Source organism: Streptomyces sp. 8N616 (assembly GCF_052246385.1).
Classification (GTDB): Bacteria; Actinomycetota; Actinomycetes; order Streptomycetales; family Streptomycetaceae; genus Streptomyces.
Map to the genome: position 1 here is coordinate 55,739 of NZ_JBQQBY010000028.1, position 48,044 is coordinate 103,782.

Sequence of the window (48,044 nt, forward strand, 5' to 3'; positions counted from 1 at the left end):
GCAGGGCCGGTTCTTCCCAGGCCGAGATCGACCGGCTGGCGAGCGCGCGGGACGAGGCGCAGGAGCGGGCGGTCACGGCGCAGGAGGAATACGAGCAGCTCAAGGCCGAGGTCGACGGACTCGACGCGGGCGACGCGGAGTTGGCGGAGCGGCACGAGCAGGCGAAGCGCGAGCTCGCCGAGGCCGAGGCCGCGCTCGGCGCCGCCCGCGAGGCCGCGACGGCCGCCGAGCGCAGGCGCGCGGTCACGGCGGCCCGGCATGACGCGCTGGCTCTGGGCCTGCGCCGCAAGGACGGCACGGGCGCGCTCCTGGCCGCCGCCGACCGCCTCGGCGGGCTGCTGGGGCCTGCCGCGGAGCTGCTCACCGTCGCCCCCGGCTTCGAGATCCCGGTGGCCGCCGCCCTGGGCGCCGCGGCCGACGCGGTCGCGGTCGCCGACCCGGCCACCGCGGCCGATGCGATCCGCCTCCTGCGCAAACAGGACGCGGGCCGCGCGGCGATACTGCTCGGAGCAGGCCCGGAGCAGGACTCCGACGCGTCGGCACACGGGTCCGCGTCCGGAGCGCCCGGAGCCGGTCTCGTGCCCTCACCGACCGGCGAGAGCGGCCCTCCCGCGACCGCCGCCGACTCCGCGGACGCAGCCCCGCCCGTCCCCGCGCCCGGCGCGCCGGTACTGGGTGCCAGGGGCGCCCTGGGAGCGGAGCGCGATGGTTCGCCCCCGGGCGGCCCGGGGCCGGGTGCGGCGGGTGCGGCGGGTGCGGCGTCGGCGGGCGCCGACCGCCTCGGCGGCGACGCAGCCGTCGGTCGTGACGCGATCGCACCGCAGCCCGGGCCGCACGGTGCCCGCGAGCTGCCGGGCGGGTCCGAGGCCGTAGCCGTCGGCGGCGCCGTGGCCGCGGCCGGGGCGACGGCGCTGCCCGGACAGCGGGCCGACGGGCCGGGCACGGTCGCGGAGCCGGACGGGCGCCCGTATGCCGCCGATCTGGTGCGCGGCCCCGGGGAGCTCATGCCCGCCGTGCGGCGGCTGCTGCGGGACGTCGTGGTCGTCGGGACGCTGGAGGACGCCGAGGACCTGGTCGCCGCGCGGCCCGGGCTCATCGCCGTCACCGCGGAAGGCGACGTGCTGGGTGCGCACTTCGCGCAGGGCGGCTCCGCAGGGGCGCCGAGTCTGCTGGAGGTGCAGGCGTCGGTCGACGAGGCGGCGGCCGAGCTCGAGGAGCTGGCCGTACGGTGCGAGGAGCTGGCCGGCGCGCAGCACCGCGCAGGCGAGCAGCGCACCGAATGCGCCGCGCTCGTGGAGGAGTTGGCCGCGCAGCGGAGCGCTGCCGACCGGGAGAAGTCCAGGACCGCGCAGTCGCTCGGGCGGCTCGCGGGACAGGCGCGGGCTGCCGCGGGCGAGGCCGAGCGCATGACCGCGGCCGCCGCCAAGGCCGAGGATGCGCTCGTACGGGCCACCGAGGAGGTCGAGGAGCTCGCCGAGCGGCTGCGCACCGCCGAGGAGATTCCGGCGGAGGAGGAGCCCGACACCTCCGTACGGGACCGGCTCGCGGCCGACGGCGCCAACGCGCGGCAGACCGAGATGGAGGCGCGGCTGCAGGTCCGTACCCACGAGGAGCGGGTCAAGGGGCTCGCGGGGCGGGCGGACTCGCTCGACCGGGCCGCGCGCGCCGAGCGCGAGGCACGGGCGCGCGCGGAGCAGCGGCGCGCGCGGCTGCGCCACGAGGCCGCGGTCGCCTCGGCCGTCGCGAACGGCGCCCGGCAGCTGCTCGCACATGTCGAGGTCTCGCTCGTCCGCGCGGAGGGGGAGCGCGCGGCGGCCGAGCGGGCGAAGGGCGAGCGCGAGCAGGAGCTGGCGGCCGAGCGCAACCACGGGCGCGATCTGAAGGCGGAGCTCGACAAGCTGACCGACTCGGTGCACCGGGGCGAAGTGCTGGGCGCCGAGAAGCGGCTGCGGATCGAGCAGCTGGAGACCAAGGCGCTGGAGGAGCTGGGTGTCGAGCCGGCCGGACTGATCGCCGACTACGGGCCCGACCAGCTCGTACCGCCGTCGCCGCCCGCCGAGGGCGAGGTGTTGCCGGAGGACCCCGAGCATCCGCGCAACCAGCCCGTGCCGTACGTGCGTGCGCAGCAGGAGAAGCGGCTCAAAGCAGCCGAGCGGGCGTACCAGCAGCTGGGCAAGGTGAACCCGCTGGCGCTGGAGGAGTTCGCGGCGCTGGAGGAACGTCACAAGTTTCTGAGTGAGCAGCTCGAGGACCTGAAGAAGACCCGCGCCGACCTCCTCCAGGTCGTGAAGGAGGTCGACGAGCGGGTCGAGCAGGTCTTCACCGAGGCGTTCCGGGACACGGCCCGCGAGTTCGAGGGGGTCTTCTCCCGTCTCTTCCCGGGCGGCGAGGGCCGGCTCATTCTGACCGATCCCGACAACATGCTCACCACCGGCGTGGACGTCGAGGCACGCCCGCCAGGCAAGAAGGTCAAGCGGCTTTCGCTGCTGTCGGGTGGCGAGCGGTCGCTGACGGCGGTGGCCATGCTGGTGTCGATCTTCAAGGCCCGGCCCAGCCCGTTCTACGTGATGGACGAGGTCGAGGCCGCGCTCGATGACACCAACCTGCAGCGGCTGATCCGGATCATGGAGGAGCTGCAGGAGAGTTCGCAGCTGATCGTGATCACGCACCAGAAGCGGACGATGGAGGTCGCCGACGCGCTCTACGGCGTGTCGATGCAGGGCGACGGCGTCTCGAAGGTCATCAGCCAGCGGCTTCGCTGACCACCGAAGATCAGCTACAAGGCTTGAACTCAACCCTCGTGCCCCGTACGAGAAACTTCTTCGTCATGGTCTATTGACTTCGATACTTGAAGGAATAAGGTCTGCAACGTTGCTTTTACCTTCAAGTGGTGGCGCTCCTCATGGATGTGCCCTCACCGGAAGGGCCATGCCCCCCACGCCCGGCGGCGCTGCCGGGCCAAGGAGTACACGTTGACCACCACCGCGCAGCCACCCCGGACCGAAGGGCGCAAGGCCCAGCCGGAGCACCTCGGCCACGTCATCTTCATCACGGCCGCCGCAGCGATGGGCGGCTTTCTCTTCGGCTACGACAGCTCCGTCATCAACGGCGCAGTCGAGGCCATCCGCGGCAAGTTCGGGGTCGGCTCCGAAGCCCTCGCCCAGGTCATCGCGGCCGCGCTGATCGGCTGTGCCGTGGGCGCCGCGACCGCGGGCCGGATCGCCGACCGCATCGGCCGGATCCGCGTGATGCAGATCGCCGCCGTGCTCTTCACCGCCAGCGCCATCGGCTCGGCGCTGCCGTTCACGCTCTGGGACCTCGCCATGTGGCGCGTCCTCGGCGGCGTCGCCATCGGCATGGCCTCGGTCATCGGCCCGGCCTACATAGCCGAGGTCGCACCGCCCGCATACCGCGGCCGGCTCGCCTCCTTCCAGCAGGCCGCCATCGTCATCGGCATCGCCGTATCCCAGCTCGTCAACTGGGGCGTCCTCAGCCTCGCGGGCGGCGAGCAGCGCGGTGAGCTGGCCGGGCTCGAGGCCTGGCAGTGGATGCTCGGCGTGATGGTGATCCCCGCCGTCCTCTACGGCCTGCTGTCCTTCGCGATCCCCGAGTCCCCCCGCTTCCTGATCTCCGCCGGCCGCGCCGCCCAGGCGAAGCAGGTACTCGCCGAGGTCGAGGGCAAGGGCGTCGATCTCGACACCCGCGTCGCCGAGATCGAGACCGCGATGCGCAGCGAGCACAAGTCGACCTTCCGGGACCTGCTCGGCGGACGCGGCGGTCTGCTGCCGATCGTCTGGATCGGTATCGGCCTCTCGGTCTTCCAGCAGCTCGTCGGCATCAACGTGATCTTCTACTACTCGTCGTCGCTGTGGCAGTCCGTCGGCATCGACCCGAGCAGCTCGTTCTTCTACAGCTTCACCACGTCGATCATCAACATCGCCGGCACCGTCATCGCGATGCTGTTCGTCGACAAGATCGGCCGCAAGCCGCTCGCCCTCATCGGCTCCGCGGGCATGGCGCTCTCGCTCGGCGTCGCCGCCTGGGCCTTCTCGTACAAGACCGGCAGCGGCGCGGACATCTCCATGCCCGACCTCCAGGGCACCGTGGCGCTCGTCGCGGCGCACGCCTTCGTGCTCTTCTTCGCGCTCTCCTGGGGCGTGGTGGTCTGGGTGCTGCTCGGCGAGATGTTCCCGAACCGGATCCGGGCCGCGGCGCTGGGCGTCGCCGCCTCGGCCCAGTGGGTCGCCAACTGGCTGATCACCGTGAGCTTCCCGTCCCTGTCGGACTGGAACCTCTCGGGCGCGTACGTCATCTACACGGTCTTCGCCGTGCTCTCGATCCCCTTCATCCTCAAGTGGGTGCCGGAGACCAAGGGCAAGGCGTTGGAGGAGATGGGCTAACCCCCCCGCTGCCCCTCTCCTCACGACAGGTGCTGCCCCGGCTCACTCCCCGAGCCGGGGCAGTACCTTTTCGCCGAACAGATGCAGGCTCCGCCAGCCCTCGTCGACCGGCATGCCACCGCACAGCGGGTGCAGGACCAGGTTGCCGCCGCCGTCCGCCGAACTCGCGAACTCCGCGCACTCCTCGGGTGTGAGGATGCGGTAGACGCCCTCGCGGCGCAGCTCCGCCACACCGTCCGCCCGGGAACGCACGTTGGAGTGGATGGCGGACCCGGTCTGCCAGGACGCGTACGTCCGCGCCTCGTGCAGCAGATGCTCGCCGTACAGCGCCCACGCCCGTTCCGGATCCTCGGAGATGTGCAGCAGCGGGGTCTGCGCGGGCGGCATCATGCACCAGCCCTCGGTGCCGAACTCCTCCCGGCAGGCGTGGAAGTACGCCTCCAGCTCCGGCAGATGGGCGCTCGGGAAGAACGGCAGGCCGAGGCGGGCGGCGCGACGGGCGGCCGCCTTCGAGCTGCCGCCGACCAGCAGCAGCGGATGGGGCCGGGTGTACGGGCGCGGGGTGACGCGGACCGTACGGCCCTGATGCTCGAACGGCTCGCCCGTCCAGGCCTTCAGCAGGGTCTCGAGCGTCTCGTCCTGGAGGCGGCCGCGCCGGTGCCAGTCGCGGCCGAGCATCGCGTACTCCTCCGGCCGGTAGCCGATGCCCGCGACCGTCACCAGCCTTCCGCCGCTGGTGAGATCGAGCACGGCCAGCTCCTCGGCCAGCCGCAGTGGGTCGTAGAGCGGCGCGATGAGGGCGGAGACGGTGACCGAGATACGGCGGGTGGCGCCGAGGACGGCCCCGGCGAACACCAGCGGCGAGGGCAGCCAGGCGTTGTCGGCGCCGTGGTGCTCCTCGGTCTGGACGGTGGTGATGCCGCGGTCGTCGGCGTAGGCGGCCATCTCGACGGCGGCGCGGTACCGCTCCGACAGGGGCGCGGGCGTGGCGGCGGGATCGACGAGGTTGAACCGGACGACTGTGACGGGCATGGCTGACGTCCCCCTTCGCCGTGGGCGGGCGAGAGGGACGGTAACTGACGTCGCGTCAGATCGCCAGAGAGTCACCCGCGGCGGCCGGTTCCCGGACCGCCTCGTCCGCCCCCATCGTCTGGGCGGTGAACCCGGCCGAGTACGCCGAGTACATCGACAGGCTGTTGATCAGCAGCATGCCGGCCAGCGCGGTGACCGGATACGGCACGCCGAGCCAGGCCGGCAGCACATCGCCCAGGAAGGAGACCGGGTCGGCGGCCGAGGCCAGGCCAGGGGTGATGACCGCCATGACCGCGCCCATCGCCACCATCGGGACGACCACGATGCCGGCGCCGGACACGGTCGCGCCCGCGGTCCTATGGCCGGAGGCGCGGTGCGGCAGGGAGCGCGTGAAGTCGGGACCCGAGGGACCCAGCTGATGCCGCCGGCCGCGATGGTGCTGACGCCCGCCACCAGCGCCGCGGTGCTGCCCGCCGGGCGGGAGGGTCGAGCACGGTCGGGATGCCGTACGAGACGGTGGCCGCGCATGCCCCCGCGAGCAGGACCTGCCAGAGGCTCAGCCCGTTGAAGACCACGAGCCCGGCGCCCATGGTGAGCAGCAGCACACTGATGTTCGCCGCGACCCAGGCCGGGAACAGCTCCCTGACTCCACCGCCGCGCTCACGCTCCGGCAGGGGTTCGATGCCGCGTGTCTCTACTGTCCCGACGGCTCGGTCGGTGTCAGGCGTGGACGTGGGCGCGGTGGACGCAGGGGTGCCCATGAAGAAGCGGCTCCGTGGTGGTTCGCCGCAGCGGAAACGGCCTGGTGGGGGGAGGGGGAGGGGCCGGAGGGGCGCTGCGCGCGCTACCCGGCTCCGAGCCATGGTGGGTGGCTCCGGGCCCGCGCCCCGACGGGGCGATTTGCGCGCTTTGCTGCCGCGGGTGTCCGACGGTCTCGCCATTCCGGCCGAGTGGCCGATACTGGGTCCGTTATGGACACCGTCATCCTTGCTGTAGTCATCGCCGTGGTCGCACTCGTCGCGATCAGCGGGCTCGTGATCGGCAGCCGCCGGAAGAAGAAGCCCGAGGCCCCGCCGAGTCCCCCCACCATCACCGCGCCGCCCGCCGAACCGCACGTCGGCGAGGAGGCCGAAACCCCGCGCGAGGAACCGCGCCGCACCATCGAAGAAGTCGGCCTGCCCGAGGCCGAGGCCCCGGCCGCCCCCGGGGCGGAAGCGCCGATCGTCACCGAGCCGGTCCCCCCGGTCGAGGTCCCGGCACCCACCGCCGGCCGCCTCGTACGGCTGCGCGCCCGGCTCTCTCGATCCCAGAACACGCTGGGCAAGGGCCTCCTCACGCTGCTCTCCCGGGAGCACCTGGACGAGGAGACCTGGGAGGAGATCGAGGACACGCTGCTCACCGCCGACGTCGGCGTCGCGCCGACCCAGGAGCTGGTCGAGCGGTTGCGCGAGCGCGTGAAGGTGCTCGGCACCCGTACGCCGGAGGAGCTGCGCGGCCTGCTGCGCGAGGAACTGCTCCACCTGATCGGCACCGAGGCCGACCGCTCGGTGAACACCGACGGCTCCGTGGGCGCCGACGGCGACGGGGAGATCCCGGGCGTGGTCATGGTCGTCGGCGTCAACGGCACCGGAAAGACCACCACCACCGGCAAGCTCGCGCGCGTGCTCATCGCCGACGGGCGCAGCGTGGTGCTCGGCGCGGCCGACACCTTCCGTGCTGCGGCCTCCGACCAGCTGCAGACGTGGGGCGAGCGGGTCGGCGCCCGTACGGTCCGCGGTCCCGAGGCGGGCGACCCCGCGTCGGTCGCCTACGACGCGGTGAAGGAAGGCATCGCGGAGGGCGCGGACGTCGTTCTGATCGACACCGCGGGCCGGCTGCACACCAAGACCGGCCTCATGGACGAGCTGGGCAAGGTCAAGCGGGTCGTGGAGAAGCACGGGCCCGTGGGCGAGGTCCTGCTCGTGCTCGACGCCACCACGGGCCAGAACGGCCTGGTGCAGGCGCGGGTCTTCGCGGAGGTCGTGGACATCACCGGCATCGTCCTCACCAAGCTGGACGGCACCGCCAAGGGCGGCATCGTCGTCGCCGTGCAGCGCGAGCTGGGCGTGCCGGTCAAGCTCGTCGGTCTCGGCGAGGGCGCGGACGACCTGGCGCCGTTCGAGCCGGAGGCTTTCGTGGACGCCCTGATCGGCGAGTGACGCCCACGTTCAGGACAGCCCCGCCGCATGCGAGCTTGATGCGGCGGGGCTGACCTTCTTTGCGGCAACCATCAATTGAGGAACCCCAATGGCGAGCAACCAGGTCCGCGAGAGCGGCGCCGGCTTAGGCGCAAAAGGGGAGAGAGCGGCGCCGCCTTAGGCACAGAAAGGCGCACGGTGGCTCACGTACGCGAGCGTGCCCAGCAGGAGCCGGGCCTGCGGGGGGCGCCCGGCGGTGTCGAGCGTGGGCGGCCGCAGCCAGCGCACCGGTCCCAGCCCCGCCAGGTCCGACGGCGGGGCCGTGACGTGGCTGCCGGTGCCGAGGCCGTGCAGGTCGAGCCCGGCGTCGTCCCAGCCCATCCGGTACAGGAGCTCCGGGAGCTCGTCCGCGGCGCCCGGGGCGACGAAGAACTGCGCCCGGCCGTGCGGGGTCACGGTGACCGGGCCCAGCGGCAGCCCCATCCGCTCGAGGCGGACCAGGGCGTGGCGCCCCGCGGGCTCGGCGACCTCGATGACGTCGAACGACCGGCCCACCGGCAGGAGCACGGCGGCGCCCGGCACTTCGGCCCACGCGGCGGTGACCTCGTCGAGAGTGGCGCCCGCCTTCACCTCGGGTGCGAAGCCGAGCGGGTGGGCGCCGGGGGAGCGGCAGTCGGCGGCCCCGCACGAGCACTCGCCTGCGCTGCCGCCGTCGCCGGCGCCGCGTTTCGCGCGGGCGCCCGGTGTCACGTCCCATCCCCACAGGCCGGTGTACTCCGCCACCGTCGTGCACTCGGACGTACGGGCACGCCGCCGTGAGCCGGACCGCATGTCGCGGATGCCGCCGATCGTGAAGCCCATGCTCCCTCCAACGGGTCACATTCGCCGATGGTTACGTCATGGAGTCTCGCCGTGACCGTCCGTTGTCACCCCGTTCTCGTCCCGGCGCGGCGTGGCTCGGCGGGTGGTGCACGGCAAAGAGCGCGCCCCCGTGCGCGTCACTCCGCCGGTTTCGCATCGTCCCAAGTCAAGTGAATCGTGAAGAGTCGCAGGGGAGTTCATTCGAAGGGGTGGCGAATGGTGGCGATTCCGGGAAACGCGTCGCCGGGCCAGTGATCGTAGGATTACTTTCGGTGTACGAACCTCCGTGAATACGCCCGCTGTTGGGTATGCCGATGGCATGACGCCCCGTCTGCCGGCCCCGCCCGAAGGCAACTTCGCGGGACAGATTCCGCACCGGGCGGCATCCTTGAGACGGTTCGCGGACGGCATGAAGGCGGGATGGGGGCGTTCCAGTGGGCGGCAACGGCGGTAGCGGGTCCAACGCTGACAAGCGCCCCAACGAGCAGCTCGGTTCGTGGTTCGTGCGCAGCGGCTGGTCGAAGGGCGAGCTGGCGCGTCAGGTGAACCGCCGCGCCCGCCAGATGGGCGCGCACCACATCAGCACGGACACCTCCCGGGTGCGCCGCTGGCTCGACGGCGAGCAGCCCCGCGAGCCGATTCCGCGGATCCTCTCCGAGCTGTTCTCCGAGCGCTTCGGCTGCGTCGTCGCGATCGAGGAGCTCGGGCTGCGCTGCGCACACCAGTCACTCTCGGTGTCCGGGGTCGACCTGCCCTGGGCCGGGCCCCAGACCGTCGAGCTGATCAGCGAGTTCTCGCGCAGCGACCTCATGCTGGCGCGGCGGGGCTTCCTGGGGACCTCGCTCGCGCTCGCCGCGGGCCCCGCCCTCATCGAGCCGATGCAGCGCTGGCTGGTGCCCTCGCCCGCGGGCGGCCCGCCCGAGGCCCCCGTGCTGCCCGTCCAGTCCGCGTCACGGCGCGGCACCAAGCTGTCGGGGCCGGAGCTGGACCTGCTCGAGTCCACCACCCGGATGTTCCGGCAGTGGGACGCCCAGTGCGGGGGCGGGCTGCGCCGCAAGGCGGTGGTGGGCCAGTTGCACGAGGTCACCGACCTGCTGCAGGAGCCGCAGCCCGAGGCGGTCTCGAGGCGGCTGTTCAAGGTCGCTGCGGAGCTCGCCGAGCTGGCCGGCTGGATGAGCTACGACGTCGGCCTCCAGCCCACCGCGCAGAAGTACTTCGTCCTCGCCCTGCACGCGTCGAAGGAGGCCGGGGAGAAGCCCCTCGGCTCGTACATCCTGTCCAACATGAGCCGCCAGATGATCCACGTCGGGCGACCGGACGACGCCCTCGAGCTGATCCACCTCGCGCAGTACGGCAGCCGGGACTGCTCGACCGCGCGGGCGCAGGCGATGCTGTATGCGATGGAGGCCCGGGCGTACGCCAACATGGGCCAGCCGAACAAGTGCCACCGCGCGGTGCGGATGGCCCAGGAGACCTTCGCCGAGACCTCCGCGTCCGACCAGGACCCGGACTGGATCCGCTTCTTCTCCGAGGCCGAGCTGCACGCCGAGAACGCGCACTCCTACCGCGACCTGGCCTATGTGGCCGGACGCAGCCCGACGTACGCCTCGCTCGCCCGGCCGGAGATGCAGAAGGCCGTCGAGCTCTTCGGCCAGGACGATGAGCACCAGCGGTCGTATGCGCTCAACCTCATCGGTATGGCCACCGTCCACCTGCTGGAGAAGGAGCCCGAGCAGTCCGCGGCCGTGGCCGAGAAGGCGCTGGTCGTGGCCAAGCGGGTGCGCTCGGAGCGGGTGAACACGCGGCTCCGCAAGACCGTGGACACCGCCTCCCGGGACTTCTCGGGTGTGGCGGAGGTCACCCACCTCGCCGAGCAGCTCGCCCTGCAGCTGCCGGACAGCGTGGACGCCGCCCAGGCGGTCTGAGAAGGCGGCGGCCGCCTGGTGGGGGTGGCCGGATCGCGCCACCACCTCGACGTCGGCCGCGACGGCACTGCGTACAGTCCGGCCCGCTCCCCCGCCCGGTCAACCGGATGGCGGTCGCGGCCGGTACCTGTATCGGCGGGAGAGTATCGGGGGTGCCGCACGGACCACGGCCAGTTCATCTGCGCGTAACACAGGCAGGCCCTTCGTCACGGCGCCGAAACACCGTGCGGCATCGACTGAAACCGGCCTGCGCCAACCTCGTGGCGCATAACCGGCCCATCGCTCTTTCCGTAATGGCTTTCCCGCACGGGCCGCACCGACGACGAGGAGACGCCGATGCCCCCAGGCATCACCACGCTTGCCGCAGACGCTCCTGAGCTGTCTGCCGCCAACACCGGATTCATGCTCATCTGTTCCGCCCTGGTGATGCTCATGACGCCGGGCCTGGCCTTCTTCTACGGAGGCATGGTCCGGGTCAAGAGCACCCTCAACATGCTGATGATGAGCTTCATCAGCCTGGGGATCGTCACCATCCTCTGGGTGCTGTACGGCTTCAGCCTCGCCTTCGGCACCGACAAGGGCAGCGTGATCGGCTGGTCCACCGACTATCTCGGGCTGAGCGGCCTCGGCCTCACCCAGCTCTGGGACGGTTACACCATCCCGATCTACGTGTTCGCTGTCTTCCAGCTGATGTTCGCCATCATCACGCCCGCGCTGATCAGCGGCGCTCTGGCCGACCGCGTGAAGTTCACCGCCTGGGCGCTGTTCATCACGCTGTGGGTCACGGTGGTCTACTTCCCGATCGCGCACTGGGTGTGGGGGACCGGTGGCTGGGCCTTCGAGCTCGGTGTGATCGACTTCGCCGGTGGTACGGCGGTCCACATCAACGCCGGTGCCGCGGCGCTCGGCGTGATCCTGGTGATCGGCAAGCGCGTCGGCTTCAAGAAGGACCCGATGCGGCCGCACAGCCTGCCGCTGGTCATGCTCGGCGCCGGGCTCCTGTGGTTCGGCTGGTTCGGATTCAACGCCGGTTCCTGGCTCGGCAACGACGACGGTGTCGGCGCGGTGATGTTCTTCAACACCCAGATCGCCACCGCCGCCGCAATGCTCGCCTGGCTCGCATACGAGAAGATCCGCCACGGTGCGTTCACCACCCTCGGCGCCGCCTCCGGCGCGGTCGCGGGCCTGGTCGCCATCACCCCGTCCGGCGGCTCCGTCAGCCCGCTCGGCGCGATCGCCGTCGGCGCCATCGCCGGTGTGCTGTGCGCCATGGCCGTCGGCCTGAAGTACAAGCTGGGTTACGACGACTCCCTCGACGTCGTCGGCGTCCACCTCGTCGGCGGCATCGTCGGCTCGCTCCTGGTCGGCTTCTTCGCCACCGGCGGCGTGCAGTCGGACGTCGCAGGCCTCTTCTACGGCGGTGGCCTGGGCCAGCTCGGCAAGCAGGCCGCTGGTGTCGGCGCGACCCTCGCGTACTCTCTGATCGTCTCCGCGATCCTCGCCTTCCTGATCGACAAGACGATCGGGATGCGGGTCTCCGAGGACGACGAGATCTCCGGCATCGACCAGGTCGAGCACGCCGAGACCGCGTACGACTTCAGCGGTGCCGGCGGCGGCGCGGCTGACCGTACCGCCGTCCCCGCCGCCCCGAACCAGGACGCGTCGGCTGTGGTCGCCAAGAACAAGAAGGTGGACGCATGAAGCTCATCACGGCAGTCGTGAAGCCGCACCGGCTCGACGAGATCAAGGAAGCCCTGCAGGCCTTCGGTGTCCAGGGGCTGACCGTCACCGAGGCGAGCGGCTACGGGCGGCAGCGCGGCCACACCGAGGTCTACCGGGGCGCGGAGTACACCGTCGACCTGGTGCCGAAGATCCGGATCGAGGTGCTGGTCGAGGACGCGGACGCGGAGCAGCTGATCGATGTCATCGTGAAGGCGGCCCGCACTGGCAAGATCGGCGATGGCAAGGTCTGGAGCATCCCGGTCGACTCGGCGGTCCGGGTACGGACCGGCGAGCGCGGCCCGGACGCGCTCTGACCACGACGAGTCAGGAGCCCGAGTGACGGCGGAAAGCCTCGAAGACCTCGACGAGCAGAGCCTCGGAGAGAAGAAGGAAACGTCCGACTCGGGACCCGGCGGCTACGCGGCGGCCCGGCTGCGACTCCTCCAGGAGGAGTCGCAGTCCGGGCCGTCCCGGCGTGCCGCGCTGGCCAGACTCACCGACGAGTGGCTGGCCGCCCTGCTCCACAGCGGTGCCAGGGCCGCGGGCACGAGCGGCGTCGCGCTGGTGTCCGTCGGGGGCTACGGGCGCGGCGAGCTGTCCCCGCGCAGCGATCTCGATCTGCTGCTTCTGCACGACGGGTCGGCGGACGCCGGTGCGGTGGCGACGCTCGCCGACCGCGTCTGGTACCCGGTCTGGGACCTCGGCCTGGCCCTCGACCACTCCGTCCGCACCCCGGCGGAGGCCCGTAAGACCGCGGGCGAGGACCTCAAGGTGCAGTTGGGGCTGCTGGACGCCCGGCATGTCGCGGGCGACGCCGCGCTGACGGCGGGGATGCGCACGGCCGTGCTCGCCGACTGGCGAAACCAGGCGCCCAAGCGGCTGCCGGAGCTGAACGAGTTGTGCCAGGAGCGCGCCGAGCGGCAGGGCGAGTTGCAGTTCCTGCTCGAACCGGACCTCAAGGAGGCGCGGGGCGGGCTGCGGGACGTGACCGCGCTGCGCGCCGTCGCCGCGTCCTGGCTCGCCGACGCGCCCCGTGAAGGCCTCGAGGACGCGCGCAGGCGGCTCCTGGACGCCCGCGACGCGCTGCATCTGTCCACAGGGCGGGCCACCGACCGGCTGGCGCTCCAGGAGCAGGACCAGGTCGCCGCGGACCTCGGCCTGCTGGACGCCGACGCGCTGCTGCGCCAGGTGTACGAGGCCGCGCGCACCGTCTCGTATGCCGGTGACGTGACCTGGCGCGAGGTCGGCCGGGTGCTGCGTGCCCGCGCCGCGCGGCCCCGCCTCCGGTCGCTGCTCGGCGGCCGCGGCGGGCGCGCGGGCTCCGGCCGCGCGCAGGGAGACGGCGCCGAGCGGACGCCGCTCGCCGAGGGCGTCGTGGAGCTGGAGGGCGAGGTGGTGCTCGCCCGCACCGCGCGGCCCGACCGCGATCCCGTGCTCCCGCTGCGGGCCGCGGCCGCGGCGGCGCAGGCGGGACTGCCGCTCTCGCTGCACGCCGTACGACGCATGACCGCGACCGCACGCCCCCTGCCCGTACCGTGGCCGGCCGAGGCCAGGGAGCAGCTCGTCACGCTGCTCGGCGCGGGCGAGCCCACCGTCCCGGTATGGGAGGCGCTGGAGGCCGAAGGGCTGATCACCCGGCTGCTGCCGGACTGGGAGCGGGTCCGCTGCCGCCCGCAGCGCAACCCGGTGCACCGCTGGACCGTCGACCGCCACCTCGTGGAGACCGCTGTACGGGCCTCCGCGCTCACCCGCCGCGTCGGCCGCCCCGACCTGCTGCTGGTCGCGGCGCTGCTGCACGACATCGGCAAGGGCTGGCCCGGCGACCACTCGGTGGCCGGCGAGGTCATCGCCAAGGACGTGGCCTCCCGGATCGGCTTCGACCGCGCGGATGTCGGGGTGCTCGCCACGCTCGTACGCCACCACCTGCTGCTCGTGGAGACCGCGACCCGGCGGGACCTCGACGACCCCGCCACCGTCCGCTCGGTCGCCCGGGCCGTCGGCAGCATCGGCACCCTCGAGCTGCTGCACGCCCTCACCGAGGCCGACGCGCTGGCCACGGGCCCGGCGGCGTGGAGCTCCTGGCGCGGCGGGCTGGTGGCCGATCTGGTGAAACGGGTCACAGCGGTGCTCAGCGGCGAACCGGTCGAGGACCAGGGCACGCCTGCCGAGCCGACCGCCGAGCAGGAGCGGCTCGCCGTCGAGGCGCTCCGCACCGGCGGGCCCGTCCTCGCGCTGCACGCCCAGACCGAGCTCGCCCTGCCGGGCGAGGAGGACGCCGAGGCCAGCGGCCGCGACGCGGAGTCCGGTCCAGAACCGGTCGGTGTGGAGCTGCTCATCGCCGTCCCCGATCAGTCGGGCGTGCTGCCCGCGGTGGCGGGTGTGCTGGCGATGCACCGGCTGACCGTACGGGCGGCGGATCTGCGCGCCATCGAGCTGCCGGAGGCGCTGGCCGGGCAGGAGGGGGACGAGAAGCCCTCGGAAGGGAAGCGGCCGGGCGGCGGCGTGCTGCTGCTGAGCTGGCGGGTGGCCGCCGAGTACGGCTCGCTGCCCCAGGCGGCCCGGCTGCGCAACGACCTCGTCCGGGCGCTGAACGGCTCGCTGGACATCCCCGCCCGGCTCGCCGAGCGCGAGGCCGCCTACCCGCGCCGCCGCGGCGTACAGGCCCCGCCGCCACGCGTGACCGTCGCTCCTGCGGGCTCCCGGCTCGCCACCGTCATCGAGGTGCGCACCCAGGACGCGCCCGGGCTGCTGCACCGCATCGGCAGGGCGCTGGACGCGGCCGCGGTACGGGTGCGCAGCGCGCATGTCAGCACGCTGGGCGCGAACGCGGTGGACGCCTTCTACGTCACGGATCCGGCGGGTGATCCGCTGCCCGACGAGCGGGCCCTGGCGGTCGCCCAGGCCGTGGAGAGCGCTCTGCGCTGAGCCTGGCTCGAAGGATCGGTCCGGGTACGGGGCAGACCATACCCGGACCGGGCAGATACCCTTGGGAGTCATCTGCCCGACCGCACCCCGATACGAGGATTCGCGACCGCCGTGTTCGACACTCTTTCCGACCGCCTCGCAGCGACGTTCAAGAACCTTCGGGGCAAGGGCCGCCTTTCCGAGGCGGACATCGACGCCACGGCGCGGGAGATCCGTATCGCCCTGCTGGAGGCGGACGTCGCGCTGCCCGTCGTGCGGGCCTTCATCACGCACGTCAAGGAGCGCGCGCTCGGCGCCGAGGTCTCCCAGGCGCTGAACCCCGCACAGCAGGTCATCAAGATCGTCAACGATGAGCTGATCGGCATCCTCGGCGGCGAGACCCGGCGCCTGCGGTTCGCCAAGCAACCGCCGACGGTGATCATGCTCGCCGGTCTGCAGGGTGCGGGTAAGACCACCCTCGCCGGAAAACTGGGCCGCTGGCTCCAGGCGCAGGGCCACGCGCCCGTGCTCGTCGCCGCCGACCTCCAGCGCCCCAACGCCGTGAACCAGCTGGAGGTGGTCGCCGAGCGCGCGGGCGTCGCCGTCTTCGCGCCCGAGGCGGGCAACGGCTCCGGCGATCCGGTGCAGGTCGCCAAGGACTCGATCGAGTTCGCCAGGACCAAGCAGCACGATGTCGTGATCGTCGACACCGCGGGCCGCCTCGGCATCGACGCCGAGATGATGCAGCAGGCCGCGGACATCCGGGATGCGATCAGCCCGGACGAGATCCTCTTCATCGTCGACGCGATGATCGGCCAGGACGCGGTCAACACGGCCGAGGCCTTCCGCGACGGCGTCGGCTTCGACGGCGTGGTGCTCTCCAAGCTGGACGGCGACGCGCGCGGTGGCGCCGCGCTCTCCATCGCGCATGTGACGGGCCGCCAGATCATGTTCGCCTCCAACGGCGAGAAGCTGGACGACTTCGACGCGTTCCACCCGGACCGCATGGCGTCCCGCATCCTCGGCATGGGCGACATGCTCAGCCTGATCGAGAAGGCCGAGCAGACCTTCAGCCAGGCCGAGGCCGAGAAGATGGCGGCCAAGCTGGCGAAGGGCCCCAAGGAGTTCACGCTCGACGACTTCCTGGCCCAGATGGAGCAGGTCCGCAAGATGGGCTCCATCTCCAAGCTGCTCGGGATGCTGCCGGGCATGGGCCAGATCAAGGACCAGATCAACAACCTCGACGAGCGAGACGTGGACCGCACGGCCGCGATCATCAAGTCGATGACGCCGGGCGAGCGCCAGGACCCGAACGTCATCAACGGCTCGCGCCGCGCTCGTATCGCCCGGGGTTCCGGCGTGGACGTCAGCGCGGTGAAGAACCTCGTCGAGCGCTTCTTCGAGGCGCGCAAGATGATGTCGCGCATGGCGCAGGGCGGCGGCATGCCGGGGATGCCCGGGGTGCCGGGCATGGGCGGTGGGCCCGGCCGGCAGAAGAAGAAGCAGAAGCAGGCCAAGGGCAAGCAGCGCAGCGGGAACCCGATGAAGCGCAAGGCCGAGGAGCAGGCGGCGGCTCAGCGCAAGGCGGCGGGCGCGGGCAGCCCGCAGGGCGGCGCGTTCGGCCTCCCGGGCCCCGGTGCGGAAGCGGACTCCTTCGAACTCCCCAAGGAATTCCGGGACTTGCTTCCGCCGCAGGACAAGTAGCGATACGCGTACGGCGACAGCGGCCGGGGAGCGATCCCCGGCCGCTGGTCGTGAGCGAGATCGGACGAGTTGGGACGAGTTCAGATGAGTTCAGACGGGTTCAGACGCGGGCGATGAGATAGCGGAAGACGTTCGGCATCCAGACCGTGCCGTCCGGGCGCGTGTGCGGGTGCAGGGCCTCGGTCAGCTCCTTGTCGACCTGCGACCGGTCGGTGGCCGCCACCGCTGCGTCGAACAGCCCGGTCGACAGCAGGCCGCGCACCGCGCTGTCCATGTCGGCGTATCCGAACGGGCAGGCGACCCGCCCCGAGCCGTCAGGCCGCAGCCCCGCCCGGTGCGCCAGCTCCTCCAGGTCGTCCCTCCCGCGGGGCCGCCAGACCCCGGGCGTCCGCAGCGGGTCGGCGAGCCGGGACGCCACCCCCAGCACCGACGAGGTGGCACACCGCTCGGCAGGACCCCACCCGGCCAGGACGACCGGAGTTCCGCGCTCCGCCCCCGCGGCCGCCTCCGACAGCGCCGATACGAGATCGCCTTCGGCGAACGGCTGCGGGTCGAAGGCCGTCACCAGGTTGAACCCGGGGCCACCGGGCTTCGCGACCTCGCCGGGGACGCTCCCCAGCAGCCGCGTACGGGCGGTGCGCTCCCGCGCGCCGTCACCGGGGAGCAGCCGCTCCCGCGCCAGCGCGAGACGCTCGGCATCCGCCTCGGTTCCGGTGACGTGTGCGCCCCTGGCGGCCGCCATGAGCAGGGCGAGCCCCGAGCCGCAGCCCAGGCCCAGCACTCGCGTCGCAGGACCCACCTCCAGGCGCTCGTACACCGCCTCGTAGAGCGGCACCAGCATGCGTTCCTGGATCTCCGCCCAGTCCCGGGCGCGCGAGGACCGTGCGGGATCCGGGGGTGAAGCGGGGTGGAGGTGGTGCTGCCGTACGAGCGTGGGTGTCATCGATGCGCCCCAATCCGCCGAGAGCCGTTGCCGCTTCTGCCTGACCCGCCCCCTGACCGTGCCTGCTGCCGCATCCCCCAAGGGGCCTCTCCGGGCCGGAAGGTCCGGTGGAGGCCCGCATCCCCGATGCCAGATAACTGCCGATCCGTACCCGAGTCCAGAGGGTGTGCGAGGGGTGCTTGCGTGCACGCTTCCGTGCACCCCGCGTGCGCCCCCGGTTCCGGTCCGTGCACCCGCCGATTCACATTTCAGGGTGACACCGCCGTACCATCTCCGCCATGGCAAAGGCTCCCGTGCTCACACCCCAGGCGGACGACTTCCCGCGCTGGTACCAGGACTTGATCAACAAAGCCGAGCTGGCCGACAACGGCCCGGTGCGCGGCACCATGGTCATCCGACCGTACGGCTACGGCCTGTGGGAGCGGATGCAGCAGGAGATGGACGCGCGGATCAAGGCCGCGGGGGCCTCCAACGCCTACTTCCCCCTCTTCATCCCGCAGTCGTACCTGACCAAGGAGGCCGAGCACGTCGAGGGCTTCGCCCCCGAGCTGGCGGTGGTCACGCACGGCGGCGGCAAGGAGCTCGAGGAGCCGGTCGTCGTCCGGCCCACCTCCGAGACGATCATCAACGAGTACTTCTCGAAGTGGGTGCAGAGCTACCGCGACCTGCCCCTGCTGATCAACCAGTGGGCGAACGTCGTCCGCTGGGAGATGCGGCCCCGGGTCTTCCTGCGCACCACCGAGTTCCTCTGGCAGGAGGGCCACACCGCCCACGCCACGTACGAGGACGCCCGCGACTACGCCGCGTACATCCACAAGGAGGTCTACGCGGACTTCATGGTGGACGTCCTCGGCATCGACGTGGTGCTGGGGCGCAAGACCCCCAAGGAACGGTTCGCCGGCGCGATCAACACCCTGACCCTCGAGGCCATGATGGGCGACGGCAAGGCGCTCCAGATGGGCACGAGCCATGAGCTCGGCCAGAACTTCGCCAAGGCCTTCAACACCCAGTACCTGTCCAGGGACGGCAAGCAGGAGCTGGTCTGGCAGACCTCCTGGGGCTCCTCGACCCGCATGGTCGGCGGCCTGATCATGTCTCACGGCGACGACAACGGCCTGCGCGTGCCGCCGCGCCTCGCTCCCGTCCAGGCCGTGGTCCTGGCGATCAAGGGTGACGACGCGGTGATCGCCAAGGTCCGCGAGATCGGCGACCGGCTGGCTGCCGCGGGCGTCCGTGTCCAGGTCGACGACCGCACCGACACGCCCTTCGGCCGCCGCGCCGTCGACTGGGAGCTCAAGGGCGTCCCGGTCCGGATCGAGGTCGGGCCCCGGGACATGGAGAACGGCACGGCGATGGTGGCCCGCCGTATCCCCGGGGGCAAGGAGCCCGTGCAGATCGAGGCCCTGGATGCGCTGCTCCCCAAGATCCTCGAGGACGACCAGGCGCTGCTGCTCCGGCAGTCGCGCGAGCGCCGCGAGTCCCGTACCTCCGACGTGACCACGGTCGGGGAGGCCGCGGAGGTCGCGGTTGCCGGCGGCTGGGCCCGGATCCCGTGGTCCGTGCTGGGCGAGGAGGGCGAGGCCAGGCTCGCCGAGCAGGCGGTCACGGTGCGCTGTCTCGTCGGCGAGGACGGGGCGGTCCCGGAGTCCGACGACGCCCTCGGTACCCTCGCGGTGGTCGCGCGCGCCTACTGAGCGCTGTGCCCGGGGCGGCCCTGCTGAAGGCCTCCCGGCTGATTCGCCCCGGCGTGCGGAGGTTCTCTACGCGCCGGGGCGTACGCGCGGGTACGTACCAGCTTGGCGCGAGCTGCGCAGCTCCTCCGCAGATCTGCGCACCCGCCCTCGTCGGGACGCATGAGCGAAAACTGACTGGTACGTGCAAATTATTTGGGATGGCCCGGAATCGGAACACCAGGGCACTCAGAATCGTTCTTACGACGTGAGCACGACACCACCTGTTCTCGCCGCGGAACTGGCGCAGGCGTGGGCCGACATTCAACGGCACCACCCCGAGCTGCCGGATCTCGCCGCGCCCGAATCGCTGATCGGAGAATCCTCGTCCGCCTGCGGCGCCGAGCTCTCCTTCGAACGGCTGCTCCACGAAGCCGTCCACGGTATTGCCGCAGCCCGCGGCATCCGCGACACCTCGCGGGCCGGCCGCTATCACAACCGCAGATTCCTCGCGATCGCCGAAGAGCTCGGTCTCGACCACTCCGACGAGCCGCATCCCAGCAGCGGCTTCTCCCTGGTCGTCCTCAGCCCCGAGGCGAAGAAGCGCTACCGGCCCACCATCGAGCGGCTGCAGCGCGCCCTGAAGGCGCACACGGCGGCCACGGCGGCGGACACCGCACGCAGCTTCCGGGGCCCGGCCGCCCGGCACGGCTCCTCCGGCGGTGGAGTGCGCGTCAAGGCCGTGTGCGACTGCGGGAGGAATGTGCGGGTCGTCCCGTCCGTGCTGGCCCAGGCGCCGATCGTCTGCGGCGGGTGCGGCAAGCCCTTCCGGATCCCCGAGACGGTCGCCGCCGCCTGACCGAGCGCCGTACGGCCCCGATGTGACATCGCGTCGTCACCGGGGGCGTACGGTGGTGCGCCCGCGGTGTGGCAGAATGGACCGCTGAGTACTCGGCAGCCGGTCCGGACCCCTCTCTCCCTCGGCTGACGCGTCCACCGAGCGCTCGGATCCCACCACCCCACGTGGAAGCCGTTGCGCTCAAACACGTCGTAGAGCAGGAGACACCACACCCGTGGCAGTCAAGATCAAGCTGAAGCGCCTGGGCAAGATCCGGTCGCCGCACTACCGCATCATCGTCGCCGACTCCCGCACCCGCCGTGACGGCCGGGCCATCGAGGAGATCGGTCTGTACCACCCGGTGCAGAACCCCTCACGCATCGAGGTCGACACCGAGCGTGTCCAGTACTGGCTGGGTGTCGGCGCGCAGCCGACCGAGCCCGTTCTGGCCATCCTCAAGGTCACCGGCGACTGGCAGAAGTTCAAGGGCCTGCCGGCTCCGGAGCCGATGAAGGTCGCCGAGCCGAAGGCCGACAAGCGCGCCCTCTTCGAGGCCGCCGCCAAGGAGTCGGGCGAGGAGCCGAAGGGTGAGGCGATCACCCCGAAGGCGAAGAAGTCCGAGAAGAAGGCGGACGAGGCGGCTGCGACCGCTGAGTCCACCGAGTCGACCGAGGCCTGAGGATGCTCGAGGAAGCCCTCGAGCACTTGGTGAAGGGCATCGTCGACAATCCCGACGACGTGCAGGTCGCCTCGCGCAACCTGCGCCGGGGGCGCGTGCTGGAGGTCCGGGTCCACCCGGACGACCTCGGCAAGGTGATCGGCCGCAACGGCCGCACCGCGCGCGCTCTGCGGACCGTCGTCGGCGCCATCGGCGGCCGTGGCGTCCGGGTCGACCTCGTCGACGTGGACCACGTCCGCTGAAGCCAGCACAGCAGACCGGCACGGGCCGGGGAGGGGCTACGCGCCCTCCCCGGCCTTTTGCCGACGGCAACCATCAATTGAGAAGCTCGACGGCGAGAACAACGTCCGCGAGAGCGGCGGCGGTTCGGCCGCAAAGGAGAGCGCAACAGTGCAGCTGGTAGTCGCGCGGATCGGCCGCGCCCACGGCATCAAGGGCGAGGTCACGGTGGAGGTGCGCACCGACGAGCCGGAGCTGCGGCTCGCGCCGGGTGCCGTCCTGGCCACGGACCCCGCATCGGCGGGTCCGCTGACCATCGAGACCGGCCGCGTCCACAGCGGCCGGCTGCTGCTGCGCTTCGAGGGCGTCCAGGACCGTACGGCTGCGGAGGCGCTGCGGAACATCCTGCTCATCGCGGACGTGGACCCGGAGGAGAGCCCCGAGGACCCCGAGGAGTTCTACGACCATCAGCTGATCGATCTCGACGTGGTGACCGCGGACGGCACCGAGGTCGGCCGGATCGCCGAGATCAGCCACCTCCCGTACCACGACCTGCTGGTCGTCGAGCGCCCGGACGGCAGCGAGGTCATGGTGCCGTTCGTCAGCGAGATCGTGCCGGAGATCGACCTGGAGGAGCAGCGGGCGGTCATCGACCCGCCGCCGGGCCTGCTCGACGAGGGTGAAACCGTATGAGGCTCGACGTCGTCACGATTTTCCCGGAGTACCTGGAGCCGCTGAACGTCTCGCTGGTCGGCAAGGCGCGGCAGCGCGGGCAGCTCGACGTACACGTCCATGACCTGCGGAAGTGGACCCACGACCGGCACAACACGGTGGACGACACCCCGTACGGCGGCGGGCCCGGCATGGTGATGAAGCCCGAGCCGTGGGGCGAGGCGCTGGACTGGATCATCGAGTCCGGCTCCGGGACCGCGGCGGACGACGGCGCCGCCGCGCGGCCCACCCTCGTCGTGCCCACCCCGAGCGGCCGCCCCTTCACCCAGGCCCTCGCCGTCGAGCTCTCCGAGCGCCCCTGGCTGATCTTCGCGCCCGCCCGCTACGAGGGCATCGACCGCCGGGTCCTCGACGAATACGGCGAGCGGCTCGAGGTCCACGAGGTCTCCATCGGCGACTACGTGCTGGCCGGCGGCGAGGCCGCGGTCCTTGTCATCACCGAGGCGGTCGCGCGGCTGCTGCCCGGCGTGCTCGGCAACGCCGCATCGCACGAGGACGACTCCTTCGCGCCGGGCCGGATGGAGAACCTCCTGGAGGGCCCCGTCTACACCAAGCCCCCGGAGTGGCGCGGCCGGGGCATTCCCGAGGTCCTGCTGAGCGGCCACCACGGCCGGATCGCGCGCTGGCGTCGCGACGAGGCGTTCCGCCGTACGGTCCTGAACCGCCCCGATCTGATCGAGCGGGCCGACCCCGCCGCGTTCGACGAGCACGACCGCAAGATCCTCGCCGAGCTGGGCTGGGACGTGAGCGAGTCGAAGCCCGTAGACAGCGGGCCCAAGCGCCCGGAGGCGAGCGAGCGGGATGGGGCGGGGCCGGACGGCAGATTTGGGCGGTCGGCCCAGGTCGTGGAAGAATAAGCCGCTGCTGTGTGCGTCCGGCGCGCGTCCCCTGCCACAGGGGGAACGACGCCCGCCCGACGGTGCGGCACCCGAACTCATCCCGACATACCGCTGATGACCTGTGGCATCAGCGAGGAAAGCAGACGATCATGTCTCACCTTCTCGACACCGTCGACGCCGCGTCGCTGCGCACCGACGTCCCCGCCTTCCGCCCCGGCGACACCGTGAACGTCCACGTGCGTGTCATCGAGGGCAACCGCTCGCGCATCCAGCAGTTCAAGGGCGTGGTCATCCGCCGCCAGGGCGCCGGTGTGCGCGAGACCTTCACGGTCCGCAAGGTGAGCTTCAGCGTCGGCGTCGAGCGCACCTTCCCGGTGCACAGCCCGATCTTCGAGAAGATCGAGCTCGTCACCCGCGGTGACGTGCGCCGTGCCAAGCTCTACTACCTGCGCCAGCTGCGCGGCAAGGCCGCGAAGATCAAGGAGAAGCGCGAGAGCTGAGCTCCTGCCGGGCGTCCGGGTCCGGCCGGATAGGCTCTGGACCCGATGGACACCGACGCACAGCTTTCGGAGCGCGACCGCTCTTCCGGCCCCGGCGAGGGGCATGAACAGAGGTCGCGCTCCCTGCGTATTCCGGGGAGGGTATCGCGGGGGAAGGAAGCTCCAAAGGAAGCTCCGGGGAAGGAACTTCCGGCGAAGGAGGAGGAACGGCCGTCCTGGCTCCGGCGGCGCGGGCCCTGGCGGCGCGCGGCTCTGCTGGCGGGGCTCTGCGCGGTCTTCCTCGGGCTGCTCAGCGCCTGTGTCGTCCAGCCCTTCCTGATCCCCAGCGGATCGATGGAGCCGACGCTGAGGGCCGGGGACCGGGTGCTGGTGAACAAGCTGGCGTACCGTTTCGGTGATGAGCCGCGGCGGGGCGATGTGGTGGTCTTCGACGGCACCGGGTCGTTCGACCGCGGCGGACCGACCGGGAACCCGGTGACAGGACTGCTGCGGAAGGGGGCTGCCGCAGTGGGACTGGCCGAGCCGGACGAGACCGAGTACGTCAAGCGCGTGGTCGGCATCGGCGGCGACCGGGTCACCTGCTGCGACGAGCGGGGGAGGATCACAGTGAACGGCCAGGCGGTCGACGAGGAGTATCTCTATCCGGGCGACGCTCCGTCCCAGGTGCCCTTCGACATCGTGGTGCCCGAAGGCAAGTTGTGGATGATGGGCGACCACCGCAGCGAGTCCCGGGACTCGCGCGACCATCTCGGGGAGCCGGGCGGGGGCATGGTCCCGGTGGAACGGGTCATCGGCAGAGCGGACTGGATCAGCTGGCCGTACGACCGCTGGGCCGAGCTGGAGCACAGTCGTACCCGACACGGGCACGGGCATGGGTAACCGCGGCCGGCCGCGGTACGGCGCGCACCGCCACGACACCCGGCTGCCCACGGGCACGCGCCCGACGACGGGGCGGGTGACGCCTGGGCGCGCCGAGCGACGCAAGGCCGCGAAGCGGATCAAGCGGCGCCGCCGCGGCAAAGCCGTGCGCGAGGTGCCGATCCTCATAGGTGTGGCGCTTTTCATAGCTCTGGTGCTCAAGACCTTTCTCGTCCAGGCCTTCGTCATTCCGTCCGGCTCGATGGAGCAGACGATCCGGATCGGCGACCGGGTGCTGGTGGACAAGCTCACTCCGTGGTTCGGGTCCGAGCCGCAGCGCGGGGATGTGGTGGTCTTCAAGGACCCGGGCGGCTGGCTGGAGGAGGAACAGACCACGACCACCGAGGACCCCGTGGTGGTCAAGCAGGTCAAGGAGTTCCTGACTTTCATCGGTCTGCTGCCGTCGGAGGACGAGCAGGATCTGATCAAGCGCGTCGTCGCGGTCGGCGGGGACACCGTCAAGTGCTGTGACACGGACGGGCGGGTCACCGTCAACGGCACACCGCTGAACGAGCCGTATCTGCACCCGGGGAACGCCCCCTCCGAGATGAAGTTCAGCGTGAACGTGCCGCCCGGCCGGATCTTCGTCATGGGTGACCACCGGGACAACTCGGCCGACTCCCGGTTCCACTTGGACGAGCCGGGCAGTGGAACGGTCGCGGAGGACCTCGTGGTCGGCAGGGCCGTGGTGATCGCATGGCCGTTCGGCCACTGGCGGCGCCTCGAGGAACCCGGCACGTATGCCTCGGTGCCCGACGCGGGCGGTGCGACGACGGCCGCAGGCCCCGCTGCCCCTAGGCTGTCGTACGGGACCGGGGCCGACTGGTCCCGGCGATCCCCCGAAGTGCAAGTGACGACCTCTCTCCCGACCCCTGCGGAACTCCCGCTCGTTATGGGAGTGGTGGGCCTGCACCGTGCGTGGGGCAGGCGGCAGCGTGGAGTGAGGAGTGGATGTGGGGGATTTGGCGGTCGGCGCACGATCCGGTCACGAAGAGCCCGAAGGGCGGCCCGAAGAACAGCCCGATGAGCGGCCCGACGAGGGGTCAGGTGAGCGGCCGGACCAGCGGCCGGACGGGCTCGCTGAGTCACCCGCGGAGGAGGACAGGGGCCGCCGCGTGAAGCAGCAGAAGAAGCAACGCTCCTTCTGGAAGGAGCTGCCGATTCTCATCGGCATCGCGCTGCTGCTCGCCCTCCTGATCAAGACGTTCCTGGTGCAGGCGTTCTCCATCCCCTCGGACTCGATGCAGGACACGCTGCAGCGCGGCGACCGGGTGCTGGTGGACAAGCTGACCCCGTGGTTCGGCTCGAAGCCGGAGCGCGGCGAGGTCGTCGTCTTCCACGATCCGGGCGGCTGGCTGGGCGAGGCGCCGCAGTCCGACGCCGGGCCGGTGGCCGAGGCCATCCAGAACGTGCTGAGCTTCATCGGCCTCATGCCGTCCTCCGAGGAGAAGGACCTGATCAAGCGGGTCATCGCGGTCGGCGGGGACACCGTCGAGTGCAAGGGCGGCAACCAGCCGGTGAAGGTCAACGGCAAGGCGCTGGACGAGCCCTACCTCCGCCCGGGGAGCTCGCCCTGCCTGGACAAGGCGTTCGGGCCCGTGAAGGTGCCCGAGGGCCGGATCTGGGTGATGGGCGACAACCGCCAGAACTCCCTGGACTCGCGCTACCACCAGAACCTGCCGGGCAAGGGCACGGTCTCGGAGGACGACGTGGTCGGGCGGGCGATCGTCGTGGCCTGGCCGCTGAGCCGCTGGTCCACGCTGCCCGTGCCGGGCACCTTCGAGCAGCCGGGTCTGGGCGAGCAGCTGGGGCTGAACGCGGTGGGTGCCGTGGCCCCCGGCGCTCTGGGTATCGCCGGCGCGGTCCCGCTGGTGCTGTGGCGCCGGCGGCGGCTGACTACCGGGGGTACCCCCGGGTAAGGTGCCGCCCAGACTCCGACGGACGCGAGGGGCTGGAATGGGCACTGCGGTACGTACCGGTGGTACGGGCGGCGGCAACGGCGGACTGGGCGGTGTGCTGTCCGGTCTCGCCGTGGCGGTCGGCTGCGTGCTCTTCCTCGGCGGCTTCGTCTGGGGCGCGATCCTCTATCAGCCCTACACCGTCCCGACCGACTCCATGGCGCCCACCGTGGACGCGGGGGACCGGGTGCTCGCGCAGCGCGTGGACGGCAGCGAGGTGCGGCGCGGGGACGTCGTGGTCTTCGAGGACAAGGTCTGGGGCGACCTGCCGATGGTCAAGCGGGTCGTGGGTGTCGGCGGGGACGAGGTCGCCTGCTGCGACGAGCAGGGCCGGCTGACGGTGAACGGCAAGCCGGTCGAGGAGCCGTACGTGCGCGGCGGCGAGCCCGCTTCGCCGGACGGATTCGACACCAGCGTGCCCAAGGGGAACTTGTTCCTGCTGGGGGACCACCGCAGCACCTCGCAGGACTCGCGGGTTCACCTGGCGGACAGCGACCACGGGTCCGTACCGCGCGGAGCGGTCAGCGGACGGGTGGAGGCGAAGGCGTGGCCCCTGGACGGGTTCGGGATGCTGGCGCAGCCCACGTCCTTCGGGGCCCTGCCCGGTGGCATCTCGGAGCCCGGCCCCCTGCGGCTGATCTTCGTAGGAGTGGTGGCGGGAGCGGTGCTGATCCTCGGCGGGGCGGCGTACGGGCCGCTGGCGCGGCGCGCGGAACAGCGGCGGAAAGAGCGGGCCCGTGTCCGGCATGCCTGATGCGCCTGACACATCCGATTTGTCCGGAACGCCTGATGCATCCGGAACGTCCTACGTGTCTGGCGGATCCGACGAGCGGAAGGTCGCGCGGGTCGTGCTGCTCGACCCCGCGGACCGGATCCTGCTGCTGCACGGCTTCGAGCCCGCGGACCCCACCTCGACCTGGTGGTTCACCCCGGGCGGCGGGGTCGAGGACGGGGAGACGCGTGAGCAGGCGGCGCACCGGGAGCTCGCGGAGGAGACGGGGATCACCGACGTCCGGCTGGGACCCGTGCTGTGGCGGCGCAGCTGCTCGTTCCCGTTCGACGGGCGGCGCTGGGACCAGGACGAGTGGTACTACCTGGGCCGCACCGACCGGACGCGGACCGAGATGAGCGGGCAGACGGATCTGGAGCGGCGGAGCGTCACGGGCCTGCGGTGGTGGACGTACGAAGAGCTGTCCGCGACGCATGAGACGGTGTATCCGACCAGGCTCGCCGAGCTGCTGCGCAGGCTGCTCGACGAGGGTCCCCCGAGCACGCCTGTGGTCCTGGCGACAGAAGTCGTCTAGCGCCCACGCGTCTGACGCACAATAGGGGGACGCACGGCTGAAGGGGAACATGCCATGAGCGCCGAGGACCTCGAGAAGTACGAGACCGAGATGGAGCTGAAGCTCTACCGGGAGTACCGCGACGTCGTCGGCTTGTTCAAATACGTGATCGAGACGGAGCGGCGCTTCTACCTCACGAACGACTACGAGATGCAGGTGCACTCGGTCCAGGGTGAGGTGTTTTTCGAGGTCTCGATGGCCGACGCGTGGGTGTGGGACATGTACCGCCCGGCGCGCTTCGTCAAGCAGGTTCGCGTCCTCACATTCAAGGATGTGAACATCGAGGAGCTCAACAAGAATGACCTCGAACTGCCATCCGGGGAGTCCGGCTTCAACGAATAACTCGATGGGGTGGCCGGGTTTTCCACAACCGATGAGTTATCCACTCTCGGCGGCCATGATCCACTGAGCGCCTCGGGGTCCGTCACAGTCGGTGACGGAGGTGGGGCTCATGAACGCGCGGGGAGCGCTCGGCCGCTACGGGGAGGACCTGGCGGTCCGCAGGCTGGCCGAGACCGGAATGAGAGTCCTGGAGCGCAATTGGCGCTGCCGGGCCGGTGAGATCGACATCGTCGCCCTGCACGGCGACGCGCTGGTGATGTGTGAGGTCAAGACCCGGAGGGCGGGGGCCTACGAGCATCCGATGGCGGCCGTCACACCGCGCAAGGCCGAGCGGCTGCGGCGGCTGGCCGAGCGCTGGCTCGCGGACCGCTGGCTGGAGCGGCACGGCGGGCCGCCGCCGGGCGGCGTGCGGATCGACCTCGTCGGGGTGCTGCTGCCGCATCGCGGGGCGCCGGTCGTGGAGCACGTGCGGGGGGTGGCGTGAATGGCGTTCGCCCGTACCTGCTCGGTCGCCCTGGTCGGCGTCGAGGGTGTGGTGGTCGAGGTCCAGGCGGACCTGGAGCCCGGTGTCGCGGCCTTCACGCTCGTCGGGCTCCCCGATAAGAGCCTGGTGGAGAGCCGGGACCGGGTCCGCGCCGCGGTGGTCAACTCGGGGGCGGGATGGCCCCAGAAGAAGCTCACGGTGGGGCTCAGCCCGGCGTCGGTGCCCAAGGGCGGCAGCGGTTTCGATCTCGCGGTGGCCTGTGCGGTGCTGGGGGCGGCCGAGCGGATCGATCCGCGGGAGATCGCGGACCTGATGATGATCGGCGAACTCGGCCTCGACGGGCGGGTGCGCCCCGTGCGGGGCGTGCTGCCCGCGGTGCTGGCGGCGGCCGAGGCGGGCTACCGCCAGGTCGTCGTTCCCGAGCGCACGGCAGCAGAGGCGTCGCTGGTTCCCGGGGTCTCGGTGCTCGGCGTCCGCAGCCTGGGCCAGTTGATCGCGGTCCTGTCCGACGAGCCCGTCCCCGAGGAGGACGAGCTTGCTGAAGACGGCAGACCCGATCCGATGCTTGCGGGGCTCACGGTGCCGGGAGCGGGGATGGGCACGGGCCTCCTTCCCGGTGGCGCCGAGAGCGGACCTCCGCCCGACATTGCGGACGTCGCGGGGCAGCGCGCGGCGCGCCTGGCGTTGGAGGTCGCCGCGGCCGGAGGCCATCACGTCTACCTCAAGGGTCCGCCGGGCGCCGGAAAGACCATGCTGGCCGAACGGCTCCCCGGCATCCTGCCGCCGCTCTCCAGGGACGAGTCCCTGGAGGTCACCGCGGTGCACTCGGTGGCAGGGCTGCTCCCACCGGGCAAGCCCCTGGTGGAGTCGGTGCCCTACTGCGCCCCGCACCACTCTGCCACCATGCCGTCGCTCGTCGGCGGCGGGAACGGGCTGCCCCGGCCGGGGGCGGTGTCTCTGGCGCACCGCGGGGTGCTCTTCTTGGACGAGGCCCCGGAGTTCAGCGGCCGCGTCCTCGACGCACTGCGCCAGCCGCTGGAGTCGGGCTACGTGGTGGTCGCCCGGAGCGCCGGGGTGGTGCGGCTGCCCGCTCGCTTCCTGCTGGTGCTCGCCGCGAACCCGTGTCCGTGCGGGCGGCACACGGTCCGTACGGGCTGCGAGTGTTCGCCGTCCCTGGTCCGCCGGTACCAGTCACGGCTCTCCGGGCCGCTGATGGACCGGGTGGATCTCCGGGTGGAGGTCGAGGCAGTGAGCCGGACGGAGCTGGTCGGCACGGCCGCGGGCGGCGAGACCACCGAGGCCGTGGCAGGGCGCGTACGGGCGGCTCGCGAGCGGGCGGCCGCGCGCCTGGCGGACACTCCCTGGCGGATCAACAGCGAGGTGCCCGGACATGAACTGCGTACCCGATGGCGGCCGGCACCGGGGGCGATGTGGGAGGCCGAGCACGACATGGAGCGCGGGCTGCTCACCGCCCGCGGGCTGGATCGCGTACTGCGTGTCGCGTGGACGGTCGCCGACCTCGCCGGGCGGGACCGCCCTGCGGCCGGGGACGTGACGCTCGCCCTCCAGCTGCGCACGGGCGTCAACCGCGGTGCGGTCCCGGCGGGCGGTCCGCGATGAGCCGCCGCGACGGCGAGCCGCGGCTTGCCGGGACGGAGACAGCGGTGGACGCCGGGGCGGCCGGGGACGAGCCTGCGGTGGTCGCGGACGGGCCCGGGGTGGCTGGGGCGGAGCCCGGAGGGCCCGGAGTTGCGAGAGTCGAGCTCGGGGTGGCCGGGGACGAGCTCGGCGTGGACGAGGAGGAACGGCTGGCGCGGGCCGCGCTCTGCCGGGTCGTGGAGCCGGGGGACGAGCTGGCCGGTGGCTGGCTGCGGGAGCTCGGGGCCGTGGAGTTGATGCGGCTGTTCTGCGGGACGGGGAAGCCGCCGTCGAAGGTGAGCGCGGAGCGGATGGCCGGATACCGGATACGCGCGGCCCGGCTCGACCCCGCCGAGGACCTCGCCGCGGTCCAGGCCTTGGGCGGCCGGTTCGTGTGTCCCGGGGACGGCGCATGGCCCCGGCAGCTCGACGACCTCGGGGACGCCCGCCCGATCGGGCTCTGGGTGCGGGGGCGGCCCTCGTTGCGCAGGTGGGCGCTGCGCTCGGTGGCGGTCGTCGGTGCGCGGGCCTGCACGGACTACGGCGCCCACGTCGCCGCCACGCTCGGCGCCGGGCTCGCGGAGACCGGCTGGGTCGTCGTGTCCGGAGCCGCGTACGGGGTGGACGGCGCCGCCCATCGCGGGGCGCTCGCCGCGGAGGGCGCGACCATGGGCGTGCTCGCCTGCGGCGTGGACGTGGCCTATCCCCGCGGGCACGCCGAGTTGATCGCCCGCATCGCGGAACGCGGGCTGCTGGTAGCGGAGTTGCCGCCAGGCGGGCATCCCACGCGCAGCCGGTTCGTGCTGCGCAACCGCGTCATCGCCGCGCTCACCCGGGGGACCGTGGTGGTCGAGGCGCAGTACCGCAGCGGCTCGCTCGTCACGGCGCGGCATGCGCAGAAGCTCGGCAGGGCCACCATGGGCGTGCCCGGCCCGGTCACCTCCGGCCTCTCGGCCGGTGTCCACGAGCTGCTCCGCGGCGAGGCCGTGCTCGTCACCGACGCGGCCGAAGTGAACGAACTCATCGGAAGCATCGGCGATCTGGCCCCCGAGCGGCGCGGACCGGTCGTCGCGAGGGACCTGTTGGATCCGGTCTCGGCGAAGGTGCTGGACGCGTTGCCCGCACGGGCCGTCAGGGACGCGCGGCGGCTGGCCCGGGACGCGGGCACCGGATATGAGGAGGCGTTGGCAAAACTGTACGAACTGCAGTCACTGGGGTTCGTCGAACGGCACGGCGAACGATGGCAGTTGGCCCGGTATTCACGGGCCTTCGGTGGTGCCCCGCGAGGCGGTCCTTGACCTGCGGCGTTCGGGTGACAGGGTTGGGCCGATGACCGCAACAGCCGACTTTGTGTTCCGTTCACGGCCGAAACGCGTCTGCCGTGCCGTAACCCTGCGGTGCGGTATGCGGAACGTATCTGCCCCAGCGCGAACCCTCAGCCTTCGCACGTTGCGACAGGTCAGTCACGCTACGCTCACAAGCGTTCCGACCAAGACAGACGTCCTCACCCCGGTGACGGCAGAACGGCTCAAGGCGACGAATGCCCCAGCACACATCCGGGCCTGACCGCGCGGCAGTGCCACCCGCCGCCCGCGGCAGCGTGCGCCCCGCCGCACCCTCGTCGCTCGACGAACTGTGGCGGTCGTACAAGGCCACGGCTGACGGCCGACTGCGCGAGCAGCTGATCCTGCACTACTCGCCGCTGGTCAAGTACGTGGCGGGCCGGGTCAGCGTGGGCCTGCCGCCCAACGTCGAGCAGGCGGACTTCGTCTCCTCGGGGGTCTTCGGGCTCATCGACGCCATCGAGAAGTTCGATCCCGACCGTTCCATCAAATTCGAAACGTATGCGATCACCCGGATCCGCGGGGCGATGATCGACGAGTTGCGCGCGCTCGACTGGATCCCCCGCTCGGTCCGGCAGAAGGCCCGCGCGGTCGAGCGCGCCTACGCCACGCTGGAGGCGAAGCTGCGGCGCACCCCCACCGAGGCCGAAGTGGCCGAGGAGATGGGCATCGGGCTCGATGAACTGCACAACGTGTTCAGCCAGTTGTCGCTGGCCAACGTGGTCGCCCTGGAAGAGCTGCTGCACGTCGGCGGCGAGGGCGGCGACCGGCTCAGCCTCATGGACACGCTGGAGGACACGGCTGCCGACAACCCGGTGGAGGTCGCAGAGGACCGGGAGCTGCGGCGGTTGCTCGCCCGGGCCATCAACACCCTTCCGGAGCGCGAGAAGACCGTGGTCACCCTCTACTACTACGAAGGGCTCACGCTCGCGGAGATCGGCCAGGTCCTGGGCGTCACCGAGAGCCGGGTCAGCCAGATCCACACGAAGTCCGTGCTCCAGCTCCGGGCGAAGCTGGCCGATGTCGGACGTTGAATGCGCCGATCCCGAAAATCCGCTGAATCGTCCCTTCGCCCTCACCGCCCTCCTCATCCAGTCGTGATCTCGCCCTGCGCACTGCCACCGCAGGGCGGGCGTCCGTAGAGTGGTGGCGTGCCCAGGATTCGAGCGGCCTCCGTGGCCGAGCACCGGACCATGCAGCGCAACGCCCTGCTGGACGCTGCGCGCTCCCTGCTGTCCGAAGGCGGCACGGAGGCGCTGACCTTCCCCGCCCTCGCCGAGCGCACCGGACTCGCGCGGTCCTCGGTCTATGAGTACTTCCGCTCGCGCGCTGCCGTCGTCGAGGAGCTGTGCGCCGTCGACTTCCCCGTCTGGGCCGCGGAAGTCGAGGCCGCCATGGAGCGCGCCGGCACACCCGAGGACAAGATCGAGGCGTACGTGCGGCAGCAGCTGGCGCTCGTCGGGGACCGGCGGCACCGGGCCGTCGTCGCGATCTCGGCGGGCGAGCTGGACGCTGGAGCGCGCGAGAAGATCCGGGCCGCGCACGGCGGGCTCATCGCCATGATCGTCGAAGCCCTCGGTGCGCTCGGCCACGAGCAGCCGCGGCTCGCCGCGATGTTGCTGCAGGGTGTCGTGGACGCTGCGGTGCGTCGTATCGAGCTCGGTGCGGCCGAGGACCCGGAACAGATCACCGGGGCCGCGGTGGCGATGGCCCTGCGCGGCGTCCGGGGCTGACCGGCCGGCGGCCGAGGCCGGGCCCGCCCGAGGTTCCGGCACCCCGAAGACCGGGAGCAGGCGGGAAGGACCGCTGCGCAGCATCCACGCCGGAAGCAGTGACAGCGGATCGAGATAGCGGTCCCCGCGCAGCAGCCCCCAGTGCAGGCAGCCGGCCGGGCAGTGGAACGGGCCGTCGTCCAGCACACCGACCTGCTGACCCGCCGCCACGCGGTCGCCCTTCCCGACACTCGCCCGCACGGGCTCGTACGTGATGCGGAGCGGAGGCGCGCCTGTGCCGTCCAGTTCGATCGCCAGGACCCGGCGGCCCCCGACGCTCCCCGCGAAGGACACCCGGCCCGCGCCCGCCGCCCGTACGGCCCGGCCCGGCCGCGCCGCGAGATCCACCCCGCGGTGCCCGGCGCCGTAGCGCGACGCGGGCGGCTCCCACCCCCGCGCCACCGCCGGGCGCAGCCCGCCCGGCGCACCTTCCACCGGCCACGCCCGCCCGCCCCGGCCCGAGGCCCCATGCCGTCCGTCGTCCGCCGACGCGACAGGCATCACCCCGGTGGGCAAGGACAACAGCAGGAGCGAAAGAAGCGGCGAAAGAAGCGACGACAGAAGGGGAAGCAGAAGGAGAGAGCGGAGGGGCATGACGGCCCATGGCCGCGCACGGGCCCGCTCCACCCCCGCGCACACATCGTGATCGCGTCTCATGCCCCGACCATGACCCGTTCCGCCACCGCGCAGGGATCTTGAGCGAAAGCTGTGGACTACCCGCCGGTTGTGGACAAGTGCGTCACCCGTGCGAGTGGGATCAGCGGCGGAGACGACCGGTCGCCCCAAGGCCCCTACGGGCCCACCAGGAGGCCGCCGTGTGTCGCTCGGCGGCTCGGCGGTCCCGTACACTTCTGGTGGCGATCCGGGTCACCGGGTCGACTTCGCACGCCCCGCCGCCGGCGCTCCCGCGTCCCCTTGGGCACGTCCCATCGGGCCATCGGGCAGCTCCGCGGCCGCGTCCCTCGGTCCACGGCAGGCCTCGCAAGAGCGCCCTCCATGGCAGACGCGCCGGGGCGTCAGGCACGGCGGCCGCCCGGCCGGCGTGGAACCGAGCACCTCAAGGAGTACGGCCATGGCCGTCGTCACGATGCGGGAGCTGCTGGAGAGCGGCGTCCACTTCGGGCACCAGACCCGCCGTTGGAACCCGAAGATGAAGCGCTTTATCTTCACCGAGCGCAACGGCATCTACATCATCGACCTGCTCCAGTCGCTGTCGTACATCGACCGCGCCTACGAGTTCGTCAAGGAGACCGTCGCGCACGGCGGCTCCATCATGTTCGTCGGCACCAAGAAGCAGGCCCAGGAGGCCATCGCCGAGCAGGCGACCCGGGTCGGTATGCCGTACGTCAACCAGCGCTGGCTGGGCGGCATGCTCACCAACTTCTCGACCGTCTACAAGCGCCTGCAGCGCCTGAAGGAGCTCGAGCAGATCGACTTCGAGGACGTGGCCGCCTCCGGCCTCACCAAGAAGGAGCTCCTGGTCCTCTCCCGCGAGAAGGCCAAGCTGGAGAAGACCCTCGGCGGTATCCGCGAGATGCAGAAGGTGCCCAGCGCCGTCTGGATCGTGGACACCAAGAAGGAGCACATCGCCGTCGGTGAGGCGCGCAAGCTCAACATCCCGGTCGTCGCGATCCTCGACACCAACTGCGACCCGGACGAGGTCGACTACAAGATCCCGGGCAACGACGACGCGATCCGCTCCGTCACCCTGCTCACCCGCGTGATCGCCGACGCCGTCGCCGAGGGGCTCATCGCCCGCTCCGGCGCCGCTGAGGGCAAGGGCGAGAAGGCCGCGGGCGAGCCGCTCGCGGAGTGGGAGCGTGACCTGCTCGAGGGCGAGAAGAAGGCCGAGGAGCCGGCCGCCGCCGCGGCCGAAAAGCCCGCCGAGAAGCCTGCCGAGAAGCCTGCCGAGAAGCCGGCTGACCAGCCCGCCGAGAAGCCGGCCGAGGCCGCTGCCGACGCCCCGGCTGCCGACGCCCCGGCCGCGGACGCCGAGCAGGCCTGACGACACCGTCACGACCGGCTCCGTCACGGCTGCCGACGGCGGGGGCCCGGTGCCCCCGCCGTCCACCCGTAGATCACATCGACTTTCCGAGAAGAGATTGACAGACCATGGCGAACTTCACCGCCGCTGACGTCAAGAAGCTCCGCGAGCTCACCGGCGCCGGCATGATGGACTGCAAGAAAGCGCTGGACGAGGCCGAGGGCAGCGTCGACAAGGCCGTCGAGATTCTGCGCGTCAAGGGCCAGAAGGGCGTCGCCAAGCGCGAGGGCCGCAGCGCCGAGAACGGCGCCGTCGTCTCCCTCATCGCGGCCGACAAGACCTCCGGCGTGCTGGTCGAGCTGAAGTGCGAGACCGACTTCGTCGCCAAGGGCGACAAGTTCGTCTCCGTCGCCGAGGCCATCGCCACCCACGTCGCCAAGACCTCCCCGGCCGACCTGGACGCACTCCTCGCCTCCGAGATCGAGGCCGGCAAGACCGTCCAGGCGTACGTGGACGAGGCCAACGCGACCCTCGGCGAGAAGATCGTCCTCGACCGCTTCGCGCAGTTCTCCGGCGGCTTCGTCGCCTCCTACCTGCACCGCACCAGCCCTGACCTGCCCCCGCAGGTCGGCGTGCTGGTCGAGCTGGACAAGGAGAACGCGGACGTGGCCAAGGACGTCGCGCAGCACGTCGCCGCGTTCGCGCCGAAGTTCCTCTCCCGCGAGGACATCCCGGCCGAGACCGTCGAGAACGAGCGCCGCGTCGCCGAGGCCACCGCTCGCGAGGAGGGCAAGCCCGAGGGCGCGCTTCCCAAGATCGTCGAGGGTCGGGTGAACGGCTTCTTCAAGGAGAACGTTCTCCTCGACCAGCCGTTCGCCAAGGACAACAAGAAGACCGTGCAGAAGATTCTGGACGAGTCCGGCGTTACGCTGAAGCGGTTCGTCCGCTTCCGTGTCGGCGTCTGAGTCCGTACAGCTCCGTACCGCTCCGTTCAGCGACGGAATACGCCCGACCCGCTAGGGTCGGGTGCAGTCGGCGGCCTACGAGCCGGACGACCGCAGATGTGACGAGGAGGCCATTGCCGCAGAGGGCTCGACCAGATCCCACCGGCAATGGCCTTCTCGTATGTGCACGAGGAGATCTCCATGAATCAGGGCGCCGACCACGCTGATCACGCCGGCCCGGCCGGCAAGGCCGGCCACGGCCACTACGGGAAGAAACGCCGCCGCTTCCTGCTGAAGCTCTCCGGTGAGGCATTCGCCGGCAACGGCGCGCTCGGCGTCGACCCCGACGTCGTGCACACCATGGCCAGGGAGATCGCCGCGGTCGTCCGGGATGGGTACGAGATCGCCGTCGTCATCGGCGGTGGCAACTTCTTCCGCGGCGCCGAGCTGCAGCAGCGCGGCATGGACCGGGCACGCTCCGACTACATGGGCATGCTCGGCACGGTCATGAACTGCCTCGCCCTCCAGGACTTCCTGGAGAAGGAGGGCATCGACTCCCGCGTCCAGACCGCCATCACCATGGGACAGGTCGCGGAGCCGTACATCCCGCTGCGGGCCGTACGGCACCTGGAGAAGGGGCGCGTCGTCATCTTCGGCGCGGGCATGGGCATGCCGTACTTCTCCACTGACACCACCGCCGCCCAGCGCGCCCTGGAGATCGACGCCGAGGCGCTGCTGATGGGCAAGAACGGCGTGGACGGGGTCTACGACTCCGATCCGAAGCGGAACCCCGACGCGGTGAAGTTCGACGCGCTGGAGTACGGCGAGGTGATCTCGCGCGGCCTGAAGGTCGCCGACGCCACCGCCATCACGCTGTGCATGGACAACAAGCTTCCGATCCTCGTCTTCGAGCTGCTCGCGGAGGGCAATATCGCGCGCGCGGCGAAGGGTGAGAAGATCGGCACGCTTGTCAGCGATCAGGGTACGCGGGCCTGACGACCGGCCCGTACGGCCGGGGAGACCCGGCAACTCCGGGCCGTACGAACAGCCCGGCACGGGGATGGACAACGGCCTGCCGGTCGGACACCGTGCAGGAGAAGCGCGCAGGGGCGAGGCTGTGCTCACTCACAAGACCAGGAGCAAGTGGTGATCGAAGAGACCCTCCTCGAAGCCGAGGAGAAGATGGAGAAGGCCGTCGTGGTCGCCAAGGAGGACTTCGCCGCGATTCGCACCGGGCGTGCGCACCCGGCGATGTTCAACAAGATTGTGGCGGACTACTACGGTGCGCTGACGCCGATCAACCAGCTGGCGTCGTTCTCGGTGCCCGAGCCGCGCATGGCGGTCGTGACACCGTTCGACAAGAGTGCGCTGCGCAACATCGAGCAGGCGATCCGCGACTCCGACCTGGGAGTCAACCCGACGAACGACGGCAACATCATCCGCGTGACGTTCCCGGAGCTGACCGAGGAGCGCCGCCGCGAGTACATCAAGGTCGCCAAGGGCAAGGGCGAGGACGCGAAGATCTCGATCCGCAGCGTCCGCCGCAAGGCCAAGGAGACCATCGACAAGTTCATCAAGGACGGCGAGGTCGGCGAGGACGAGGGGCGCCGCGCCGAGAAGGAGCTCGACGACACCACGGCGAAGTACGTGTCGCAGGTGGACGAGCTGCTCAAGCACAAGGAAGCCGAGCTGCTCGAGGTCTGATGAACGACTCTTCCTGGAGGGCCCGGCCCATGCCTCCGGCGGGTGGGGGCCCGGTTCCCCGTGCCGATGGGGGCGCCCCCGGCGGAGCCCGGGGAAGCCGGGGGCCGGTCCCGCCGCCCACCGGCTTCTGGGGACCGCCCGACCAGGGGTCTGCCTCGGCGGGTCCCGCGCACGGGACGCCCGACCCGCAGCAGACTCGGCCCATGCCCACCGTGCCCGGCTCCGGCGGAAACCAGGACGACCGTGACCGGGGAGCCGCTCGGCACAGCGGCTCCCCGTCGCAGCCGTCTCCGCCGTCGCAACCGCCGACACCGCCGCAGAAGAAGCGGGCCGGGCGCGATCTGCGGGCCGCGATAGGGGTCGGCCTCGGCCTCGGCGTGGTGATCATCGCGTCGCTCTTCATCGTGAAGGCCGTCTTCGTCGGGGTGATCGCCGCGGCGGTGGTCGTCGGGCTGTGGGAGCTGTCCTCCCGGCTGTCGGAGAAGAAGTACATCCGCATCCCGCTGGTGCCGCTCGCGGTCGGCGGCGCCGCCATGGTCATCGCCGGGTATCTGCGCGGCGCGGAAGGCGCGTTCGTGACCATGGCCCTCACGGCGCTCGCCGCGCTCGTATGGCGCATGGCGGAGCCTCCCGAGGACTACCTGAGAGACGTCACGGCCGGGGTCTTCGCGGCCTTCTACGTGCCGTTCCTGGCCACCTTCGTGGCGCTGATGCTCGCCGCGGAGGACGGCGCATGGCGGGTGCTCACCTTCCTCCTGCTCACGGTCGTCAGCGACACCGGCGCGTACGCCATCGGCTGGCGGTTCGGCAGGCACAAGCTCGCGCCCCGCATCAGCCCCGGCAAGACCCGCGAGGGGCTGGTCGGTGCGGTGGCCTTCGCTATGGCTGCGGGCGCGCTGTGCATGGAGTTCCTGATCGACGGCGGCAGATGGTGGCAGGGTCTGCTGCTCGGCCTCGCGGTCGCGGCCAGCGCGACCCTCGGCGACCTCGGTGAGTCCATGATCAAGCGGGACCTCGGGATCAAGGACATGGGCAGACTGCTGCCGGGCCACGGCGGGATCATGGACCGGCTCGACTCGCTGCTGCCGACGGCGCCGGTGGTGTGGCTGCTGCTGGTGATCTTCGTGGGCGGCGGCTGACGCGGCTCTGCGGGGCTGAACCGCCGCCGCCGTCGGGGTTCCTCAACGGCGGTTTCGGTCCGTAGGGTCCTCGCCATCTCCCTGGCGTGGGGCCCTTCGCGCGTCTGCGACACTGGTTGAACCATGCCTGCACCCGGAGAACTCACTTTCGTCGCGCCGCGCGGGGCCAAGAAGCCCCCGCGGCACCTTGCCGATCTCACCCCCGCCGAGCGCCGTGAGGCCGTGGCCGCGCTCGGTGAGAAGCCCTTTCGCGCCGGTCAGGTGTCGCGTCACTACTTCGCCCGGTACGCCGACGACCCGGCGGCCTGGACCGACATTCCCGCCGCGGCGCGCGAGAAGCTGGCGGCGGGGCTGCTGCCGGACCTGATGTCCGTGGTGCGGCACATCTCCTGCGACGACGACACCACCCGCAAGACCCTCTGGCGGCTCTTCGACGGCACGCTCGTGGAATCCGTCCTGATGCGCTATCCGGACCGGGTCACCATGTGCGTCTCCTCGCAGGCGGGCTGCGGCATGAACTGCCCGTTCTGCGCCACGGGACAGGCGGGCCTCGACCGCAACCTGTCGACCGCTGAGATCGTGCACCAGATCGTCGACGGGATGCGGGCACTGAGGGACGGCGAATTCGGGGCGTCTGGGCCCGCGGCGCAGCCGCAGTCGGCCGCAGTGTCCCCCGAAGGAAAACGCAGCCCGGGCGGGCCCGCGCGGCTGTCCAACATCGTCTTCATGGGCATGGGCGAGCCGCTCGCCAACTACAACCGGGTCGTCGGCGCCATCCGCCGTCTCACCGACCCCGAGCCCGACGGCCTCGGCCTCTCCCAGCGCGGGATCACCGTCTCCACCGTCGGCCTCGTCCCCGCGATGCTCCGCTTCGCCGACGAGGGCTTCAAGTGCCGGCTCGCGGTGTCCCTGCACGCGCCGGACGACGAGTTGCGCGACACCCTGGTCCCGGTCAACACCCGCTGGAAGGTACGCGAAGTGCTCGACGCGGCCTGGGAGTACGCGGAGAAGTCCGGCCGCCGGATCTCCATCGAGTACGCGCTGATCAGGGACATCAACGACCAGGCGTGGCGGGCCGACCTGCTCGGCCGGCTCCTCAAGGGCCACCGGGTGCACGTCAACCTCATCCCGCTCAACCCGACCCCCGGCTCCAAGTGGACGGCCTCCCGCCCCGAGGACGAGAAGGCGTTCGTCGCCGCCCTCGAGGCCCATGGCGTACCCGTGACCGTACGGGACACCCGGGGGCAGGAGATCGACGGAGCCTGCGGTCAGCTGGCGGCGACCGAGCGCTGACGCGCCGATTCCGGGCACTGATACCGTGCATTCGTACAAATGAACACTCCGACAGGGGAGCGCACAGAGCGCTGAGAGTGCGGCACCGCGACGCCGCAGACCCTCGGACCTGATCCGGGTAATACCGGCGTAGGGAGTCAACGTAACTATGAACACCACCCTTCGGCGTGCCGTCGGCACCGCGCTTCTCGGCGTGCTCGGCGTCCCGGCGCTGGCCGCGTGTGGCGGCTCCGGCGACTCCGGAGCCCAGGGCTCGAAGCCGAAGACGGTCACTCTCGTCTCGCACGACTCCTTCGCGGCCTCGAAGACCGTGCTGCGGGAGTTCACCAAGGAGACCGGCTACAAGGTCGAGGTGCTGCGCGGGGGCGACGCAGGCGCGGCCGTGAACCAGGCCGTCCTGTCCAAGGACAACCCGCAGGGCGACGTCTTCTTCGGCGTCGACAACACCCTGCTCTCCCGCACCCTCGACGCCGGGCTCTTCACGCCGTACGAGGCGAAGGACCTCGACAAGGTCCCGGAGGCGCTCCGGCTCGACAAGGACGAGCATCGCGTCACCCCCGTCGACTCCGGCGACATCTGCGTCAATTACGACCGGAAGTACTTCGCGGACAAGAAGCTCGCCCCGCCGCGGACCTTCGACGACCTGATCAGGCCCCGGTACAAGAACCTGCTGGTCACCGAGAACGCCGCCACTTCATCGCCCGGTCTCGGGTTCCTGCTGGGCACCGCCGCCGAGCACGGCGACGACGGGTGGCAGGACTACTGGAAGAAGCTGAAGGCCAACGGCGTCGAGGTCGTCGACGGCTGGGAGCAGGCGTACTACGACCGGTTCTCCGGCGCGGGCAAGGGCGACAAGCCGCTCGTGGTCTCGTACGCCTCCAGCCCGCCCGCCGGCGTCCTCGAGCTGAAGTCCCAGCCGAAGGAGGCCCCGACCGGTGTCGCGACCGGCACCTGCTTCCGGCAGATCGAGTTCGCCGGGCTGCTGAACGGCGCGAAGAACGAGGAGGGCGGCAAGAAGCTGCTGGACTTCCTGCTGAGCAAGAGCTTCCAGGAGGACGTGCCGCTCCAGATGTTCGTCAACCCGGCGCGCCAGGACGCGAAGCTGCCCGAGGTGTTCACCAAGTACGGCGCGACGATCGACGATCCGGCCACGCTCGCGCCGGAGAAGATCGCGCAGAACCGTGAGCAGTGGGTCGAACAGTGGTCCTCGCTGGTCCTGAGGTAAGTGCCGCCAGGGGGACCTGCGTCCGGCCCCGCGCAGCCAGGGGCAGGGACACGGCGGTGCGGCTCGCCCTCATGGCCGTGCCCCTGGCCTTCTTCGGCGTCTTCTTCGGCTACCCGGTCGCCGCGATCCTGGGCCGGGGCCTGCGGGCGGGCGGGGAGTGGCAGCCCAGCCGGGCCGCCGAGGTGCTGTCCGACCCGGACGTCCTGCGCGTCCTGTGGTTCACCCTCTGGCAGGCGGCCGCCTCGACCGCGCTGACCCTCGTCATCGCGCTGCCTGCCGCGTACGTCTTCGCGCGCTTCGCCTTCCCCGGCAAGGAGTTGCTGCGGGCGGTCGTGGTCGTCCCCTTCGTGCTGCCGACCGTCGTCGTCGGCTCGGCCTTCCTCGCGCTGCTCGGGCGCGGCGGCATGCTGGACGAGCTGTGGGGCTTCCGGCTCGACACCACGGTCTGGGCGATCCTGCTCGCGCATGTCTTCTTCAACTACGCGGTGGTGGTCCGTACGGTCGGCGGGCTCTGGGCCCAGCTCGACCCGGGCCAGGAGGAGGCGGCGCGGGTGCTCGGCGCGAGCCGGTTCGCGGCCTGGCGCAGGGTGACGCTGCCCGCGCTCGCGCCCTCCGTGGCCGCCGCCGCGCTGATGGTCTTCCTCTTCACCTTCACCTCCTTCGGCGCCGTGCAGATCCTCGGCGGACCGCGCTACGCGACGCTGGAGGTCGAGATCTACCGGCAGACCGCGCAGCTGCTGGACCTGCCGACCGCAGCCGTCCTCACCCTCGTACAGTTCGCCGCGGTCGCCGCCATCCTCGCGCTGCACGCGTGGACGGTGCGGCGCCGGGAGACCGCCCTGAGTCTGGTCGACGCCCGTTCGACCGCCCGCCGACCGCGGGGGCCCGGCCAGTGGGCGCTGCTGGCGGGCGTGCTGGCGGTGATCGCGCTGCTGATCCTGCTGCCCCTGGGCGTACTGGTGGAGCGCTCGCTCGCCGGGCCCGGCGGGTACGGGTTCGCCTTCTACCGGGCGCTGCAGTCGGCGGCCGAGAGCGGCGGCACCTTCGTCGTGGCCCCGCTGGAGGCGGTCTGGAACTCGCTGCGGTACGCGGTGGTGGCGACGGCGATCGCGCTGGTGATCGGCGGACTCGCGGCCGCCGCGCTGACCCGCCGTGCGGGAAAGCTGGTCCGCGGGCTCGACGCGCTGCTGATGCTGCCGCTCGGGACGTCCGCCGTCACCGTCGGCTTCGGCTTTCTGATCACCCTGGACGAGCCGCCGCTCGACCTGCGGTCCTCCTGGCTTCTGGTGCCTCTGGCCCAGGCGTTGGTGGGGGTTCCGTTCGTCGTACGGACCATGCTGCCGGTGCTGCGAGCGGTGGACGAGCGGCTGCGCGAGGCGGCCGCGGTGCTCGGCGCCTCGCCGCTGCGCGCCTGGCGCGAGGTGGACCTGCCGCTCGTACGGCGGGCGCTGCTGGTGGCGGCGGGCTTCGCGTTCGCCGTCTCGCTCGGTGAGTTCGGCGCGACCGTCTTCATCGCGCGGCCCGACAACCCGACGCTGCCCGTGGCCGTGGCCCGCTTCCTGGGGCGGGCGGGGGAGCTCAACTACGGGCAGGCGATGGCGCTGAGCACGATTCTGATGCTGGTGTGTGCGGGCGCCCTGCTGGCGCTCGAGCGCATCCGCACCGACCGTTCTGGAGAGTTCTAGATGCCTCTGCTGCGACTGGACGGGGTGACCGTACGCTTCGGCGGGCGCGCGGCGCTCGACTCCGTGGACCTGGAGGTCGCCGAGCACGAGACGGTCTGTGTGCTCGGGCCGAGCGGCAGCGGCAAGTCCACCTTGCTGAGGGTCGTCGCGGGGCTGCAGCGGGCGGACGCGGGGCGAGTGCTGCTGGCGGGCCGTGAGGTGGGCGGCGTGCCCGCGCACCGGCGCGGGGTGGGGCTGATGTTCCAGGACCATCAGCTCTTCCCGCAGCGGGACGTCGGCGGCAACGTGGCCTTCGGGCTGCGGATGCACGGGGTGGGGCGGGCCGAACAGCGGCGTACGGTCGCGGAGTTGCTGGATCTGGTCGGCCTGCCGGGGGCGCAGCGGCGGGCGGTCACCGCGCTGTCGGGCGGCGAGCAGCAGCGGGTGGCGCTGGCGCGGGCGCTCGCGCCCGAGCCGAAGCTGCTGATGCTCGACGAGCCGCTGGGGCAGCTCGACCGGAGTCTGCGGGAACGTCTTGTGGTCGAGCTGCGCGAGCTGTTCGGCCGGCTGGGGACGACGGTGCTGGCCGTCACCCACGACCAGGGGGAGGCTTTCGCCCTGGGCGACCGGGTGGTGGTGATGCGGGAGGGCCGGATCGAGCAGACCGGGACGCCGCTGGAGGTGTGGCAGCGGCCCGCTTCGGAGTTCGTGGCGCGCTTCCTCGGATTCGACAACGTGGTACGGGCGACGGTGCGCGGTGGGGCGGCGGAGACGCCGTGGGGCAAGCTCCCGGTGCCTGCCGGGACCGGCGACGGCGCGTGCCGGCTGCTCGTACGTCCGGCGGGGGTGCGGCTCACCGCGGCGACGGACGGCCTGCCGTGCGCGGTGGCGGCCCGCACGTTCCGGGGCAACCACGTGGCGCTTCTCCTCCAGCCGGAGAAGGGGCCGCGGCTGGAGGCGGCGTGCGCTTTGCGGGATGCGCCGGAGCCGGGGGAGACGGTCGGAGCGACCTTCGCCGCGGAAGACGTCGTGGTGCTCTGAGTGCCGAGGTGTGGGCAGTCGTTCCGCTGGGGCGGAACGGGTGGGCACCCCCGGCCCGCACCCGGCGACGGTGCGCCGACCCCGCCGGAGGGTTGCCGTTTCGTACGCGGCTGCGGGCCGGTGGTCCGGTTGGCCCACCCTCCCCCAGAGCTTCGCCTGGGAGGTGCCCCCAGCCCCGCGGAACGAGTGCCCACAACCGGCGGTCAGTGGGAGAGTGGGAGGGCGGCCAGTTCGGCTACCGCCCAGGAGATGGGGGCCAGGACGGCCACCATCACCGCGCCGCGCAGGGCCGCCGCGCGGCGCAGCAGCGCAGGCGAGGCGCCGATCCGCAGCAGCGCCGCCGTCGTGTTGCTGCGCGCGCCCTTGGTCTCCAGGGCGACCGTGAGGACCGTCGCCGTTGCGCAGGCCATCACCAGCGCCGCGCCGACCCCCGTCAGCGGGCCGAAGGGGCGGTCGCCCGTCGAGTCCAGCGCCGTCCCGTAGAGCTGGGTCGCGGCGAGCGCGCCCGAGGCGACCGCGCACAGCACTCCCAGCGGCCGGCCGAGCCGCGTGGCCTCCTCCTGGAGGACGCGGCCGGACAGCAGCCGCAGCGCGCCCGGCCGCCCCGACGCCAGCAGCCTGCCGCACAGATGGGTGAGTCCCGGAGAGGCCAGGACGAGTCCGATCCCGATGAGCATCCAGCCGCCGACGACGCCCGGCGGGATCGTGTCGAGGCGGCCGGGCAGCGGCAGCAGACCGTCGGCGGAGGACGGCGTGGCGCGGCCCGCGTACGACCCGAGCGCGATCCCGGCCGCCGTCAGCGCGACGCCCCAGGGCATGCCGGTCGAGACGGTCGTGCGGGCGGAATCGGGTTCGCCGGCCGCCGCCGCGGGCTGCTGGGGCTCCGGCGCCGCGCCCGGTCTCTGCTTGCGCGGCCGCAGCGCGATGGCGGAGGCCGCGCCCGCCAGCACCGGCACCACGAAGAGGAGCGTCGGCACTCCGGCGTAGGGCAGCGGCTGACCCGCGCCGAGCGTGTCCGCGACCCCGGCGGAGTACGGCACCCCGACGAGGTCGCCGCGCAGGCAGAGGAACGCGAAGAGCGCGAACACGCTGCCCAGCGTGCAGGACACGGCCGTCGACACGGCCGCGAGCAGCGCCAGCCCCACCGGTCCGAGACCGACCGAGGACAGGCCCGCCTGCGGGCGCGCCGCGGGGTCCGTACGGGCGACGGCGACGGCGAGTTGGACCGCCGCGGTGAGTGGCACGACGCACCACAGGAGCCGTGCGGCCGAACCGGACGCCTGCTCCGGGTGGCCGAGCGCGTGGCCGAGCGTGCACAGGAGCAGGAAGCCGACGCCGGCGGAGGCCATCGCGACCATGAACCGGCGCAGCAGAACGAGGGGATGGGTGCCGCGGGCTAGACGGAGAGCGAGCACTCGGCCCTGCCCTCCTTGTCCGGTGTCGGGATGCTGCCGACCCGGCGGCCGTCCAGCAGCGCGATCGTACGGTCCGCGAGCGCGGCCACCTCTTCCTCGTGCGTGGCGAGGACGACGGTGATGCCGTGCGAGCGCGCCGCCGTGGTCAGGGTGCGCAGCACGTGCGCGCGGTCGGCCCGGTGCAGCGGCGCCGAGGGGTCGTCGGCGAAGAGCACCGACGGCTCGGAGGTGAGCGCCCGCGCGATCGCGATGCGCTGCCGCTGCGCCTGGAGCATCGCGCCGGGCCGCTTGCGGGCGCAGTCGCCGACGTCGAGCCGCTCGAGCCAGTCCAGGGCGGCCGTCTTCGCGGTCCGGTGCGGGGTACCGCGCAGCAGCAGCGGAAGGGCCGCGTTCTCCCAGCCGGTCAGCTCGGGCACCAGTTGCGGCTCGGTGTCGATCCAGCCGAAGCGGTCCCGGCGCAGCCGCTCGCGGCCCATGGGGCCGAGCGTGTGCACCGGGGCGCTGTTGAACCAGACCTCGCCGCTCTGCGGCGTCAACTGCCCTGCCAGGCACTGCAGCAGAGTCGTCTTGCCGCTGCCGCGGGGCCCGGTGACGGCGAGGATCTCGCCCTCCCGGACGCCGACGGAGACACCGGCGAGTGCGGGGGTCCCGCCGTGCGAATAGTGCAGAGAACGTGCCCAGAGCACGTCGTTGTCCGGCGGGGCCTCCATGGCGAACACCTCGGCTTAACTGCGACAGTCCGCTGCCCTGGCCGGTCCGCCGGCCGGGTGAACGGACATGAGCCCAATCGGTCACTTGGCACCGTAGGGACTCGGGCGCGTGGGAGGGGCCTCGAACGGCCCGGGTCGGCCCAGGTTCCTCCGAAAGGGCTCATATGAACCGATCGTGTTCACCCCATCCGGCCGAAGGCTGCCGGGTCGGGGAGCGGGCGGACCGGGCGGGCGCGCGCCCGGTGCGGCGTATCAGGCCGGGTCCGCGAGGTGGGTCGGGGCGAACATCCGCAGCAGGGCCGGGAGGACGACGACCGAGGGGCCGGGGGCCGCGAGCGCGGCCGCCAGGTCGTCGCCCAGCCGCTCCGGCGCGGTGCGGACGGCGGGCACCCCGAAGGACTCGGCGAGCGCGACGAAGTCGGGCCGGGCCAGCTCGGTCGCGGTGGCCTCGCCGAACGCGTCGGTCATGTACTCGCGGAGGATGCCGTAGCCGCCGTCGTCGACGATCAGCCAGGTGACCGGGAGGCCGTACTGCCGGGCGGTGGCCAGCTCGGCGATCGAGTACATGGCGCCGCCGTCGCCCGAGACGGCCAGCACCGGCGTCGTACGGTCCGCAGCCGCGGCGCCGAGCGCGGCGGGGAAGCCGTAGCCGAGGCCGCCCGCGCCCTGGGCGGTGTGCATGGCGCCCGCGCGCGGGTCGAAGGCGGACCAGGCCCAGTAGGCCAGGATGGTCATGTCCCAGAAGCTGGGGGAGCCGTCCGGCAGCGCGCTGCGTACGGCGGTGAGGACCTGCTGCTCCAGCTCCAGGCCCTGGGCGGCGATACGGTCCCGCACCCGGGTCAGCAGCTCCGTCGCGGACTTGGCCGCGTCGCCCTCGGGGCGCTGTGCGACCTGTGCCGCGAGCGCGTGGAGGGCCGGGCGGGCGTCCGCGTGGATGCCGAGGGCCGGGTGGTTGGACTCCAGCTTGCCGAGGTCCGCCTCGATCTGGACGACCCGGCCGCGCGGCCGGAAGGTGTGGTAGTTCGAGGAGAGTTCGCCGAGCCCTGAGCCGACGACGAGCAGGACGTCGGCGTCCTCGAGGAAGTCGGTGGTGTACCGGTCCTCGAGCCAGGACTGCACGGAGAGCCGGTGCTCCCAGGGGAAGGCGCCCTTGCCGCCGAAGGTCGTGGCGACCGGCGCGTCCAGCTTCTCAGCCAGCGCGCGCAGTTCGGCCTGCGCCCCGGCGCGTACGACCCCGCCGCCCGCGAGGATCACCGGCCGCTCGGCGCCGTCCAGGAGTGCCACGGCCTCCGCGATCAGCTCGGCGCGGGGCGCGAGGGTGCGCGGCTGGGCGGACAGCGAGACGACGGGCGGTACGGAGGTGGGTGCGAGGAGGACGTCCTGCGGGATCTCCAGCCAGACCGGGCCGCACGGCGCCTCGAGCGCGGACGCCCAGGCGGCGGCCAGGGCGGACGGGATCTGCGAGGCCGTACGGACCGTGTGCACCGACTTCACGACGTCGCGGAACGACGCCTTCTGGTCGGTGAGTTCGTGCAGATAGCCGTGGCGGCCGCCGCCGAGCCCTGCGGTGGGCACCTGGCTGCTGATACCGAGCACGGGCGCGGACGCGGCGGCCGCCTCCTGCAGCGCCGCGAGCGTCATCAGCGCGCCGGGCCCGGTGGACACGAGCAGCGGCGCGACCTGGCCGGTGATCCGGGCGTACGCGTCGGCGGCGAAGCCCGCGTTGTTCTCCACCCGCAGGCCGACGTACTCGAGCGGGGAGCGGCGCAGCGCGTCGAAGGTGCCGAGCGCGTGCTGCCCCGGCAGGCCGAAGACGGTGCTCGCGCCGAGCGCGGCGAGGGACTCGACGACGAGGTCGCCGCCATTTCGCTGCGCTGTGCTCATGGGGGGTCCTCCTGTTGTTGTACGTCGTGCGGGTGCGGCGCACAGGCCGGTGGCCGGGGCGCCCGCGCGGGGGGCCCACCCCAAGGGGAAGGGGGCCA

At 71.9% G+C, this 48,044-nt stretch carries 41 protein-coding genes, 2 pseudogenes and 1 riboswitch (1 of these 44 cut by a window edge); of the genes and pseudogenes, 35 read left to right on the top strand and 8 right to left on the bottom strand.

What is annotated here, in order from left to right; genetic code table 11:
• Positions 1-2,762, top strand: the 3' portion of a protein-coding gene (locus ACTWQC_RS24465; protein ID WP_443317940.1) for an AAA family ATPase. The gene continues 1,204 nt to the left of window position 1, outside the view; only the last 2,762 of its 3,966 coding nucleotides appear in the window; its start codon lies off the left edge, out of view; it ends in the stop codon at positions 2,760-2,762.
• 210 nt (positions 2,763-2,972) lie between these two features.
• Positions 2,973-4,400, top strand: coding sequence for a sugar porter family MFS transporter (locus ACTWQC_RS24470; RefSeq protein WP_443317941.1), 1,428 nt, complete (start codon positions 2,973-2,975; stop codon positions 4,398-4,400).
• A gap of 42 nt (positions 4,401-4,442) precedes the next feature.
• On the opposite strand, the gene ACTWQC_RS24475 is transcribed toward ACTWQC_RS24470, so the two are convergent.
• Positions 4,443-5,432, bottom strand: a complete 990-nt coding sequence (locus ACTWQC_RS24475) for an LLM class flavin-dependent oxidoreductase (protein WP_443317942.1) — start codon at positions 5,430-5,432, stop codon at positions 4,443-4,445.
• A gap of 109 nt (positions 5,433-5,541) precedes the next feature.
• Positions 5,542-6,193 (bottom strand): annotated as a pseudogene (locus tag ACTWQC_RS24480) (cytosine permease); the annotation flags it as partial.
• A gap of 210 nt (positions 6,194-6,403) precedes the next feature.
• Between ACTWQC_RS24480 and ftsY the strand changes: the two are divergent.
• Entirely contained in the window at positions 6,404-7,630 is a 1,227-nt protein-coding gene (ftsY, locus tag ACTWQC_RS24485; protein ID WP_443317943.1) for a signal recognition particle-docking protein FtsY, read from the top strand.
• A gap of 156 nt (positions 7,631-7,786) precedes the next feature.
• Here the strand turns inward: ftsY and ACTWQC_RS24490 are convergent, their stop codons facing one another.
• Complete coding sequence (locus tag ACTWQC_RS24490; RefSeq protein WP_443317944.1) at positions 7,787-8,470, bottom strand: bifunctional DNA primase/polymerase; 684 nt, start codon at positions 8,468-8,470, stop codon at positions 7,787-7,789.
• 434 nt (positions 8,471-8,904) lie between these two features.
• Here ACTWQC_RS24490 and nsdA point away from each other — a divergent pair, with 434 nt between their 5' ends.
• From nsdA to ffh, 5 genes are all read left to right on the top strand, one after another.
• A complete protein-coding gene (nsdA, locus tag ACTWQC_RS24495; RefSeq protein ID WP_443317945.1) occupies positions 8,905-10,395 on the top strand; it encodes a transcriptional repressor NsdA in 1,491 nt (496 codons plus the stop codon).
• A gap of 336 nt (positions 10,396-10,731) precedes the next feature.
• Positions 10,732-12,096 (top strand): ammonium transporter, encoded by a 1,365-nt coding sequence (locus ACTWQC_RS24500; protein ID WP_443317946.1) that lies wholly within the window; start codon positions 10,732-10,734, stop codon positions 12,094-12,096.
• On the top strand, positions 12,093-12,431 hold the full coding sequence (locus ACTWQC_RS24505) for a P-II family nitrogen regulator (RefSeq protein WP_443317947.1): 339 nt from the start codon (positions 12,093-12,095) through the stop codon (positions 12,429-12,431). Before ACTWQC_RS24500 ends, ACTWQC_RS24505 begins: the two co-directional genes overlap by 4 nt.
• A 22-nt stretch (positions 12,432-12,453) precedes the next feature.
• Positions 12,454-15,042 carry a [protein-PII] uridylyltransferase gene (locus ACTWQC_RS24510; RefSeq protein WP_443317948.1) on the top strand — a complete coding sequence of 863 codons (2,589 nt, stop codon included), beginning with the start codon at positions 12,454-12,456 and terminating at the stop codon, positions 15,040-15,042.
• Positions 15,043-15,153: 111 nt separating this feature from the next.
• Complete coding sequence (gene ffh, locus ACTWQC_RS24515) at positions 15,154-16,725, top strand: signal recognition particle protein (protein ID WP_443317949.1); 1,572 nt, start codon at positions 15,154-15,156, stop codon at positions 16,723-16,725.
• Between the two features lie 100 nt (positions 16,726-16,825).
• Here ffh and ACTWQC_RS24520 read toward each other — a convergent pair whose 3' ends face one another.
• Entirely contained in the window at positions 16,826-17,668 is an 843-nt protein-coding gene (locus ACTWQC_RS24520) for an SAM-dependent methyltransferase (RefSeq protein ID WP_443317950.1), read from the bottom strand.
• A gap of 278 nt (positions 17,669-17,946) precedes the next feature.
• Here ACTWQC_RS24520 and proS point away from each other — a divergent pair, with 278 nt between their 5' ends.
• The 18 genes from proS to ACTWQC_RS24610 all read left to right on the top strand — a co-directional run bounded on the left by proS (position 17,947) and on the right by ACTWQC_RS24610 (position 32,904).
• The gene (gene proS, locus ACTWQC_RS24525) at positions 17,947-19,362 is read left to right on the top strand and encodes a proline--tRNA ligase (protein WP_443317951.1); all 1,416 of its coding nucleotides are present in this window, start codon (positions 17,947-17,949) and stop codon (positions 19,360-19,362) included.
• A 244-nt stretch (positions 19,363-19,606) separates the two neighbouring features.
• Positions 19,607-20,197: a hypothetical protein gene (locus ACTWQC_RS24530; protein ID WP_443317952.1), complete on the top strand. Its 591-nt coding sequence runs from the start codon at positions 19,607-19,609 to the stop codon at positions 20,195-20,197.
• Positions 20,198-20,411: 214 nt separating this feature from the next.
• Positions 20,412-20,855 (top strand): 30S ribosomal protein S16, encoded by a 444-nt coding sequence (rpsP, locus tag ACTWQC_RS24535; protein ID WP_443317953.1) that lies wholly within the window; start codon positions 20,412-20,414, stop codon positions 20,853-20,855.
• A 2-nt stretch (positions 20,856-20,857) separates the two neighbouring features.
• Positions 20,858-21,097, top strand: coding sequence for an RNA-binding protein (locus ACTWQC_RS24540; RefSeq protein ID WP_003973401.1), 240 nt, complete (start codon positions 20,858-20,860; stop codon positions 21,095-21,097).
• Between the two features lie 148 nt (positions 21,098-21,245).
• A complete protein-coding gene (rimM, locus tag ACTWQC_RS24545; protein ID WP_443317954.1) occupies positions 21,246-21,767 on the top strand; it encodes a ribosome maturation factor RimM in 522 nt (173 codons plus the stop codon).
• Positions 21,764-22,663, top strand: coding sequence for a tRNA (guanosine(37)-N1)-methyltransferase TrmD (gene trmD, locus ACTWQC_RS24550; protein WP_443317955.1), 900 nt, complete (start codon positions 21,764-21,766; stop codon positions 22,661-22,663). The genes rimM and trmD overlap by 4 nt, the downstream gene beginning before the upstream one ends.
• 131 nt (positions 22,664-22,794) lie before the next feature.
• Positions 22,795-23,145, top strand: coding sequence for a 50S ribosomal protein L19 (rplS, locus tag ACTWQC_RS24555; protein WP_443317956.1), 351 nt, complete (start codon positions 22,795-22,797; stop codon positions 23,143-23,145).
• A 45-nt stretch (positions 23,146-23,190) separates the two neighbouring features.
• The gene (gene lepB, locus ACTWQC_RS24560) at positions 23,191-24,024 is read left to right on the top strand and encodes a signal peptidase I (protein ID WP_443317957.1); all 834 of its coding nucleotides are present in this window, start codon (positions 23,191-23,193) and stop codon (positions 24,022-24,024) included.
• Positions 24,017-25,090, top strand: coding sequence for a signal peptidase I (lepB, locus tag ACTWQC_RS24565; RefSeq protein ID WP_443317958.1), 1,074 nt, complete (start codon positions 24,017-24,019; stop codon positions 25,088-25,090). The genes lepB (ACTWQC_RS24560) and lepB (ACTWQC_RS24565) overlap by 8 nt, the downstream gene beginning before the upstream one ends.
• Positions 25,017-25,982: a signal peptidase I gene (lepB, locus tag ACTWQC_RS24570; protein WP_443317959.1), complete on the top strand. Its 966-nt coding sequence runs from the start codon at positions 25,017-25,019 to the stop codon at positions 25,980-25,982. The genes lepB (ACTWQC_RS24565) and lepB (ACTWQC_RS24570) overlap by 74 nt, the downstream gene beginning before the upstream one ends.
• A 37-nt stretch (positions 25,983-26,019) precedes the next feature.
• Positions 26,020-26,775: a signal peptidase I gene (gene lepB, locus ACTWQC_RS24575; RefSeq protein ID WP_443317960.1), complete on the top strand. Its 756-nt coding sequence runs from the start codon at positions 26,020-26,022 to the stop codon at positions 26,773-26,775.
• A complete protein-coding gene (locus tag ACTWQC_RS24580; RefSeq protein ID WP_443317961.1) occupies positions 26,768-27,325 on the top strand; it encodes an NUDIX hydrolase in 558 nt (185 codons plus the stop codon). Before lepB (ACTWQC_RS24575) ends, ACTWQC_RS24580 begins: the two co-directional genes overlap by 8 nt.
• Before the next feature lie 54 nt (positions 27,326-27,379).
• Positions 27,380-27,706, top strand: coding sequence for a DUF2469 domain-containing protein (locus ACTWQC_RS24585; RefSeq protein ID WP_360846720.1), 327 nt, complete (start codon positions 27,380-27,382; stop codon positions 27,704-27,706).
• A 109-nt stretch (positions 27,707-27,815) separates the two neighbouring features.
• Positions 27,816-28,190: a YraN family protein gene (locus ACTWQC_RS24590; RefSeq protein ID WP_443317962.1), complete on the top strand. Its 375-nt coding sequence runs from the start codon at positions 27,816-27,818 to the stop codon at positions 28,188-28,190.
• Complete coding sequence (locus ACTWQC_RS24595; RefSeq protein ID WP_443317963.1) at positions 28,191-29,810, top strand: YifB family Mg chelatase-like AAA ATPase; 1,620 nt, start codon at positions 28,191-28,193, stop codon at positions 29,808-29,810. It abuts the gene before it with no gap.
• Positions 29,807-31,126 carry a DNA-processing protein DprA gene (gene dprA / locus ACTWQC_RS24600; protein ID WP_443317964.1) on the top strand — a complete coding sequence of 440 codons (1,320 nt, stop codon included), beginning with the start codon at positions 29,807-29,809 and terminating at the stop codon, positions 31,124-31,126. Before ACTWQC_RS24595 ends, dprA begins: the two co-directional genes overlap by 4 nt.
• A gap of 242 nt (positions 31,127-31,368) precedes the next feature.
• Positions 31,369-32,205 (top strand): RNA polymerase sigma factor WhiG, encoded by an 837-nt coding sequence (whiG, locus tag ACTWQC_RS24605; protein ID WP_443317965.1) that lies wholly within the window; start codon positions 31,369-31,371, stop codon positions 32,203-32,205.
• 141 nt (positions 32,206-32,346) lie between these two features.
• Positions 32,347-32,904, top strand: coding sequence for a TetR/AcrR family transcriptional regulator (locus tag ACTWQC_RS24610; RefSeq protein WP_443317980.1), 558 nt, complete (start codon positions 32,347-32,349; stop codon positions 32,902-32,904).
• Here the strand turns inward: ACTWQC_RS24610 and ACTWQC_RS24615 are convergent.
• A pseudogene (locus ACTWQC_RS24615) lies at positions 32,896-33,537 on the bottom strand (murein hydrolase activator EnvC family protein); the annotation flags it as partial. The gene ACTWQC_RS24610 and the pseudogene ACTWQC_RS24615 sit on opposite strands and share 9 nt — an antisense overlap.
• Before the next feature lie 478 nt (positions 33,538-34,015).
• On the opposite strand from ACTWQC_RS24615, the gene rpsB reads away from it, so the two are divergent.
• The 9 genes from rpsB to ACTWQC_RS24660 all read left to right on the top strand — a co-directional run bounded on the left by rpsB (position 34,016) and on the right by ACTWQC_RS24660 (position 43,937).
• Entirely contained in the window at positions 34,016-34,948 is a 933-nt protein-coding gene (gene rpsB, locus ACTWQC_RS24620) for a 30S ribosomal protein S2 (RefSeq protein WP_443317966.1), read from the top strand.
• A gap of 107 nt (positions 34,949-35,055) precedes the next feature.
• Positions 35,056-35,892: a translation elongation factor Ts gene (gene tsf / locus ACTWQC_RS24625; RefSeq protein ID WP_443317967.1), complete on the top strand. Its 837-nt coding sequence runs from the start codon at positions 35,056-35,058 to the stop codon at positions 35,890-35,892.
• A gap of 180 nt (positions 35,893-36,072) precedes the next feature.
• Positions 36,073-36,867, top strand: a complete 795-nt coding sequence (gene pyrH, locus ACTWQC_RS24630) for a UMP kinase (protein WP_443317968.1) — start codon at positions 36,073-36,075, stop codon at positions 36,865-36,867.
• Positions 36,868-37,017: 150 nt separating this feature from the next.
• Positions 37,018-37,575, top strand: coding sequence for a ribosome recycling factor (frr, locus tag ACTWQC_RS24635; RefSeq protein ID WP_443317969.1), 558 nt, complete (start codon positions 37,018-37,020; stop codon positions 37,573-37,575).
• On the top strand, positions 37,575-38,714 hold the full coding sequence (locus tag ACTWQC_RS24640; protein WP_443317970.1) for a phosphatidate cytidylyltransferase: 1,140 nt from the start codon (positions 37,575-37,577) through the stop codon (positions 38,712-38,714). The genes frr and ACTWQC_RS24640 overlap by 1 nt, the downstream gene beginning before the upstream one ends.
• A gap of 123 nt (positions 38,715-38,837) precedes the next feature.
• Positions 38,838-40,007 carry a 23S rRNA (adenine(2503)-C(2))-methyltransferase RlmN gene (rlmN, locus tag ACTWQC_RS24645; protein ID WP_443317971.1) on the top strand — a complete coding sequence of 390 codons (1,170 nt, stop codon included), beginning with the start codon at positions 38,838-38,840 and terminating at the stop codon, positions 40,005-40,007.
• 43 nt (positions 40,008-40,050) lie between these two features.
• Positions 40,051-40,160: riboswitch (TPP riboswitch) on the top strand.
• The gene (locus ACTWQC_RS24650; RefSeq protein WP_443317972.1) at positions 40,156-41,232 is read left to right on the top strand and encodes a thiamine ABC transporter substrate-binding protein; all 1,077 of its coding nucleotides are present in this window, start codon (positions 40,156-40,158) and stop codon (positions 41,230-41,232) included. (Overlaps the previous riboswitch by 5 nt.)
• Before the next feature lie 71 nt (positions 41,233-41,303).
• The gene (locus ACTWQC_RS24655) at positions 41,304-42,917 is read left to right on the top strand and encodes an ABC transporter permease (RefSeq protein WP_443317981.1); all 1,614 of its coding nucleotides are present in this window, start codon (positions 41,304-41,306) and stop codon (positions 42,915-42,917) included.
• Complete coding sequence (locus ACTWQC_RS24660; RefSeq protein WP_443317973.1) at positions 42,918-43,937, top strand: ABC transporter ATP-binding protein; 1,020 nt, start codon at positions 42,918-42,920, stop codon at positions 43,935-43,937.
• A gap of 203 nt (positions 43,938-44,140) precedes the next feature.
• Here ACTWQC_RS24660 and ACTWQC_RS24665 read toward each other — a convergent pair whose 3' ends face one another.
• From ACTWQC_RS24665 to ACTWQC_RS24675, 3 genes are all read right to left on the bottom strand, one after another.
• Positions 44,141-45,352 carry a hypothetical protein gene (locus ACTWQC_RS24665; protein WP_443317974.1) on the bottom strand — a complete coding sequence of 404 codons (1,212 nt, stop codon included), beginning with the start codon at positions 45,350-45,352 and terminating at the stop codon, positions 44,141-44,143.
• A complete protein-coding gene (locus ACTWQC_RS24670; protein WP_443317975.1) occupies positions 45,334-46,062 on the bottom strand; it encodes an ABC transporter ATP-binding protein in 729 nt (242 codons plus the stop codon). The genes ACTWQC_RS24665 and ACTWQC_RS24670 overlap by 19 nt, the downstream gene beginning before the upstream one ends.
• A gap of 252 nt (positions 46,063-46,314) precedes the next feature.
• Positions 46,315-47,946, bottom strand: a complete 1,632-nt coding sequence (locus ACTWQC_RS24675) for a thiamine pyrophosphate-binding protein (protein ID WP_443317976.1) — start codon at positions 47,944-47,946, stop codon at positions 46,315-46,317.
• Positions 47,947-48,044 lie beyond the last annotated feature (98 nt).

Excerpts from the sequence above, each read along its gene's own strand:
- lepB (WP_443317958.1), top strand. The coding sequence starts at position 24,017 with ATGGGTAACCGCGGCCGGCCGCGGTACGGCGCGCACCGCCACGACACC.
- ACTWQC_RS24500 (WP_443317946.1), top strand. The coding sequence starts at position 10,732 with ATGCCCCCAGGCATCACCACGCTTGCCGCAGACGCTCCTGAGCTGTCT.
- ACTWQC_RS24540 (WP_003973401.1), top strand. The coding sequence starts at position 20,858 with ATGCTCGAGGAAGCCCTCGAGCACTTGGTGAAGGGCATCGTCGACAAT.
- ACTWQC_RS24590 (WP_443317962.1), top strand. The coding sequence starts at position 27,816 with ATGAACGCGCGGGGAGCGCTCGGCCGCTACGGGGAGGACCTGGCGGTC.
- ACTWQC_RS24650 (WP_443317972.1), top strand. The coding sequence starts at position 40,156 with ATGAACACCACCCTTCGGCGTGCCGTCGGCACCGCGCTTCTCGGCGTG.
- pyrH (WP_443317968.1), top strand. The coding sequence starts at position 36,073 with ATGAATCAGGGCGCCGACCACGCTGATCACGCCGGCCCGGCCGGCAAG.
- ACTWQC_RS24585 (WP_360846720.1), top strand. The coding sequence starts at position 27,380 with ATGAGCGCCGAGGACCTCGAGAAGTACGAGACCGAGATGGAGCTGAAG.
- proS (WP_443317951.1), top strand. The coding sequence starts at position 17,947 with ATGGCAAAGGCTCCCGTGCTCACACCCCAGGCGGACGACTTCCCGCGC.
- ACTWQC_RS24675 (WP_443317976.1), bottom strand. The coding sequence starts at position 47,946 with ATGAGCACAGCGCAGCGAAATGGCGGCGACCTCGTCGTCGAGTCCCTC.
- rplS (WP_443317956.1), top strand. The coding sequence starts at position 22,795 with ATGTCTCACCTTCTCGACACCGTCGACGCCGCGTCGCTGCGCACCGAC.
- ACTWQC_RS24475 (WP_443317942.1), bottom strand. The coding sequence starts at position 5,432 with ATGCCCGTCACAGTCGTCCGGTTCAACCTCGTCGATCCCGCCGCCACG.
- ACTWQC_RS24520 (WP_443317950.1), bottom strand. The coding sequence starts at position 17,668 with ATGACACCCACGCTCGTACGGCAGCACCACCTCCACCCCGCTTCACCC.
- ACTWQC_RS24595 (WP_443317963.1), top strand. The coding sequence starts at position 28,191 with ATGGCGTTCGCCCGTACCTGCTCGGTCGCCCTGGTCGGCGTCGAGGGT.
- ACTWQC_RS24670 (WP_443317975.1), bottom strand. The coding sequence starts at position 46,062 with ATGGAGGCCCCGCCGGACAACGACGTGCTCTGGGCACGTTCTCTGCAC.
- rlmN (WP_443317971.1), top strand. The coding sequence starts at position 38,838 with ATGCCTGCACCCGGAGAACTCACTTTCGTCGCGCCGCGCGGGGCCAAG.
- trmD (WP_443317955.1), top strand. The coding sequence starts at position 21,764 with ATGAGGCTCGACGTCGTCACGATTTTCCCGGAGTACCTGGAGCCGCTG.
- whiG (WP_443317965.1), top strand. The coding sequence starts at position 31,369 with ATGCCCCAGCACACATCCGGGCCTGACCGCGCGGCAGTGCCACCCGCC.
- rpsB (WP_443317966.1), top strand. The coding sequence starts at position 34,016 with ATGGCCGTCGTCACGATGCGGGAGCTGCTGGAGAGCGGCGTCCACTTC.
- dprA (WP_443317964.1), top strand. The coding sequence starts at position 29,807 with ATGAGCCGCCGCGACGGCGAGCCGCGGCTTGCCGGGACGGAGACAGCG.
- lepB (WP_443317960.1), top strand. The coding sequence starts at position 26,020 with ATGGGCACTGCGGTACGTACCGGTGGTACGGGCGGCGGCAACGGCGGA.
- ACTWQC_RS24505 (WP_443317947.1), top strand. The coding sequence starts at position 12,093 with ATGAAGCTCATCACGGCAGTCGTGAAGCCGCACCGGCTCGACGAGATC.
- ACTWQC_RS24640 (WP_443317970.1), top strand. The coding sequence starts at position 37,575 with ATGAACGACTCTTCCTGGAGGGCCCGGCCCATGCCTCCGGCGGGTGGG.
- ACTWQC_RS24580 (WP_443317961.1), top strand. The coding sequence starts at position 26,768 with ATGCCTGATGCGCCTGACACATCCGATTTGTCCGGAACGCCTGATGCA.
- ACTWQC_RS24660 (WP_443317973.1), top strand. The coding sequence starts at position 42,918 with ATGCCTCTGCTGCGACTGGACGGGGTGACCGTACGCTTCGGCGGGCGC.
- ftsY (WP_443317943.1), top strand. The coding sequence starts at position 6,404 with ATGGACACCGTCATCCTTGCTGTAGTCATCGCCGTGGTCGCACTCGTC.
- tsf (WP_443317967.1), top strand. The coding sequence starts at position 35,056 with ATGGCGAACTTCACCGCCGCTGACGTCAAGAAGCTCCGCGAGCTCACC.
- lepB (WP_443317957.1), top strand. The coding sequence starts at position 23,191 with ATGGACACCGACGCACAGCTTTCGGAGCGCGACCGCTCTTCCGGCCCC.
- ACTWQC_RS24655 (WP_443317981.1), top strand. The coding sequence starts at position 41,304 with ATGGCCGTGCCCCTGGCCTTCTTCGGCGTCTTCTTCGGCTACCCGGTC.
- ACTWQC_RS24490 (WP_443317944.1), bottom strand. The coding sequence starts at position 8,470 with ATGGGCTTCACGATCGGCGGCATCCGCGACATGCGGTCCGGCTCACGG.